Below are 55,113 nucleotides of genomic sequence, written 5' to 3' on the forward strand. Positions count from 1 at the left end.
GACGTGCAGCGCCTGCAGAAAGACATGCAGGCCGGCGTTGACGATCGCATCCGCAAGATGGAGCCGCAGAAGGTGTCATTCGAAGGCCGCGAGTTCATCGTCGAGCCTGAAGAAAAGCGCCAGTACGACGAAGCGATGGACGCGCTGCGCAAGAGCGATTTCGAGCGCACCTCGACGCTGCTGTCCAACTTCCGCCGGCGTTACCCGGCCAGCGGCTACGGCGACGCCGCGCTGTTCTGGCTCGGCAACGCGCAGTACGGCTCGCGCCAGTACAAGGACGCCATCGGCTCGTTCCGCTCGCTCGTGAGCGCTTCGCCCGAAAGCCCCAAATCACCCGAGGCGCTGCTCGCGATCGCCAACTGCTATGCCGAGCTGAAAGACGGCAAGACCGCGCGCCGCACGATCGAAGAGCTGATCAAGACCTACCCGAAGTCCGAAGCCGCGCAGGCCGGCAAGGAGCGGCTCGTCTCGCTGAAGTAGGCCTCCGCGCCGGCGCCGTGCCCGGGGCGCGACGCACCGCGTGCCTAGAATATGGGCATGCAAGAAATCGATCTGAAGGCCCTTTCCACGGTCGTGCTGTGGGCCTCGTTCGGCCTGTCGGTGCTGTTCGGCGCCATCACGCAACGCACCCATTTCTGCACCATGGGTGCCGTGTCCGACATCGTCAACATGGGCGACTGGACGCGCATGCGCATGTGGGTCATGGCCATGGGTGTGGCGATGCTCGGCTTCAATGCGATGGTGGCGCTGGGCTGGCTCGACGCCTCGAAGAGCATCTACGGCGGGCCGCAGTTCATTGGGCTGTCGGCCCTCGTGGGCGGGCTGATGTTCGGCTTCGGCATGGTGCTGGCGTCGGGCTGCGGCAGCAAGACCCTGGTGCGCATCGGCAGCGGCAACCTGAAGTCGCTGGTCGTGTTCATCGTGCTCGGCGTGGCGGCGTTCGCCACGCTCAAGGGCATCACCGCGGTGGCGCGTGTGGCCACGGTCGACGCGGTGTCGCTCACGCTCGCTACCTCGCAAGACCTGCCTTCGCTTCTTTCGGCGCCCACCGGCCTGGGCAAAGCCACGCTCGCGGGGCTGCTCGGTTCGGTCATCGGTGGAGCGCTCATCGTGTGGGCGCTCGCGCGCAGCGAAGGCCGCTCGGCCAACAACCTGCTGGCGGGTCTGGGCGTGGGCGCCACCGTGGCCGCGATGTGGTGGGTGTCGGGCCGGCTCGGTTACGTGGCCGAAGACCCCAACACCTTGCAGGAAGCGTTCGTCGCCACCAATTCGCGTCGCATGGAGTCGCTGAGCTTCGTGGCGCCGGTGGCCTACACGCTCGACTGGCTGATGTTCTTCAGCGACAAGGGCAAGCTGTTGACGGTCGGCATCGTCTCGGTGTTCGGCGTGGTGGCCGGCTCGGCCGCCTATTCGCTGCTCACCCGGAGCTTCCGCTGGGAAGGGTTTCGCAACGCCGGTGACACCGCCAACCACCTCGTCGGCGCGGTGCTGATGGGCGTGGGCGGCGTCACCGCGCTGGGCTGCACGATCGGGCAGGGCTTGTCGGGCCTGTCGACGCTGAGCCTGGGCAGTTTCGTCGCGCTGTGTGGCATCGTGCTCGGTGCCGTGGCGGCGCTGCGCTTCCAGATCTGGCGCATCGAACGCGGTGGCTGAGATGAACGCCGCCACTGTCGCCGCCGCGCCGCTCGGCGAGGCTGATCTCGAGCGCCGTTTCGGCGGGCTGCGCCGCTTGTACGGCGAGGCAGGTTACGCGCGCATCCGCGCGGCGCGGGTCGTGGTCGTCGGCGTGGGCGGTGTGGGTTCGTGGGCCGCCGAAGCGCTGGCACGCAGCGGCGTGGCGGCACTGACCTTGATCGATCTCGACCACGTCTCCGAATCCAACATCAACCGCCAGGTGCAGGCGCTCGGCGCGACCGTGGGGCAGGCGAAGGTCGAAGCGCTGCGCGAGCGCATCGCCGACATCCACCCCGGCTGCGCGGTGACGACCGTGGAAGAGTTCGTCGACGAAACGAACTGGCCCGCGCTGCTGACACAAGCGGCCGACGTGGTGATCGACGCCTGCGACCAGGTGCGTGCCAAGGCCGTGCTGGCAGCGTGGGCCTTGCAGACCGGCACCGCGCTCGTGATCGTTGGCGCCGCTGGCGGCAAACGCCAGCCGCACGCGGTGCAGACCGAAGACCTGGTGCTCGTCACGCACGACCCGCTGCTCGCATCGCTGCGCCAGCGTTTGCGCCAGCACCATGGCGCTGCCCGCAGCGGCAAGCTCGGTCTGCGCTGCGTGTTCTCGCGCGAACCCGTGCAGGCCCCCGCCGACGCGTGTGATGTCGACGGCAGCCTCAATTGCCATGGCTACGGCTCCAGCGTGGCCGTGACCGCCACCTTCGGCATGCTGGCCTCCAGCCTTGCGCTAGAATGCGCGCTGCTGTGAGCGAGGCCGCTCGAAAAGCTGGATATAATTGAAGGCTTGCCGGGTTGTTAGCTCAGTTGGTAGAGCAGTAGACTTTTAATCTATTGGTCGTGGGTTCGAGCCCCGCACAACCCACCAAAATTCAGCACCAGAAAAGCGGCACAAGTTTCGAAGAATGTGGGGCTCTTAGCTCAGTTGGTAGAGCAGCGGACTCTTAATCCGTAGGTCGAGTGTTCGAGTCACTCAGGGCCCACCAGTAAAAACAACGGCTTGCCAGAAATGGCAGGCCGTTTGTCTTTGTGGTGTCGCCAGATCGCAGCCAGGTCCTTCTGAATCAGCGCGGCCGGCGCTCACTCGCTCGCGATCGGCGTGCCGCCATCGTCGCGGTGCTTGCTCCCACCTGGCGAATGGCCCGCGCAAACTCCTGGACGACAGGAAGCGGCTCGATGGCGCCACGGCGTGTGAACAGGCCGAACGGCGGCAACGACATCGAGGGTGTGACCAGGATTCGCCGCACGTCGCCGCGCGCGACCTCGTCGCGTGCGTGCTCGAAGCGCACCGCGCACAGCAAGGTCGGGTCGAGACGCAGCACCGCGCCGATCGTGACCGACGACATCGCCTCGATCGCCGGTTCGGGCGGGTCGACGCCGTCGTTCAGGAACGCATTGATGAAGGCCTGACGCACCAGCGTCTCGCGCGGTGGCGCCACCCACTGTGACGCGCGCAACTCGGCCCAGCGCAGCTCGCGGCGGCGCACCAGCAGGTTGGCGCTCGCCGCGAGCACGCACAGCTCGTCCTCGAGAAGTACTTCAGAGCGCAGGCGCGGCATCACGTCGCTGGACAAGAGCTCCGGTGTGACGGCGCCGAACACGCAGTCGAGCTCGCCGTCGAGCAGGCGTTCGATGAGTTCGCGCACGCGGCCTTCGCGCACATGCACCGAAGCGGCGGGCAAACGTTGGCGCAGCTGAACGATCGCGGCCGGCACCGCTGCCGTCACCGAAGGCGCACCGACGCGGAGCACCGCGCTCGCTCCGGCGCGCAGCGCGTCGATGTCGTCGCTCGCGCGTGACAGCTCGCTCAGCATCACGCGCGCACGATGCACTGCCGCAGCGCCGAGCGCATTCGCCTGCACACCCTGGTGGCTGCGCTCGAAGAGTCGAGCCGAGAAGCCCGCCTCGACTTCGCCCAGCATCTTGCTCATCGCGGGCTGGCTGAGGTTCAGCCGGGTGGCAGCCGCGCGCATGGTGCCGGTCTCGGCCAGGGCGACGAGCATCTCGAGGTGGCGCAGGCGAAGGCGGCGGATCAGGTAGTCGGGGCCCGTGAGCATCGTGTTCTTCACTCTCTTTTGGCCGCGGCCGGGTTCACCCTAACGGGCGGCTGGGCCGATCACGATTCGTGATCGGGGTATCAGCATTATCGATTTTTCAGGAATGTGACCACGCCGTATCGTCTGCGCACCGATGAATGAACAGTCCACCCCACGCACCGTGCCGCCCGCTGCGCCCCTGAAGGGCATCCGTGTGGTCGACCTCGGCCAGTACATCGCCGGCCCCGGCGCCGCGATGGTGCTCGCCGAACTGGGCGCCACCGTGATCAAGGTCGAGCCGATCACGGGCGACCAGGCCCGGCATATCGGCCGCTACGGCGAATCGATGGTCCGGGCCTACAACCGTGGCAAGCGCTCGATCGCCATCGATCTGAAGAGCGATGCCGGCCGTTCCACCGCGCTGCGCCTGATCGCCCGCAGCGATGTCGTGATCCAGAACCTGCGGCCGGGCGTCGTCGACAAGCTCGGCCTCGGCGCGCGCGTCGTGCGCGAGCAGTTCCCGCGGGTGGTGTATCTGTCGATCTCCGGTTTCGGCAGCCGCGGGCCCTCACGTGACCGCCCGGGCTACGACATTGCCGCGCAGGCTGAAAGCGGCCTGATGTCTCTGACGGGCGAGCCCGACCGGCTGCCGCAGAAGGTCGGCGTGCCGATCATCGATGCAGCGGCGGCGCACCTCGGCGCGCAGGCCGTGCTCGCGGCCCTCTACGGCCGCGAGAAGAGCGGTCTCGGTGAAACGCTGGAGACGTCGCTGCTCGAGGTCGCGATGCACCTGCAGGCCGCGACCTGGTGCGACTACCTCGGCGGCGCGCCCGAGCCGACCCGCGTCGGTGACGGTCAGCCAAACAACGCGCCGGCCGCCGAAGTCGTCTCCACCCGAGACGGCCACATCGTGCTCTCGGCTTATGCCGACGAACACTGGGCGCGCTTCTGCCGGGTCATGGGCCGCGCTGGTCTGATCGAAGACCCGCGCTTCTGCACCAATGCGCGCCGCGTCGAGCATCGCCCGGCCTTGCGCGCCGTGCTGCGCGAGTGCCTGTCGGGCTTGAGCACCGAAGAGTGCGTCACGCTGCTCGGCGAGCACCGGATCGTTGCCGGTGCGGTACGCACCTACAGGCAGGTGCTGGCCAGCCCCGACATCGAGGCGAACGGGATCATCGTCGATGCCGCCACGTCTGCGGGTGCGGGCTACCGTGCGCTCGGGTTGCCGTATCGCCTGGGGCAGGCACCGAAGGCGGCGCCTCCCGCAGCGCCCGAATGTGGCGCCGATGGCGATGCCGTGCTCGCCGAGGCGGGCTACTCGGGTGACGAGATCGCAGAACTGCGGCGCACGGGCGTCCTGAGATGAAACCGATGAACCACGAACTCATGCCGGCCGACAGCGCCGAAAACCGCCGCGTGCACGACGCGGTGATCCAGACCTTGCCGCTGTTCGAGATGATGCGCATGCGTGCGGCCACCACGGCGCGACGCCATGCCCGGCTCGGCTACGCGTCGGACGACCGTGCCTCCACACTGCGCTGGGTCAACCAGTTCACCCACACGCACCGCCGGCTCGGCCCGGCCGACCGCGAAGTCGTGAGTCCGAACAACGACACCGTCTACAGCAACGCCTGGATCGACCTCTCGGCCGGGCCGGTGCTGATCGAGTCGCCTGATGTCGGCGAGCGCTACTGGACGCTCGGCCTGCTCGACGCCTGGACCAACCCTTTCGCCTACGTGGGCCGCCGAACCACCGGCAACGCTGCGCAGCGCACGCTGGTCCACGGTCCGGGCTGGCAAGGCGCGGTGCCGGAAGGCGTCACCCACGTCATCGCGGCCCCGGGCGACGACGTCTGGCTCATCGGCCGCTTTCTGGTCGATGACGACGGGCCCGACGCAGAACGCGTGCGTGCGCTCCAGGCGCAATTGCGCATGCGGCGTCTCGACGGCAGCGATGCGGCGATGCGCGTCGACACGCGCCTCGACGGCCGCGACGCGCGCGTGCCCGAAGGCGGGCTCTACCGCGAGATCGTCGCCAAGGCCTTGTTGCGCAATCCGCCGCCGGCAGGCGAAGCGCTCGCCTGGCCGTTGCCGGAGGACAGCCTGGCGACCGCGCTGCCGCGTGTCTACGATGCATTGCGGGCCGACGAACAGCCCCGACAACTCGGCGGTGGCTGGGCGATCCCTGTCACGGTGCGCACGAGCTGGGGCAACGACCACCTGACCCGGGCACGGGTGGCGCGCAACCTCATCGGCGCGCTCGGCATCGACGAGGCCATGTACCCGACCGCCGAGGTCGACGCCGATGGCGCGCCGCTCGACGGCGCCCGGGCCTACGAACTGCGCTTCGCACCCGGTGCGGGGCCGAAAGTCGGCGCGTTCTGGTCACTGACGATGTACCGCCGCAGCGACTGCCTGTTCGTCGCCAACCCGATCGACCGCTATTCCATCGGCGACCGCACGCCCGGCCTGCGTGTGGATGTCGACGGTGGCCTCGCGATACGCCTCCAGCCCACCGACCCGGGGCCGGGCCGAAACTGGCTGCCCACGCCGCCAGGCGAGCCTTTCTATGTCGTCCTGCGCCTGTACCAGCCGCACGCCGACCACCTGGAATTCCGCTACGTTTACCCGCCCCTGCGGCGCCTTCATGGCGCCTAGAACAAAGAAGGAGACAAGCATGACCCTGACCCGACGGCACCTGATCGGTGCCACGGCCGCTGCGCTCGCCACCGGCACGCGGGTGGCCTTCGCGCAACCCGCCTGGCCTTCGCGCCCGATCCGATTGATCTCGCCCTATGACGCCGGCGGTTCGAACGACATCCTCACGCGCCTGCTTGGCAACCATCTGTCGGGCAAACTCGGCCAGAACCTCGTCGTCGAGAACCGGGCCGGCGCGGGCACGCGCATCGCCAACGACCTGGTGGCCCACGCCGCGCCCGACGGCTACACGATCCTGCACGCTGCCGCACCGATCGCGATCGGCGAAGCGCTCTACAAGAACCTTCCCTACAACGTGCACAAGAGCTTCGTGCCGATCTGCAGCACGGCCATCGCGCCGCTGTTCCTGATCGTCAACGCCGAGGCGCCGTACAAGACGCTCGCCGAGTTCATACAGTACGGCAAGACCAACCCGAAGGGCCTGACGTTCGGCTCGCCGGGGGCGGGCTCGGCGCCGCACCTGACCGCCGAGCTGCTGCTCAGGGCGGCGAACGTCGAGGGTGTCAACGTCCAGTTCCGCGGCGACGCTCCGGCCTACAACGAATTGCTCGCGGGCCGGCTCGACGCGACCCTGACCGCGATCTCCACCGCACTGCCGCACATCAAGGCTGGCAAGCTGCGTGTCGTTGCCGTCGCGACCGAAGAACGAACGTCCGTCTACCCGCAGGCACCGACGCTGCGCGAGCTCGGCCTGCCGAGCGTGGTGGGCTACGGCTGGTACGGCCTGCTGGCGCCGGCCGGCACGCCGGCCAGCATCGTCGAGCGGCTCAATGTCGAGGCCAATGCCGCGCTCAACGATGCCGAGGTCCGCAAGAAGGCCGATGCGGTCGGCCTGCAGCTGCGCGGCGGCACGGCGGCGCAGTTCACCGCCTTCATCGACAGCGAAACCAGCAAGTGGGCGCAGATCATCAAGGCGGCCAACATCACGCCGGAGTGAGCGGGGCGGCGCCACACGCCGCCTGTTCAAAGCCCCCTTCGCAAGACCACCCAGGAGATTCGGCCATGACACGCATCGTTTCGGTGTTCGCGTTCGTTGCCCTCGCGCTGTTGCAAGGCTGCGCACAATTCGACATGCCGACGACCCAGCGCGACACCTCTTTCGGGCCCGTGATCGGGCAGGCCGACGCCTCCGGAACCCTGAGCTGGAAAGGTGTGCCGTTCGCGCAGCCGCCACTGGGCCCGCTGCGCTGGAAGGCGCCCGCCAACCCGCTGCCGTGGCCCGCGCCCCGGCTCGCGAGCGCGTTCGCGCCGGCCTGCGTGCAGACCGGCCGTCTCTACAGCCCCGGCGCGAGCGGCGGCTACGACGACACGATCGGCAGCCGGCTCGGCAAGACCGTCGGCTCGGAAGATTGCCTCTACCTGAACATCTGGGCACCGGCAGGGCGCCCGGCCACGCCGCGCCCGGTGATCGTCTTCGTCTACGGCGGCAGCAACATCACCGGCTACACCGCCGACCCGGTCTACGACGGCGCCGCGCTCGCGCGCAGCCAGGACGTGGTCGTGGTGTCGGTCGCCTACCGTGTCGGCATCTTCGGCTTTCTGGAATCTGCGGCGCTGAAGAGTGGCAACGCCGAAGACGATTCCGGCAACTTCGCGCTGCTCGACATCGTCAAGGGGCTCGACTTCGTGCAGCGCGAGATCGCGAATTTCGGTGGCGACGCCGGGCGAGTCACGCTGATGGGGCAGTCAGCAGGCGCGGTCAACATCTATGCGCTGCTGGCCTCGCCGATGGTGGTCGCGCGGCCGCGGCCGCTGTTTCATCGGCTCGTGGCGCTGAGCGGCGGCATCTCGACGGCGGCGACCCTGCCGCCCGGCGCGATCCCGGGCATCCTGCCGAAGCCGGTGTGGGCGGCGCGCGGCGAAGCGCTGCTGCTTCAGTCGCTGATCGCGACGGGCCAGGCCGGCGACGAGGCCGGTGCCCGCGCTCTGGTGGGCACGCGGGGCCCGCAGGCGATGGCCGAGCATCTGCGCAGCCTTCCGGCCGACAAGCTGCTCGACACCGTGCGCACCCGCCTCGCGCCGCGCGGCATGGCCACCTCGAACCCGATCCCGGACGGCTGGGTGGTGGCGCCAGACCCCATCGCGGCCATTCGCGCCGGCCGTTATGTCAAGGTGCCGGTGCTCGCCGGCAACACGCGCGACGAGACCAAGCTGTTCCCCCAGTTGCTGGCCATCCGCCCCGATCTCGGCGGCGTCAGCGGGCGCCTGATCGACGATGCAGCACTGTTCGCGATCGTCTCGCGCCGCGAGGCCGGCGCTGCCGCGGCCACGACCGTCGAACAATGGATTCCGCCTGCCTACCTGCCGGCCGACAAGCCCGGCACCGGCTTCGACGCCCGCACGGCGGAGCTCGGCCGGATCTGGTTCGACGCCATCCGCACCGATGCGCTGAACGCCGTGCGTTCACAGCAGCCGGACGTGTGGTTCTACGAATTCGACTGGGACCGCCTGCCCAAGCCCTACGACGTGATCTACGGCGCGGCGCACACCTTCGACCTGCCGTTTGTCTTCGGCAACTTCGGCCCGTCGCTCTACGCGAACATCATCACCACCCGCGCCAACGAAGCCGGCCGGCTGGCGCTTTCAAGGACGATGATGCAGAGCATCGGCGCCTTCGCCCGCAGCGGCGACCCCAACAACGACGCGCTCGGCGTCGCGTGGCAAGCCTGGCCCTCGCGCCTGCTGTTCGGCGCCGATGACGAGCGGGCCCACATCAGGGCACGCTAGGGCCTCGGGGCGCTGACGGCCAGCCGCTGCAGAACCGCCCCTCCGGCGCAGCGCGCACCGGCACGAGGCTTGACTTCGGTTTGTACACCTCCATGTCGTCAACTGGGCAAGGGCCCGGGCGCGACACGATGATTCGTTGACCGCGCTGCGGTAAGACAGCCGGGCAGCGTTGCGACTACATTGTTTCCTTGGAGGACATCCGATGACTGAAGAACGTGCAATCCTGGCCGGCGGCTGTTTCTGGGGCATGCAAGACCTGATTCGCCGCCAGACCGGCGTGATCTCGACCCGCGTGGGCTACTCGGGCGGCGACGTACCGAACGCGACTTACCGCAACCACGGAACACACGCCGAGGCGATCGAGATCGTTTTCGACCCGTCGCGCACCAGCTACCGCAAGCTGCTCGAATTCTTCTTCCAGATCCACGACCCGACCACGCTCAACCGGCAGGGCAACGACCGGGGGCTGAGCTACCGCTCGGCGATCTACTACGCCGACGAAGAGCAGAAGCGGGTGGCGCTCAACACCATCGCCGACGTGGAAGCGTCGGGCCTGTGGCCCGGCAAGGTGGTGACCGAGCTGGCGCCGGCCGGCCCGTTCTGGCTGGCCGAGCCCGAGCACCAGGACTACCTGGAACGCATTCCGCACGGCTACACCTGCCACTTCATCCGGCCCGACTGGAAGCTGCCGGTGCGGGCCGGCCGATAGCCGACCAGCCCGCGTGGGGCTCGATGCGCGCCCTAGCGCATCGCCGCCCCGGCCGCCTTGATGGCCTCGCGGATGCGGCCATAGGTGCCGCAGCGGCACATGTTCTCGATCGCGTCGATGTCGGCGTCGCTCGGGTTCTTCGTGCGGCTGAGCAGGTCCACGGCGGCCATGATCTGGCCCGGCTGGCAAAAGCCGCACTGCGGCACGTCGCGGTCGAGCCAGGCCTGCTGCACCGGGTGCAGTGTGTTGCCGTTGGCCAAGCCTTCGATCGTGGTGATGCTCTTGCCTTGCACCGACGAGACCTTCGTCGCGCAGGTGGTCACGGCCTTGCCGTCGACGAGGCAGGTGCAGGCCTTGCACACGTTCACGCCGCAGCCGTACTTGGGCCCGGTGATGCCGAGCTTGTCGCGCAGCACCCAGAGCAGCGCCATGTCGGCGGGCGCGTCGACCGAGACGGCCTGGTTGTTCACGGTGAGGTTGTAGTTGGGCATGACGAGGCTCCTCAGACGAAGACGGGGGCAGGAAGCTGGCCGGCCGGGGTCGGCGTGAACGCGGCCTGTGCGTTGAGCGGGAACTTGCGCGGCTTGCGGCCGGTGGCCCGCGCGTAGGCGTTGGCGATCGCGCCCGACGGGGCCGACATGCCCACCTCGCCCATGCCGGCGATCGGGTCGCCGACGTTGGGCATGATGATGACCTCGACGTTCTTCGGAAAGTCGCGCATCTTCGCGAAGCGGTACTGGTTGTAGCTGCCTTCCTGGATCAGGCCGTCCTTGATCGTCAGCCCGGCGTTGAGCACCAGCGAGATCGCCTCGGCCAGGCCACCGTGCGCTTGCTGCGAGATGCCCGAGGGGTTGATCGGTTTGCCCACGTCGATGACGATGGTCGCTTTCGTGACCTTGCAGTTGTTGGGGTCGCGGCCGTCGAGTTCGACGATGCAGGCGGTGAAGGCGCGCGATTCCATGTGCACGCCCACGCCTTGCGCAAATCCGGCCGGCATCGCCTTGCCCCACTGCGCTGCAGCCACCACCCGCTGCAGCACGGCACGTGCGCGCGGCAGCCGCAGAAACTCCATGCGGAAGGCGACCGGGTCCTTGCCCATCTTCGCGGCGATCTCGTCGACGATGATCTCTTCGACGGTGCGGGCCGGCATGATGTGCACCGAGCGGTAAGACACTGTCGGCAGGTCGATCGGCACCGGGAAGATCTGCTTCAGGCTCACGCCGAAGTTGTAGGGCGACGAGACCATGGTCTTGAAGAAGAACTCTTCGTAGCCGATGTTGCCCACCGTCTGCTGCACGCCAAAAGGCAGCGAGCCCCCGAGCGCTGTGCCGATCTCGCCGTAGCCGTGGCGAGCGTCGAGCCGCACCAGGCCGATGCTCTGCTGGTAGCTCAGCACGTTGCCGGCGCCCAGAATGCTCGGCGGGTTCATCGCCACACGCACCTTGTGGTACTGCGGCGGGCGGCTGCGTGTGTGGCGCACGTCGTCGCTGCGGTGGTACATCAGCTTGCAGGGCAGGCCGGTCATCTTCGAGACCTGCGCCGCCACCTGAACCGGGTCCCAGAACAGGCGGCGGCCGAAGGCGCCGCCGCTGGGAATGCAGTGCGCTTTCACGGCCGTTTGCGGCAGGCCCAGGTCGGCGGCGATCGCCTGCAGCGTGACGATCGGGCACTGCAGCCCGGCCCAGATTTCGCAGCTCGTCGGCTTCACGTCGACGATCGCGCACTCCACCTCGAGCGGGCAGTGCGACGCGGCCGGGAACTCGAACTCGGCGTCGATCCCCACGGTGAGCGGCGGCACCGGCAGTTGCGGCAGCACGGCGGCCTTCAGCTTCGCCTGGATGGCAGCGTCCGACAAGCCCTTGTTCGGCCCGTCACCCCAGGTGATGTCGAGCGCGCGGCAGGCGTCCCAGGCCTGGCCGAAGGTTTCGGCCATCACCGCCACACCGGGCGGAATGCCGACCACGGTGCCGCCGCCCGGCAGCGTCTCGACCGCGATCACGCCCGGCATGCCCAGCACTGCAGCGCGGTTGTTCACCCGCACCACCTTGCCGCGGATCTGCGAAGGCATGCGGCACATCGTGGGCAACGCGCCCGGCACGGCCACGTCCATCGTGAACTTCTTGCGGCCGGTCACGATGTCGAAGGCGTCGAGCTTGGCGGTGGCCTTGCCGATCACCTTGTATTGCGCCGGGTCGGTGGGCGCGCCGGCCTGCGGCAGCAGCCCGGCCTTGAGGCGCGCCGCGGTCACCATCAACTTGATGAAGGGCTCGAAACTCCGCACCGTCGACGAACCGCCGGTGAGCTGGTTGAAGAGCAGCTCGGGTTGGGCGTCGGCCGAGAGCACCTTCACCTTCGACAGCGGCACGCCGGCTTCCTCGGCGATCATCATCGCCAGCGCGGTGGCGATGCCGGTGCCTTGTTCCAGGCGCGGCATCTCGAAGGTGTAGGTGCCGTCGCTGCCCAGCGACAGCTTGACCAGCGGCATGGTCGGCGCCGAGGTCTGCACGATCGAGTCGCCCACGTCGTAGTAGTCCACCGTGTCGGGCGGTGTCAGTGGCAGAGGCGCGGCCTGCGCGCTCGAGGGTGCCAGGCCGATGCCGGTGGCCGTCACCACCGGTGCAGAGGCCGCCAGCGCGAGCATGCCGCGGCGGCTGAGTGTCGTGGCTGGCGGCACGGTGTGTTCGGATGGTGTCGGGTGGGGGTCGCTCATCGGAGTCTCCTTGGGTGGGTGCTGGCGCTGCGGCATCGTGCCGAGGGCCTTCTGTCGGGGTTGTCGTCGCAACGACAACTGCGAGCAGTGTTTTCCCGCCCCCTGTTTCTCTGGTGCATCCAGTGCGCGCGCAGCTGCGTAGCCATGCGGCGCGAGCGCCGCAAAGCCGCGCGCCACGAGCCCGCCCACGCGGGCCACACAACAGGAGACAACGCCATGCAAACCCTCGAATCCGCACTGCGCGACAGCGTGTGGGCGAAAACGCTCAACCCCGAAGAACTCGACCGGGTCGTCGGCGACTCCTTCGAGCGCCACATCGCGGTCGGCGGCTGCGCCGTGCGGCGCGGCGAGCCGGCCGAGTATTGGTTCGGCGTGATCGAAGGGCTGGTCAAGATGTCGGTCTCCTTGCCCGACGGCCGGCTGTCCACCTTCACCGGCGTCACCGATGGCGGCTGGGCCGGCGAAGGCTCGCTGCTCAAGGTGGGGCAGTGGCGCTACGACGGCATCGCGGTGCGCGAAACGCGCGTGGCCTGCGTGCCGCGCCACAGCTTCGAGCGGCTGGTCTCGAGCAACCTGGCGTTCAACCGCTTCCTGCTGACACAGTTGAACGCTCGCCTGAGCCTGTTCGTGGGCCTGGTCGAATACGACCGACTGCTCGGCCCCGACGCCCGCGTGGCGCGCTGCCTGGCCAGCCTGTTCGACCCCGACCTCTACCCGCGCGCCGGCAACTTCGTGCGGCTCAGCCAAGAGGAGATCGGCCTGCTCTCGGCGGTGTCACGCCAGCGCGCCAACGAAGCCCTGCACGAGCTCGAACGCGCAGGGCTGCTGCGCGTCGAGTTCGGTGGTGTCACCGTGCTCGACCTGCCGGGCCTGCGCGGCTATTGCGGCGCGCCGGTCGAGCGCGCGGGCGGCAAGGCGGGTGCAGCGCTGCGCAGCGCCTGAAAGGTCTCAGCCCACTTCGTCGGCCCGCGGTGCGCGCGCCAGCAGGGCGTCGAGCGCGTCGTAGACCTCCTGGATCGAGTCCAGCCCCAGCGATGCTTCGAGAACCTGGTAGCGCTGCTCGACGAGCGGAATCAACTGCTGGGCGATCTTGCGGCTCTTCGGTGTGAGAGACACACGCACGCGGCGCTGGTCGTGCGCCATGCGTTCGCGCGTGATCAGGCCGGTCTCTTCCATGCGCAGCAGCACGCCCACGATGCTGGGGCTCGAAATCGAACAGGCCTCGCAGAGCTGACGCGGTTCCAGCGGACCCTGTTCGACCACTTCGCGCAGGATGCGCCACTGTTGCTCGGTCAGCCCGAACTCGCCCAGCAGCGGGCGAAAGTGCGCCATCAGCGTTTCGCGGGCACGCAGCAGCAAGTGCGGCAGGTTGCGGTGGCGCAGGGCGGCGGCAGACGATGGGGGTGATTTGCTCACATCTCAGTGTAAAGCGCCCGACCCGGCGCGGCGCACTGGGTGAAACTACCGAGAGCCACTCTCGGCGGCATCGCTTGCATTACTAATGTGTGAGTGATTAAATGGGCGCATGCACAGCCCACCACGCCGCGGCACCGTCTACGGCACCCTGCTGAACCACCCAGACGCGCTCGCCGCGCTCGGCCCGGCCGTGCACGCGCCGCCCTACAAGGCGCCGCCGAAAGCGCCGGTGCTCTACATCAAGCCGCGCAACACCTGGGCCGGCGACGGCGACGCCATCGTCGTGCCGCATGGCGTGCGCGAACTCGAGATCGGCGCCACGGTCGGCTTGGTGATCGGCCGCACCGCCTGCCGGGTGAGCGAGGCCGACGCCTTGTCGTTCGTGGCTGGCTGTGTGATCGTCAACGACGTGAGCGTGCCGCACGATTCGTACTACCGGCCGTCGTTGCGCTTCAAGGTGCGCGACGGGTTCTGCCCGATCGGGCCGTTCGTGCCGCTCGCGCAACCGGGTTCAATCGACGCGCTGCAAGTGCAGGTCGAGATCGATGGTGCCGTCATTCACCGCAGCAGCATGGCCGGGCTGATCCGCCCCGCCGCCCGGCTGCTGACCGAGGTCAGCGAGTTCATGACACTCTCGCCCGGCGACGTGCTGATGCTCGGTGTGGCGGCCGGCGCGCCACGCGCGCGCGCCGGCCAGCGCGTGAGCATCCAGGTCGGCGGTCTCGGCCGGCTCGACAACCTGCTCGTCGCCGAAGAGGTGACCCCATGAGCCGCCATGCGCGCGTCGCGTTCGGCGGTGCCGTTCACGAAGCGGTGCCGCACAGCGCCGGCCTGCAGCTCGCCGATGGTCGTGTGTTGGCCGAAGACCAGGTGGTCTGGCTGCCACCGTTCGAGGTGGGCACCATCATCGCGCTCGGCATCAACTACGCCGATCATGCGAAAGAGCTGGCCAAGGAACTCACGATCGGCGCCAAAGACGAGCCGCTCGCCTTCCTGAAAGGCCCGAACACGCTGCTTGGCCACCGCGGCTTCACACGCCGTCCGCGAGATGCGGCCTTCATGCACTACGAGTGCGAACTCGCCGTGGTGATCGGCGCCACCGCGAAGAAGGTGGCGCGTGCCGACGCGATGCGCTTCGTCGCCGGCTACACCGTCGCCAACGACTACGCCGTGCGCGACTATCTGGAAAACTGGTATCGCCCGAACCTTCGCGTGAAGAACCGCGACGGCGCCACCGTGCTCGGCCCGTGGCTGGTCGACGCGGCCGACGTGCCCGACCCGCACGCGCTGGCCTTGCGCACGCTCGTCAATGCCCAAGTCACGCAGCACGGCAACACCCGCGACCTGATCAACGACGTGCCGGCCTTGATCGAGTACCTGAGCAGCTTCATGACACTCTCGCCCGGTGACGTGATCCTGACCGGCACGCCCGAAGGCGTGGTCAACGTGAATGTCGGTGACGAGGTGGTGACCGAGATCGACGGCATCGGGCGCTTGCAGAACACGATCGTCGGCGACGATGATTTCGGACGATAGGAAGAGAACGCCATGCGCATCCAGCACCTGATCGACGGCCAGAGCGTCGAAAGCCGCGACTACTTCGAGACCGTCAACCCCGCCACGCAAGAGGTGCTGGCCGAAGTGGCTGCTGGGGGCGCCGATGAAGTGAACGCCGCCGTTGCTGCTGCCAAGGCCGCGTTCCCGAAGTGGGCTGCCTTGCCCGCCACCGAGCGCGCGAAGATGATGGTGCGCCTGGGCGACCTGATCGCGAAGCACGTGCCCGAGATCGCGCAGATCGAAACCCGCGACACGGGCCAGACCATCTCGCAAACCGGCAAGCAACTCATTCCGCGAGCCGCCGACAACTTCTACTACTTCGCCGAGATGTGCACGCGCGTCGACGGCCACACCTACCCGACCCCCACGCACCTGAACTACACGCTGTACCACCCGGTCGGCGTGTGCGCACTGGTCTCGCCGTGGAACGTGCCGTTCATGACCGGCACCTGGAAGATCGCGCCGTGTCTCGCCTTCGGCAACACCGCGGTACTGAAGATGAGCGAACTCTCGCCGATGAGCATTTCGCGCTTCGGCGAACTCGCCACCGAAGCGGGCTTGCCCAAGGGTGTGCTCAACATCGTGCACGGCTACGGCCGCGAGACCGGCGAGCCGCTGTGCGGCCACCCCGATGTGCGCGCGATCTCGTTCACCGGCTCCACCGCCACCGGCCAGCGCATCGTGAAGAACGCAGGCCTGAAGAAGTTCAGCATGGAGCTCGGTGGCAAGAGCCCGTTCGTGGTCTTCGAAGACGCCAACTTCGAACGCGCGCTCGACGCGGCGGTGTTCATGATCTTCTCGAACAATGGTGAACGCTGCACGGCGGGTTCGCGCATCCTGGTGCAGAAGAGCATCTACGCCGAATTCGCGAAACGTTTTGCCGAACGCGCGAGCCGCATCGCAGTCGGTGACCCGCTGAACGAGACCACGCTGATCGGCCCGATGATCAGCCCGGCCCACCTGGCCAAGGTGCGCAGCTACATCGAGCTCGGCCCGAAGGAAGGCGCCACGTTGCTGACCGGCGGGCTCGAAGCGCCCGACCTGCCCGACAGCATGCGCCGCGGCAACTTCGTGCGCCCCACCGTGTTTGCCGACGTGCACAACGGCATGCGCATCGCGCAGGAAGAAATCTTCGGCCCGGTCGCCTGCCTGATCCCGTTCACCGACGAAGCCGACGCCATCACGCAGGCCAACGACATCCAGTACGGCCTGTCGAGCTACGTGTGGACCGAGAACCTCGGCCGCGCGCACCGCGTGGCTGCGGCCATCGAGGCCGGCATGTGCTTCGTCAACAGCCAGAACGTGCGCGACCTGCGCCAGCCCTTCGGCGGCACCAAGGCCAGCGGCACCGGGCGCGAAGGTGGCACCTGGAGCTACGAGGTGTTCCTGGAACCGAAGAACGTGGCCGTCTCGATGGGCTCGCACCATATTCCGCACTGGGGAGTCTGAGCATGGGCAAGCTGGCACTCGCCGCCAAGATCACGCACGTTCCTTCGATGTACCTGTCGGAGCTCGACGGCCCGCACAAGGGTTGCCGGCAGGCGGCGATCGACGGCCACCACGAGATCGGCCGCCGCTGCCGTGCGCTCGGCGTTGACACCATCGTCGTGTTCGACGTGCACTGGCTCGTCAATTCCGAGTACCACATCAACTGCGCGAAGCACTTCGAAGGCGTGTACACCAGCAACGAGCTGCCGCACTTCATCAAGAACCTGCCTTACGCCTACCCCGGCAACCCGCAGCTCGGCCACCTGATCGCCGACGTGGCCAACGAGATGGGCGTGGCCACCCGCGCCCACAGCGACACCACGCTCGAGCTCGAATACGGCACGCTGGTGCCGATGCGCTACATGAACGCCGACCAGCACTTCAAGGTCGTGTGCGTGTCGGGCTGGTGCATGTGGCACGACCTGGCGACCAGCGAACGTTTCGGCCTGGCGGTGCGCCGTGCGATCGAAGAGCGCTACGAAGGCACGGTGGCGGTGTTCGCCAGCGGCTCGCTCTCGCACCACTTCGCGCCCAACGGCCGCGCGCCCGAGTTCATGCACAAGGTGTTCGACCCTTTCCTCGAGCAGACCGACCGCAACGTCGTCGAGATGTGGAAGCGCGGGGAGTGGAAGGCCTTTTTGCAGATGCTGCCCATGTACAACGAAAAGTGCTGGGGCGAAGGCGGCATGCACGACACCGCCATGCTGCTCGGGCTGCTGGGCGGCGAACGCTACGAGCAGGGCGTGGAAGTCATCACCCCGTATTTCGGCAGCTCGGGCACGGGGCAGATCAACGCGATCTTCCCGGTCACACCGCTGCCGGCGTGAAGCACAACGACAGAGAGAAGACATGCCCCACCTCGTGATCCTCTACAGCCCGAACCTCGACGCCAAGGTCGACATGCCCACGCTGTGCCGGAGCCTGGCCGACACCATGATCGAACAGCGCGACGATGCCGGCAAACCGGTGTTCCCGATCGGTGGCACGCGCGTGCTCGCCTACCCCGCGGCGCATGCCGCCGTGGCCGACGGCAAGCGCGATTACGCCTTCGCCTACATGAACCTGCGCATGGCGCGCGGCCGCAGCGAAGCCACGCAGAAGCGCATCGGCGACGCGCTGCTCGCCACCGCGAAGGCCGTGTTCGAGCCGGTGCAGGCACAGCACCTCGTCGGCGTCACGCTGCAGATCGACGTGGGCGCCGAGGTCTTCGACGGCAAGATCAACAACATCCACCCGCTGTTCGCACCCAAGGCCTGAACCATGCTGCCGCAAGACACCATCGAAGGCCTGGCGCGTGAGCTGCGCGAAGCGCGCCAGAGCCGCATGCAGCTGCGCCACTTCTCGAAGCGCTTTCCGCAGATGACGGTGGAAGACGGCTACGCCATCCAGCGTGCCTGGGTTGCGCTCGAAGTGCAGAGCGGCCGCACCATCAAGGGCCGCAAGATCGGCCTGACTTCGCGCGCCATGCAGCAGGCGAGCCAGATCGACGAACCCGATTTCGCGCCGCTGATGGACGACATGTTCTTCGCGCAGGGCAGCGACATTCCTATCGACCGGTTCATCGCGCCGCGCGTCGAGGTCGAGCTCGCGTTCATTCTCGGCAAGCCGCTCAAAGGCCCGGGCGCCACCTTGTTCGACGTGCTCTCGGCAACCGAGTACGTCACGCCCGCGATCGAGATCATCGACGCCCGCATCGAGCAGTTCGACCGAGAGACGAAGGTGATGCGCAAGGTCTTCGACACGATCAGCGACTTTGCGGCCAATGCCGGCATCGTGCTCGGCGGCCGGCCGGTCAAGCCGACCGACGTCGACCTGCGCTGGGTCGGCGCCTTGTTGCACAAGAACGGCGTGATCGAAGAGACCGGTCTGGCCGCCGGCGTGCTGAACCACCCGGCCAACGGCGTGGCGTGGCTCGCCAACAAGATCGCACCCTACGGCGAGCAGTTGAACGCGGGCGACGTGGTGTTGGCCGGTTCGTTCACGCGGCCCGCCACGGCGCAGGCCGGCGACAACTTCCACGCCGATTACGGGCCGCTGGGCTCGATCGCGTTCCGCTTCGTCTGAGCACGCAGGCACACACCATGAGCACATCCGTCAGCAGGTTCAGCGAAGCCGAGTGGGCCGCCCGCGTGCAACTCGCCGCCGCCTACCGCATCTTCGACCACCTGGGTTGGGGCGAGCTGATCTACAACCACATCTCCCTGCGGGTGCCCGGCCCCGAGGCGCACTTTCTGCTCAACCCTTTCGGGCTGCACTACAGCGAAGTGCGCGCCTCGAACCTGGTGAAGGTCGACGTGAAGGGCACGGTCATCGGCCACAGCGACTGGCCCATCAACCCGGCCGGCTTCACCTTCCACGGCAAGATCCACGAGACCCTGCCCGAAGCGCACTGCGTGATGCACGTCCACACCACGCCGACGATGGCCGTGTGCTGCCTCGACGAAGGCCTGAGCTACACCAACTTCTACGCCGCACAGCTGTTCGGCAAGGTGGCGTACCACGAGTTCGAAGGCATCACGGTGCACGCCGACGAAGGCGCGCGTATTCTCGCGAGTGCCGGGGGCAGCCAGGTGCTCTTGCTGCGCAACCACGGGCCGGTGACCATCGGCCACAACCTCGCCCAGGCCTTCAGCCTGATGTGGCTGCTGAACCGCGCCTGCGAAGTGCAGCTCGCCACGCTCTCGATGGGCCAACCGCGCGCCATCGCGCAGCCGGTGCTCGAAGGCTGCGTGCGCGACTCGCTGCAGTTCGACCCACGCTTCGGGGCCGGCCAGGACGCGTTCGATGCCTTGCAGCGCATCGTCGATCGAATCGACCCGTCGTACCGGAACTGAGGCGCCGCGGCCGCGCGCAGCCAGGGCGCGACGACAATGCAGAGACCGCGCCCCGATTCCTGCCCCATGACCACCTCCCCCGTTCCTGACTCGCCTTCTTCGCTGCACGACCTGGCGCAGCTCAGCGCCGCCCAATGGTCGGCGGTGCTGCTGGCCGAGCCAGCGCGCGCAGCCGCGTGGATGGTCGTGGCGGCGCGCCTCGGCCACGCCGAAGCACAGACCGTGTGGGGCCAATGGCTGCTCGACGGCCATGGCACGGCACGCAACCCGGCAGCGGCGCTGAGCTGGTTCGAATCGGCCGCGCGGCAAGGTCATGCGATGGGCATGAACATGGCCGGGCGCTGCTTCGAGAACGGCTGGGGCACGCCGGTCGACCTTGCGAAGGCGCTCGCCTGGTACCGGCAGGCAGCCGAGAAGAATCTCGACGCTGGCCTGTACAACCTGGCAAACCAGTACGCCGCCGGCAACAGCGCGCCGCAGGATCATGCGAAGGCACTGGCCTTGTACCAGCAGGCCGCGGCGCAGGGCCATGCGAAGTCGATGACGAAGCTCGGCCGCTATCACGAAGACGGCCTGGTCGTCGCGAAAGACAGCGCCGCCGCCTTCGTCTGCTACGAAAGAGCCGCGCACGGTGGCGACTTTCGCGGTCAGTTCTGCTTCGCCGGCATGCTCGCGGCGCAGGGCCGCTTCGACGAGGCGCTGGTGTGGCTGCGCAAAGTGCCGCTGACCGCCACGCCGGGCTTTCGTGCCGAGGCGGGGCGTGCGCTGCTGCAATCGCCGCACGAAGCGTTCAGGCGCATCGGCGAGCAGATGCTGGGCTGCAGCGCCACCGCCTGAAACCGCACCCTGCGCACGGCGGTTCAGTGCAGCGTGGCGAGGATCGGCGCCAACGCGGCGTGGATGCGCGCCCCTTGCTCAGCGGTGATCATCGGCCCGAGGATCTCGAGGAAGCGTGGGTCCTGCACACCACTGGCGATGTACTGCCAGCGGTAGGCGGCCAGCACCGTGGCGTGCCCCGCCCGTGCCTGCGCGTCATCGAGCGCCCGGCCACACACCTGCACGAAGTAGTCCGCGTCGGCGCGGGCCTGCATCTGCACGATGCCGTCGACCGCGCCCACCAGGCCGATCAGTTCGCCGACCGCCTGGTCGCGCTGCGCGGCGTCGAGGCGGCGGTCTTCGGCGATCCATTCCATCTCGTCGACGATGGCGTGCTGTGATTCTTCTTTCCAGTGGAACAGGAACACGTCTTTCCACAGCGGATCGATCTGTGTTTCGGCCTCGATGCTGCTGCGGTAGTGCGCCTGCGAGAACAACTCGATGTCGCAGACCAGTGCCAGCACGGCCCATGTCGAGGCCGCCAACACCGCGCCGGCCACGTCGTTCGGCTGCGGCAGGAAGCGGTAACCCTCGGGCATGCCCGGTGCGGTCATCGCTTCAAGGCGGCGGAACATTTCCTGGTGTTTGAGTTCCTCGTCAGTCAGGCGCACCAGCGCTTCGAGCGCCACCTGGTCGCCGAGCCAGTGGCTGCGGCTGATCTCCAGCACCTTGGCGCCGATGAAACGCTCGACCAGCGCGAACATGTTGGCGTACGTGCGCCCCTGCACCTGCGAGAACAGCCGCTGTTCGGCCGCGCTCAGGAAAGGCAGGCTGGTGACTTTGGACAAGCCGTCGGGCAGGAATTTCTTGCCGAAATCGAAGGTGCGCCCGCGAATCACGTCGCGCTCGGTGTCCCAGCGGACGCGTTTGGAGACCTCTATGCACTTCGCGTAGCGGGCGGAGTCGGTCGAGTGCTGGCTGACGTGTGACATGGTTCATTCCTCGTTCAGGCTAGGGGGTGATGGGCCGGGGCGACGGAAGCTCCGTGCGCCTGGAGCACACTCTGCCCAGCGCCTGACGCCGCGTATTCAAGCCGTGGTCAAAGGTTTTCAAACCGGCCTGCCATGCAGCCATTTGCCGACTTTCGGGAGCCCCTTCCTTGCCTTCCGTCAACGCCGACGAGCCCCTTCGTTTCGAACATTTCGAGCTGCACCCGGCCGAGCGTGTGCTGCGTGTCGGCGGCGAGCCGGTGGCGCTGGGCAGCCGGGCTTTCGACCTGCTGCTGGCGCTGGCCCAACGTCACGATCGTCTCGTCACCAAGCAGGAGCTGCTCGACATGGTGTGGCCGGGCCTGGTGGTCGAAGAGCACAACGTGGCCACGCAGATCGGCAACCTGCGCAAGCTGCTCGGCCCAAGCGCCATCACCACTTTGCCGGGTTACGGCTACCGCCTCACGGCCTTGCGCCGGCCGGCGGATGCTGCGTTTTCCGCGTCTTCCGCTCTGGCCGCACCGAAGCCGCCGCGACACAACCTGCCGGCGCAGCGCACCCGTTTCATCGGTCGCGAGCCGGCGCTGGCCGAGCTCGCCGCGCTGCTCTCGTCGGCGCGGTTGCTCACGCTCACCGGCATCGGGGGCTGCGGCAAGACACGCCTGGCCTTGCAGCTCGCGCAGCAGCAACTCGAGGCTTTTGCCGACGGGGTGTGGTTCGTCGATCTCGCCCCGCTGAATGACGCCCAGCGTGTGGCATCGACCTGCGCTGCCGTGCTGGGCATTCGCGAAGAGGCCGACGCGCCGCTCATGCAGCGGCTGCTCGCCCACTTGGCCACGCGCCGCACGCTGCTGTTGCTCGACAACTGCGAGCACGTGATCGACGGCGTCGCCGAACTGGTGGATGTGCTGCTTTCCGGCGCCAGCGGCACGACGATCCTCGCCACCAGCCGCGAAGGGCTGGGGGTGCGTGGCGAGCAGATCTACCCGGTGCGCTCCTTGTCCTTGCCCACGTCAGTGGACCGGCAGGCGGTGCAGGGCGCCGAGTCGGTGCGTGTGTTCGTCGACCGCGCGCGGCTCGCCTGGCCCGACTTCGAGGTCGGTGCTGACAACGCCGCGGCGCTCGCCGAGATCTGCAGGCGGCTCGACGGTATCGCGCTGGCGATCGAGCTGGCGGCGGCGCGCGTCACGATGCTGTCGGTGGCCGAGATCGCTGCGCGGCTCGACGACCGTTTTCGCCTGCTCACCGGCGGCAGCCGCGCCTTGCCACGCCACCAGACGCTGCACGCGGCGATGCAGTGGAGCCACGAACAACTCGCGCCACCGGCGCAGCGCATGCTGCGCCAGGTGTCGGTGTTCGCCGGTGGATGGACGCTGCAGGCCGCGGCCCACGTGGCGCAGGTTGCCGACGAATATGAAGCGCTCGCGCTGCTGACGTTGCTGCACGACAAGTCGCTTCTCATGGTCGAGCGTGGGCCGTCGAGTGACCCGCCTCGCTACTGGATGCTCGAGACGGTGCGGCAATTTGCGCTCGATCGCCTGAACGAAGCCGGTGAAGCCGAAGGCGCACGCGCGCGACATGTGGGCCACTTCGTCGCGCTCGCCGAAGAAGCCCAGCTGCAATGGCGCGGGCCTGCGCAAGACGCGTGGATCCGGCGCTTCCGGCAGGAGCACGAGAACCTGGTCGCGGCGCTCGGCTGGTGCTGCGAAGGGCCGGTCGATCCGCAGGCTGGCTTGCGTCTGGCCGCTGCCTCGAACTACTACTGGATCTGGAACGGCGTGGAACTCGGCCACCGGCTCGCGCTCGCCGTGCTCGGGCGCGACAGCGAGGCCGCCGACACGCCGTGGCGTGCCGGTGCGCTGTGCGCGGTCACTCGCCTGAGCCTGTACCGTGGGCGCTACGAAGAATCACTGGTCTTCGGCGAGCAGGCCCTGCGGGTGGCGCAGCGTGTCGGCGCGCCGAGCCTGATCGCCGAGGCGCTCAACGACATGGGCTCGGCGCTGACCGCGCTCGGGCGCACGCAGGAATCGCTGAAGAGCCATGCCGACGCTGCTGACATGGCGCTCGGGCTGGGCGACGCACCGCTGATGTCGCGCCTGCTCAACAACCTGGCCGAAGTCAAGCGCAGTGCCGGCGACATCGACGGAGCAGAGCGCTCTTACCGCGAAGCGCTGGCACTCGCGCGACCGCTCGGTGCCCGGCTCGTGCTCGTCTCGCTGCTGAACAATCTTCTGCGCGTGCAGGTGGCCAAGGGCCACGCGGGCGAGGCCCGGCAGTTCGCCGTCGAGTGCCTGCCGCTGGTGCGTGGCGAGAAGATCGGCGTCGATTTGCTCGAAGCGGCCGTTGGCCTGGCGGTATGTGCCGGCGAACACGAAACGGCCGCACGCTTTCGTGGCGCTGCCGACCGGGCGCTGAAGGAGTGGGGCTACCGGCACCAGCCGGTCGACATCGAGCACACGGCGGTGTTGGTCGTGCGTGCACGCCACGCCATCGGCGACGCGGCCTTCGACGCTGCCGAAGCAGCCGGGCGTGCGCTGGAATTCGAGGTCGCGATGCTGGAATTGCAGCACTGGCTCGAGCGTTCGGCCTGAGACCCGGCCAGACACGGCCGCAGAATCCCCACATGCCCCACGCCGTTTCATTGCTTCGCAGCGCGCGCCTGGCCCGCAGCAGCAAACCCTTCCTGGCGCGGGGCGGGTTCAGGCAGGAACGTTGCGAAGGCTGCCGCTTGCGGCCCAGCCACTGCCTGTGCGCGCTGCAGCCCGCGGTGGCCACGCGCGCGGGTGTGTGCCTGCTGATGGCCGACGTGGAACCGCTCAAGCCCAGCAACACCGGTTGGCTGGTGGCCGACGTGGTGGCCGACACCTTCGCGTTCGGCTGGGCACGCACTGCGACCGACCCCGCGCTGCTGGCACTGCTGGGCGACCCGCAATGGCAGGCCTACGTGGTGTTCCCGGGCGAGTACGCCGCGCCTGAGCGTGTGGTGCACAGCGTTCAACTGGCCCAAGGCGCGGGCAGTGACCGGGGCAAACGGCCGCTCTTCATCCTGCTCGACGGCACCTGGGCCGAGGCGCGCAAGATGTTCGGGCGCAGCCCCTGCCTGAACCACCTGCCTGTGCTGAGTCTTCAACCCGAACAGGTTTCGCGATACCAGCTGCGGCGCTCGCACCGCGGCGACCACTGGTGCACCAGCGAGGTGGCGGCACTGTGCCTGCAACTGGCGGGCGAACACCTGGCCGAGCAGACGCTGGCGGCGTGGCTCGACGTCTTCACGCACCACTACCTGCAGGCCAGAAACCAGTTGCCCGTGGCCTGGGACGGCGCTGCCCACCAGCGCTGGCGCGAGATCAGCGGCCGTGCTGCAGCAGCGCCTTCGCCGCTTCGACCCTGAGGGCGAGCGCCACCGTCTCGTCGTTCATGACCCGCAGCAGAAAGCGCTTCGGGTCTTCGTCGGCCTTGGCCGCCGCGGGCGGCGTTCGTGTGATGGGCACATCAGCGGTGGTCGGCGCGAGCCGCTTCATCGCTTCTTCGAACACGTCGGGATCGATCACGGCCAGCCCGCGCAACAAGGCCGCCTGGCCTTCTTCGTTGGGCGCAATGTCGAGCCACGGCGTGTCTGAAAAGATAGGCGCCAGATCGGCCGCCACGAACGCCGACCAGTTCCCGGTGCCTTCTTGCGGCGCGGGCACGGGGCGGGCGTGATGCGCCGGCTGCAACGCCGACGCGCCCGGCGCGGGCAGCAGGCGAACGCGCCGGGCATCGACCTCGGGCAGGAAGCGCAAGCGCAAGCCTTCGAGAAACTCATGCGCTTGCGAGGCGACGGTCGGCTGCGCCAGCGAGAACCAGAGCTGCAAGGCGTCGGTGCCTGACACGGCGATGGCGGGTGCAGGCAATTCCAGCTCGGCTTGCACGCCTTGCCAGACTTTCGACAAGAGTGCCCAGCTCGCCGGCTGCGCAAGCTCGATCACCATCGCGCGCACCCTGCCTTGTGCGTCGATCAGCGCCACGGGATGCGTGTCCTCTTCGTCGCTCGTCAGCGGCCGGCGCGCGAACAGGCGCTGCAGCTCTGCATGCAGCCGTGTCATCGCGCCGCTTCGTTCGCCAGAAACTGGTGGATCTGCGCGACCGCGGCCGCGCCTTCGCCGATCGCGCCACCCACGCGCTTGACCGAGCCCGAACGCACGTCGCCCACCGCGAACACGCCGGGAATGCTGGATTCCAGCGCAGCCGGTGGCCGCCCGCTCGCCGACGTACCCAAGGCATTGCCGGTGAGCACGAAGCCGTGCGCATCGACGGCCACGTCGCAGCCGCCGAGCCAGCGCGTTTCGGGGTCGGCGCCGACGAACAGGAAGACGTTGCGCAGTGCCTTCTCTTCTTCTGCGCCGCTGCGGTGGTTGCGCCATGACACGGCGGCCAGGCCGCTGGCCGGCTCGCCGTGCAGGCGCGTGATCTCGGTGTGCGGCCGCAGCTCGATGTTGGGTGTGGCCTCGATGCGGTCGATCAGGTAACGCGACATGCTGGCCGCCAGGCTCGGCCCGCGCACCAGCATGTTCACCTTGCTGGCGTGCTGCGACAGGAACACCGCCGCCTGCCCGGCGGAGTTGCCGCCGCCCACGAGCGCCACTTCGGTCTGCGCGCAGGTGGTCGCTTCGAGTGCCGAAGCCCAGTACCAGACGCCACGCCCTTCGAATTCGGCCAGCCGCGGCACGCCCGGGCGGCGGTAGCTGGCACCGCTGGCGATCACCACGCTGCGGGCGCGCAGGCGCCGGCCGTCGGTCAGGCGCAGCGTGAGCTCGCGGTCGGGCCCGCTGCGGGTGCAGTCGAGAGCCTGCACTTCGGCCGGGATCAACATCTCGGCGCCGAACTTCTGCGCCTGCACGTAGGCGCGGCCGGCCAGCGCGCCGCCGGAGATGCCGGTGGGGAAACCGAGGTAGTTCTCGATGCGCGCGCTCGCACCAGCCTGGCCACCATAAGAGCGGCAATCGAGCACCACGACGCGCAGGCCCTCGGAAGCCGCGTAGACGGCCGTCGACAGGCCGGCGGGCCCGGCGCCGACCACGGCCACGTCGAACAGTTCGTCGTGGTCGACGGTGTCGACCATGCCGAGGCAGCGCGCCAGGGCCGTCTCGTTCGGGTTGACGAGCACCGAGCCGTCGGGGCACACCACCAGCGGCTCGCCGCTGGCCACGCCGTACTGTTCCATCAGCGCGGCAGCGCTCGCGTCGAGCTGTGCATCGACCACGTGATAGGGCTCGCCGTTGCGGCGCAGAAAGTTCTGCAGCCGCATCAGGTCGGCCGAACCCGGCTGGCCCATCAGCACCGGGCCGCTCGCGCCCGATTCGATCAAGGCCACGCGCCGCAGGATGAGGGCGCGCACCAGGCGCTCGCCCAGGTCGGCCTCGGCGACGATCAGCGCGCGCAGCTGGCTCGGCGCGAGCAGCAGCACTTCGACCGCGCCCTGGGCAATGCCGTCCACCAGCGAAGGTTTGCCCGACAGGGTGCCGACCTCGCCGACGAAGTGCCCGCGGCCGTGCTGCACGATCGGCGTCACGTGGCCCATGCCGTCGCGCTCGCTCACGGCGACCACGCCCGCGAGCACCACGAACATGCCCGGGCCGGGTTCGCCGGCGGTGATGAGCCGGGTGCCCGCGGGGTGGGTCTGGTGCGTGCCAAAGCGCTGCATGCGCGCCACCTCGGCGTCGCTGAGCAGCGGGAACATCTGGTGCCGGCGCGAGATGAACTCGCTGGGGGCAGGGGCGGAATCCGCGTCACTCATTGGGTGCTCCGGGGTCGGCATCGAAGGCCTCGTGCAGCGAGGCGTCGCACGGATTGTGCCGGCGCTGGCCCTGGCCAGCGCGTGAGGCCCGCCTCAGGCGAAGTCGGCTGGGGTCACGGCGCAGGAAAGGCTGTAGAGCTCCGCTCGCACCTCACGGGTGGCCCCGTGCGCGAACAGAGCCTCGTCGGCGAGTGCTTCGAGGCGCACGCCACGCAAGGCCTCGTCGGAATAGCCGGTCACCACATAGACCCAGTCGGCCGCCGGGTCGCGGCCACCGCGGATCGCCTGCTCGGTCGTCAGGGCGATCGCCGGCGTCTGGGTTTGCAGCACGTGCCCGGCCACGAAACCCGGCTGCACGGCAAGGTGCTTGGAGAGTTCGGAAAGGTGATCGCGCAACTCATCCTCGCGGCCTGCCTGCGGGCACAGCCGCAACGTCAACGCGTGCCGGCCGATGCCCCCGCCCGTGCTGCTGAGCACACGGCACAAGCTGCGCACCATGTTGCGGTGCTGCGGCATCAGCTTGGTAGACCACGGCGACGGGTTGTTGAGCCGCGCGAGATATGGCGCCGAGCTGAGCGTCTCGCAGCGATCGAGTTCGTACATCACGAAATAGCCCGGGCCGCCGTCGGCACTGGCCCAGCGTGAGCCGCGCAGAAAGCCGGGGATGCCCATGCGCTCGGGAAAGTGCTCGTGCGTGTGCCAGTCTTCGAACTCGCGCTGCCACTCGGCGGCCACGTCCCACCACATCGCAATGGCCGCCTGGCCGAGCAGCGCCATGGTGGGGCCTACTTGGTCACTGCGCGCATGCGCGCAAGCCGGGCCGGCGACACCTCGTTCATCTGCATGGCCTTGCGCAGCCCGTCACTGTGTTGTGCTTTCAATGCCTGCGACAACTTGCGCTCCTCGTCCTGGGCTCATGGGCTGAATCGACGGTGATTTTGCACCTGGTGGGCCGCTCGATGGTTTCAGACCGATCAGACGCAATGGGCCGTGATGCTCGTGCTTCCCACGGTGGTTTCGCATCGAGTTTACGGAAGCACCAAATGCTCAGCAAAATGCCGATACACGGTTGAGACTCGCCGCAGGTGGCGCGCCTCGGTATGCGTGAGCAGCCAGAGCTCCGTCCGGCATTCCTCGATCTCCGCGCCGATTTGCAGCAGGTCATTGCGTTGGTGCGCAAGGAAGAGAGGCAGGATGCCGACGCCCATGCCCTGGCCGACCAACTCGGCCACGGTGAGAATGCTGTTCACCCGGTACTTGGGCATCACCTTCGGAAACCGCTTCTTCCGCCAGACCACGCTGGGGTGGTCCGGCAAGGCATCGTCGGGTGCGATCCAGTTCTGCGCTGCCAACACCGAATCGTCAAGGCGTCTCCTTCCGCCTTTGCGTGCGGTGAACAGCGCAACGCGGATCGGGCCGAGGTGCTTGCCGACCAGGTGTGGCGGTGGCCGCTTCGTGGCACGCACGGCGATGTCGGCGTCGCGGCGGGTCAGGCTGGCCAGTTCGTTGCCCGCCACCAACTCGAAACCCAGCAAGGGATGCGCAGCCTGCAATGACTTCAACGCGGGTGCCACCAGACTGTGCAGCACGGTGTCGGTGGTGGTGATCCTGACCGAGCCCGATACCTGTCCCGGGTCGGTCTGTGTCGTCGATCGGGCAGCTTCGAGCTCGGCCTCCATCCGCTCGGCATGGGCGGACAGACCCCGAGCCAGTTCGGTAGCGATGTACCCCGCCCGTGAGCGCTCGAAGAGTTGGAGGCCCAGCCCTTTTTCGACGCGCTGCAAACTCCGGAAGACGGTCGACGCGTCTTGGCCGAGTTGCTTGCCAGCCGCCGCCAATGTGCCGGCACGCACCAGGCTCAGCACCGCAAACAGATCGTTGACTTCGATTTCGTATTGCGATTTTGCAGCCATCGATTTCAAGGATGCCTATTTTCATTGCGGAGGAGAAATCCTATCGTTCCGCTGCCCATCACTCAAGCGGAGATTCCAGATGACATCCAGTCCCGGTCCCGGTCTCAGTCCCCGTCGCAGCGTCGACCTCGGCATCGCGTTGTTGCGTGTCGGCCTGGGCGCGATGTGGATCGCGCACGCGCTGCTCAAGCTGTTCGTGTTCACGCTGCCTGGCACAGCGCAATACTTCATCAGCATTGGCTTTCCGGGCTGGGTTGCCTACCCGCTCTTCGCTGCGGAGCTGCTCGGCGGCCTGGCGATCGTGCTGGGTCTGTACGCCAGGCAGGTGGCCCTGGCCCTTTCGCCGGTGATGGCTGTGGTGATTTCGGTCCATGCCGGCAACGGCTGGGTTCACACGGCGAACGGAGGTGGTTGGGAGTACCCCGCCTTCCTGCTTCTGGTCTCGGTCGCCCTCTGGCTTGCGGGTGATGGGGCGCTGAGCCTGCGTCGCAGCACACGCCTTGTTCCCAGCCTGTGAGGACGGAGCCATGTCTGAACGCCTCACGCTCATCAGCCACAAACTGTGCCCCTACGTGCAACGGGCCGCCATTGTCCTGGCTGAGAAAGGCATCGCCTTCGAACGCATCGACGTCGATCTGTCGAACAAGCCCGACTGGTTTCTTCGCCTCTCACCCTTGGGCAAAACGCCGGTGCTGCTCGTGGGTGGTGAAGCCATCTTCGAATCGGCCGTCATCTGCGAGTACCTGGAAGACACCACCTTGCCGCGGCTGCATCCGGGCAACGCATTGCAGCGAGCCCGCCATCGAGCCTGGATGGAGTTCGGCTCGGCCGTGTTGAACACCATCGCCGGCTTCTACAACGCACCCGACGAGCAGGCCTTGCATGGCAAGGCGGCCGAGTTGCGCAGCCGGTTCGAGCAGATGGAAGCCGCGCTCGGTGACGGCCCGTACTTTGCCGGGGGTGAGTTCTCGGTCGTTGATGCCGTCTTCGGTCCGATCTTTCGCTACTTCGACGCCTTCGACGGTGTCGTCGACTTCGGCATCTTCGAGGCAACGCCGCGGGTCCGCGCCTGGCGTGCGGCGCTGGCTGCGCGCCCGACGGTTCGTGATGCCGTCGATCCGGCCTACCCCCGGCTGTTGCAGCGGTTCCTCGTTGAGCGGGACTCGGCGCTGTCTGCCCGGATGAATGCTTGAACGGACGCGGCGATCTCGAGCCGTTGCTTCATCCGGCGCTCGATGCCCCTGTTCGCAGGCCGAGGTCGTGGGCGCATGGATGAACCACGCTTGGAACGTCGGTAAGCTGTCCGGCGCAAACCTCCAGCCACCGCTCGGTTAACGTAGCGCAGTTCCCGCCAACCTGATCGAGCCCGCCATGTCTCTCATCTACTACCTCACCCACGTCCACATCGATTTCGGCACCCGCTCGCTGCTTGCCTCCGAATGCGAGCGTGTCGGCATCAAGAAGCCGCTGATCGTCACCGACGCCGGCGTGCGTGCCGCCGGTGTCTTGCAGAAGGTGCTCGATGCCTTGCCCGCGTCGTTGCAAGGCCCCATCTACGACCGCACGCCATCGAATCCGACCGAAGCGGCGGTGCGTGAAGCCGCGGCCCTGTTCAACGAGCACGGCTGTGACGGCCTCATCGCGGTGGGCGGTGGCTCGTCGCTCGACTGCGCCAAGGGCGTGGCCATCGCCGCCACGCACCCCGGGCCGCTGGTCGGTTACGCCACCATCGAAGGCGGCAGCGGCAGGATCACCGACGCGGTGGCACCGCTGATCGCGGTGCCCACCACCTCGGGCACGGGCAGCGAGGTGGCGCGCGGCGCCATCGTCATCACCGACGACCACCGCAAGCTCGGCTTCCACTCGTGGCACCTGCTGCCTCGCTCGGCCATCTGCGACCCCGAGCTCACGCTCGGCCTGCCGCCGGGGCTCACGGCCGCCACCGGCATGGACGCGATCGCACACTGCATGGAAACCTTCATGGCCGCGCCCTTCAACCCGCCGGCCGACGGCATCGCGCTCGACGGGCTCGAGCGTGGCTGGGCCCACATCGAACGCGCCACGCGCGACGGGCAAGACCGCGAGGCGCGGCTGAACATGATGAGCACCTCGGTGCAGGGCGCCATGGCGTTCCAGAAGGGCCTGGGCGCGGTGCACTCGCTCTCGCACAGCCTGGGCGGCGCCAACCCGCGTCTGCACCACGGCACGCTCAACGCGATGTTCTTGCCGGCCGTGGTGCGCTTCAATGCCGAAGCCGAAACCGTGATCCGCGACAAGCGCCTCGACCGCATGGCGCGGGCGATGGGGCTGGGCAGCGGTGGCGACATTCCCGAAGCCATCCGCGAGATGAACGCGCGCCTGGGCCTGCCGACCGGCCTGGCGGCCATGGGTGTGGAACACGCCTTGTTCGAGCGCATCGTGAGCGGCGCGCTGGCCGACCACTGCCACAAGACCAACCCGCGCATCGCGTCTGCCGACGACTACCGCGACATGCTCGAAAGCTCGATGTGATCCACGGCGCGCACCGCCTCAGCGGTGCTGCGCCAGCGTCGAGTTCGCGCGCAGCCGCCCGAAGTTGAGCGCCACCGCCAGCACGCCGAACGCGCCCACCGCGATCATCGGGCCGGTCCCGATCCGGTCGGCCAGCGCCCCCGCGACAACCACGCCGGCCGACTGGCCCAGAAAGAAGCACGATGCGAAGGCCGACACCGCCGCACCGCGGCGCTCCGGTGCCATCTGTGTGGCGTTGATCTGCAAGGTGTTGTGCAGCATGTAGAAGCCCAGGCCGGCGAGCAGGCACGACGGAATCGCCCACCACCAGGCGGGCGCCAGCGCCACGCCGAGCAGCGCGGCCGTGAGCACCACGCCGCCACCGCGCACCAGCCCCACTTCACCGAGCCGCGCCACGAACTGTGCCGACGACACGGCGTAGAGCACGCCACCGAAGCCGAACAGCATCACCAGCGAGCCAGCGAGCGAGAGAGACACGCCGAAGTCGTGGTGCAGGTGCGAAGCGATGAACGCGAACGGGCCGTACAGGAAAGCGCCTTCGAGAAACACGGTGGCCAGCACCCTGCGCGCCCAGGGCCGCGCGAGCACGTGGCCGAAATCGTCGACGATGCGGCGCACCGCCGAGCCACTGGCCGGCTGCATCTTGCGGGCGTGTGCGGGCAGCTTGCGGTTCAGCATGAACAGCGCCACGCTCACCGCGGCGAACAACGCGCCGATGGCGAAGTAGGGCAGGCGCCAGTTCAGGTGGTCGGCCGCGAAACCGCCGAGCCACACGCCGGCCGAGAGGCCGAGGATCTGGCCGATCAGAAAGCGGGCGAGCACGGGCTGGCGCTTTTCGTAAGGCACCACGTCGCCGATCCAGGCCATCGCGAGCGGAATGATCGCGGCGGCGGTGGCGCCGGCCAGCGCACGCGCTGTGGTCAGCAGCGGGAAGCCGGGCGCCACGCCGCACAGCACGGCGGTGGCGGCGCAGGCCGCGCAAGCCCAGGCGATCACGCGGTACTTGCCGAAGCGGTCGCCCAGCGGCCCGAACATCAACTGCGACAGGCCATAGGCGATCGCGAAATAACTGATCACCTGCGCGGCCGTGCTCAGCGACACGGCGAACTGCTCGGCCAGGCGCGGCAGCAGCGCGTCGTTCACCCGCAGCGACACGCCGCTGCCGAAGGCGCCTAGCGAAAGGCACAGGATCGCGCCGGCGGGAATGGCCTCAGGCGCGCCCGGGACGGAACTGTCGGCAGGCGAGCTCAAAGCAGGGCTTCACGCACGAAGTCGAGCCGGTCCTGGCCGAAGAACATGGATTCGCCGACGAACATGGTCGGCGCGCCGAACACGCCGCGGGCCACGGCGGCTTCGGTGTTGGCGCGCAGCTTGTCCTTGATCGCGGGCTCGGCCGCCAGCACCTGCACCGCGGCCGGGTCGAAGCCGGCGGCGACCAGCGTCGCCGCCAGCACCGCCGGGTCGTTCAGGTTCTTCTGTTCGACCCAGAGCGCGGTGAACACGGTCTTCAGGTAGGCGTCGAAGCGCTCGGGCGAGTGCAACTGCACACCCACCGCGCCGCGCATCAGCACCAGCGTGTTGATCGGGAAGGCCGGGTTGTGCGCGAAGGGCACGCCGTATCGTTTTGCGAAGCGGGTGATGTCGGCCGTCATGTAGTTGCCCTTCACCGGCACGGCCGCGGGCGAGACGTTGCCGGTCGCCTGGAACACACCGCCCAGCAGCATGGGCGTGCTGACCAGCGTGGCGCCGGTCTCAGCGCAGAGTTTCGGCAATTGCGTCCAGGCCAGGTAGGCGGTCGGGCTGCCCACATCGAAAAGAAACTCAACGGTCTTGGTCATGGTGATCGGCCCGAAGCGAAAGAGGTGCGGATGGTGCAGCATACGGCGTGTTCAACCGCACTGCAGGAACCACGATGACCAGCCCTGTTGATCCCCGACCCCAGGTGGCGCTCATCGTCGGCGCCGGCGACGCGACGGGCGGCGCCATCGCCCGGCGCTTCGCGCGCGAAGGCTTCACCGCGTGCATGACACGCCGCAGCGCCGACAAGCTCGAACCGCTGGTGCAGAGCCTGCGCGCCGAAGGCCTGCGGGCGCACGGTTTCGCGAGCGACGCGCGCAAGGAAGAAGACGTGGTGGCGCTGGTCGAGCGCATCGAGAGCGAAGTCGGGCCGATCGAGGTGTTCGTGTTCAACATCGGCGCCAACGTGCCCTGCAGCATCCTCGAAGAAACGGCGCGCAAGTACTTCAAGATCTGGGAGATGGCCTGCCTCGGCGGTTTTCTGAACGGGCGCGAAGCGGCTCGCCGCATGGTCGCGCGCGGGCGCGGCACGATGATCTTCACCGGGGCCACCGCGTCGCTGCGCGGGTCGAGCGGGTTCGCGGCTTTCGCCGGCGCCAAGCACGCGCTGCGTGCGCTGGCGCAGAGCATGGCGCGCGAGTTGGGGCCGAAGGGCGTGCACGTGGCGCACGTGATCGTCGACGGCGCCATCGACACCGAATTCATCCGCAGCAATTTTCCGCAGCGCTACGCGATGAAGGAGCAGGACGGCATCCTGAACCCCGAGCACATCGCCGACAACTACTGGCACCTGCACACGCAGCCGCGTGATGCCTGGACCTTCGAGCTCGACCTGCGGCCGTGGATGGAGACCTGGTAGCCGGGCTCAGGCGCCGGCGATGCGGCCGTAGAGTTCGCGCACGATGTTGCGCACCTCGGTGAGGCCGTGGGTCGAAGGGATCCACGTGAGCGAGGCCGACTCCACGCTGCGGGCCAGGCCCATCGGCGCAGCGTCGATCTCGATGTCGCTGCCCTTGCCCACGGCTTCTTCGAAAGCGCGCACGGCGCGAGGCATGTGCCAGCCGTGTGTCACGACCACGATGCGCTTGATGCCCAGCGGCTTGAGCAGGGCCACCGTGAAAGCCGCGTTCTCGCGCGTGTCACGCGACTTGTCTTCCAGCCATTTCAGCGGCCGGCCGAATTCTTGCGCGGCGATCTGCGAGGCCACCTGCGCTTCGGTCTTGCCTTCGTCGGGCGAAGCCCAGCCCACACCACCGCTGAAGGCGACCGGGATGCCGGTTTCACGGCCGAGCCAGATGCCGTAACGCAGCCGCTCCACCGAATAGCTGGTCAGGTTGCTCACGCCGTATTCCGGCGCATAGGGTTCCATGCCGCTGCCTAGCACCACGATCGCCGACGGGTTCTTTGTTTCGGCCTTCAGTTCCTTGATGCGGCTCGAGCTCAGTGCGCCCGGCGGGTGCAGCACGAACTGCGACAGGAACTGCGCCGTGCCCGTGGTGCCGCTCAACCACAGCATCGCCACGCTGAAGAGAATGACGAGCCAGCCGAGCCCGCGGCGTGGCAACAGCAGGCGGGCACCGAGCAGCAGCAAGAGCAGGAACGGCACCGGCGGCAGCAGCAGCGCGGTCAGCACCGGCTTCCAGGTTTCGATGCCGAGCATGACAAACAGACCGTTCACGGGTGAGCTCTCGGGGGTGCGATGGGGCGCGATTGTGCCGCAGCCCCTGACCGCGGGCGCGCCACGGGAGGCCGAGCGCGCGCCAAGGCATGATCGAGCGTGACGCCTCACCGGAAAAGCCCCATGAATCCCAAACAGCAGGAACTGCGCGACAAGCTCGTGCGCAACTTCAACAGCGCACAGATGACCCGCGACGAGCGCGCGCCGCTCTACGCCGGTGCGGCCGCGCGGCTGGCGCGGGGCACGGCCGCCACCAAGCTCGGCATCACGATCGACATCGTCGACCCGGGCAAGCGCAGTTGCCCCTACCACTTTCACTACGCGCAGGAAGAGGCCTTCGTGATCCTCGAAGGTGAGGGCACGTTGCGTGTGGCGGGCGAGATGCTGGCGGTCGGTGCCGGCGACACCATCTTCATTCCACCCGGCCCGCAGTACCCGCACCAGTTCATCAACACCTCGGCCGCGCCGCTCAAATACCTGTCGATCAGCACGCGCGAAAGCCCCGAGGTCGTCGAATATCCCGATTCGGGCAAGTACCTCGCCATGGCACAGGGCACGCTCGATGGCGCACCGCAAACCTTCGGCCGCATGCACCGCGAGAAGGACGATCTCGACTACTGGGACGGCGAGCCCTGAGCCGCCCGCCGCGCCACGCTTGTTAGACTCGGCGCATGTTCCTTCGCCAGCCCATGCTTCGCTTCAGGCGCGCACTGATCACCAGTGTGCTGCTCGCGTTCGTGCTGGCGCAGGCGCTGGGCCTGATGCACCGCATCGTGCACGCGCCTCTCGTGGGCCATGGCTTCGCGCAGGCTGCGGCTGAAGCAAAGCAGGCCGAAAAATCGTGGCTGAAAGCGCTGTTCGCGGGCCACGACAGCGAACGCGGCTGTGACCTGTACGACCAGTCGAGCCACGCTGACCTGGCCTGCGGTGATGCGCCGGTGCTTGCGCTGCAAGGGCCCGCCGCCACGGCCGAGCAGGTGCACCCAGGCTGGCAACTCGCCGCCCAGGCCGCGGGCTTCCTCGCCCGCGGGCCGCCCTCGCTGGTCTGACCGACCCGCCGCGCTGACTGCGCGGCCTCGTGTGGCCCGCCCCGCCGCGCACCCGTGTGCGCCGGCGGGCACCGGGCCCGGACCACGGGCTTCGTGCCCAAGCCAGGAATCCTTCATGAACCCGAACTTCGTGTTCCAGCGCTCGGCGCTGGTGATTGCGCTGGGCGCCGCATTCGCGCCCGTTCTTCACGCCCAGACAAACACCCCTGAACCGGCAGCCACTGCCGCGTCGGCACCACCCAAGGTGGCCACGCTCAAGGAGATCGTCGTCACCGGCAACCCGCTGCGTTCCACCGAACTCGCCGCACCGGTCTCGGTGCTCGCCGGCGACGAACTCGTGTTGCGCCGCGCCGGCTCGCTCGGCGAAACGCTGAACGGCCTGCCCGGCGTGTCGTCGAGCTATTTCGGGCCCAACGCCAACCGGCCGGTGATCCGCGGGCTCGACGGCGACCGCGTGCGGGTGCTCAGCAACGCCGGTGCCTCGCTCGACGCCTCGAGCCTGAGCTTCGACCACGCGGTGCCGATCGACCCGCTGGTGGTCGAACGCATCGAGGTGCTGCGCGGGCCTGGCGCCTTGCTGTACGGCGGCAGCGCGGTCGGCGGTGTGGTCAATGCCCTCGACAACCGCATTCCGAAAGAAGGGCTGAAGGGTGTTTCCGGCGCCGCCGAAGTGCGTTTCGGTGGTGCCGAAAGCGAACGTGGTGGCGCGGCGCTGGTCGAAGCCGGCAACAGCCAGTTCGCCCTCCATGCCGACGTGTTCGGGCGCGAAACCTCCGACCTGAAGGTGCCCCGCCACACACCCGTCGAAGACGGCGTGGCGCTCGACGCGACCGACCGGGTGCGCAATTCAGCGGCGCGCACGCATGGTGGTGCGCTCGGCGGTTCGCTGACCTTCGATCGGGGCTACCTCGGCCTCTCCGTCGACACCTACGGCAGCCGCTACGGCGTGGTCGCCGAGCCCGACGTGGTGATCCGAATGAAGCGCGACCATGTCGGCGTGGCCGGTGAACTGCGTGACATCGACGGCCCGATACGGACCCTGCGTGTTCAGCTCAACGACACACGCTACCGGCACGAAGAGGTGGAAGGCACGGGCGAGATCGGCACCACCTTCAAGACCTCGGGCACCGAAGCGCGCGTCGAGATGGAACACGCACCGATCGGCCCGCTGCGTGGCCTGGTCGGCGTGCAGGCCGAGGACTTCGACTTTTCGGCCCTCGGCGCAGAAGCCTTCGTGCCGAGCACCCGCACGCGCCGCCAGGCCTTGTTCGTGACCGAAGAGATGGCCTGGCCACTCGGCACGCTGAGCGCGGGTTTGCGCGTCGAGCGCGCCAAGGTCAGTTCGGAAGGGGATGCCGACCCGGGCACGCCGAAGTTCGGCGCCGCGGCGCAGCGCAACTTTTCTTTGCGCAGCGCTTCGCTGTCGAACGTCTACAAACTCAGCCCCACCTGGAACCTCACCGGCACTCTGAGCGCAAGCGAACGCGCGCCGACCTCGTTCGAGCTGTTCGCCAACGGCCTGCACGCCGCCACCGGCGCGTTCGAGCGCGGCGACCAGGGCTTGCAGACCGAGCGTGGCAACAACGTCGACCTCGCCATCGAGTGGAAGTCGGGCGCCGACCACTGGCGTATGGGGGTGTTCAGCGCGCGCTTTTCGCGCTTCATCGCGCTCGAGGCCACCGGCGCCAATATCGACGTGACCGATGACGCTGGCAACGTCTCGTCGTACCCCGAGTACGCCTTCCGTTCCGTGCCGGCGCGCCTGCGTGGTTTCGAGATCGACGGCAAACACCGCCTGTTCGACGGCGGCTGGACGCTCGACCTCTCTGGAAAGCTCGACCTGACGCGGGCCACCGACAGCAGCACCGGCGAGCCGTTGCCGCGCGTGGCGCCCATGCGCCTGGCGCTCGGGCTGGACGCCGGTTTCGGGCCGTGGTCGGCACGCATCGACCTCGACCACGCGGCGCGCCAGAGCCGGGTGCCGGCCAACGACACGGCCACCGCGTCGTACAGCATCGTCAACCTGTCGCTGACGCGCAAGTTCGAGCTGGCGGGAAACAACGCGCTGTGGTTCCTGAAGCTCGGCAACGTGGGCAACACGCTGGCCTACAACGCTTCGACCATCGACACCGTGCGTGGCCTCGCGCCGCTGCCCGGCCGGGCGCTGAAAACGGGGCTGCGTGTGAGCTTCTGACCAGTGCGGCACAGCGCCGCAGCGGTTGACATTGGCTCACATTGTGGCCAGCGCGCGCCGATACACTCGGCTGCGCGCTGCATGCGCGCGCCCACCCGCAGCGCTCACGGCTTTCATGGATCAACTCTGGCTTTCGGCCCCCGGCCCGGCGATCAAGCTGTGGCCCGAGGTCGGTTCCGCCGGCTGGCGCATGAATGCTGGCGCCTTGCTCTGGTCACGCAGCCGCGGGCTCGACGATGTGGCGCTGCGCGCTTTGGCCGACCAGCTGCTCGCGGCCCAGGTGCCGGCCGTGGCCACCGAAGGGCGCATCGTGTCGCTCGGCCTGGCCTGGAAGTCGGTGCCTCTCGGCGCAGGCTGGCTGGTCTGGCTGGTGCCCGACGACGTTGGCGCCGGCATCGGTGGCGCGGTTTCGAGCACGGCCGCCGACAAGCTCGCACTGGTGCAGGAATTCGGCCGCCTCGGCTTGTTCGAGCGCGACGTGCGCACCGGCGAAGGGCACTGGGACGTGCACATGTTCCGCCTGTTCGGGTTGGAGCCGACCGTCGGCACGCCCGACATGGCCGCCGCGCTGCAGCGTGTTCATCCCGATGACCGCGAGCGTTTCAGGATGGAGCACCAGCGCTTCGTCCTCGAGCCGGGCCGCCACACCATCCGGTTTCGCGTGGTCCTGCCCGATGCGAGCGTGCGTGACCTGCAGTCGATGATCGAAGTGCGGGCCGGCAGCGATGGCCGGGCCGCCATGATGTACGGCGTGATCGTCGATGGCACCGAGGGCGCGGGCCGCGAGCGGGCGCAGGAAGCCATCAGCGCCGAGCTCGGCAAGGCCTTGCGGCTGGCGAAGATCTCGGTCTGGCGGATCGACCTCGCGACCTGGCGCATCCACTTCAACGAAGCCGGTTACGGGCCGGGCGGGCGCGGGCCGCGCATCGACCACAGCTCGGTCGAAGAGAACCTCGCACTGGTGCACCCCGACGACGTTCAAGGCCTGCTGGACGCGTCGACGCGGGCCGAGCGGGGCGACGGCGTGGTCGACGTGGAGGCACGCTACCGGCGCCGCAACGGCGAGTACCGCCACATGCTGACGCGCCGCGTGGCCGAGCACGACGCCAACGGTCGGGTGATCGCGCTCGTGGGCATGTCGATGGACCAGACCGCGCAGATCACCGAGCGCGAGCGCGCCCGTGTGCTGGCGCGGCGCATCGAGCTCGTGGCCAACGCGGCGGGCGTGGGCATCTGGAGCATCAACCCGGTCGACGGCGCCGCCGAGTGGAACGCTCAGATGTTCGTGATCTACGGGCTCGCAGCTGCTCAGGGCGCGCCCTCGTACCAGGCCTGGCTGAGCCAGCTCGTGCACCCTGACGATCGGCACTGGGTGCAGGCGCTGCGCCACCAGGAACCGACCACGGCCGGTGGCGTGTTCGAGATCGAGCTGCGCATCGTGCGCCCCGACGGCTCGGTGCGCTGGGTGGTGAGCCGCTCGCGCAGCGAGTTGCGCGACGGGCAGGCCCGGCACGTGGGCGTGCAGCTCGACATCACCGAATCGGTTCATCAGCGCCAGTTCGCCGAGCAGGCGATCAGCGACAAGCAGGCGGCCGAACGCGCCAGCCAGGCCAAGTCTGAATTCCTCGCGCGCATGAGCCACGAGTTGCGCACGCCGCTGAACGCGGTGCTCGGTTTTGCGCAGCTCATCGAGCACGACGCCGCCCACCCGTTGCCCGCACTGCAGCTGGAGCGCGTCGCGCGCATCCGTTCGGCCGGCGAACACCTGCTCGCCCTGATCGGCGACGTGCTCGACCTGGCCGCGATCGAAGCCGGCACCTTGCCGCTGGTGTTCGAGGCGGTGGCGATCGATGCCGTGCTGGGAGACGTGGCGCAATGGGTCTCGGCGCCCGCCCATGCCATGAAGGTGCGGCTGCATGTGGAGCCGGGTGCCGGCTGGGTGCGGGCCGATGCGCGGCGCTTGCGGCAGATCGTGGCCAACCTCGTGAGCAATGCCGTCAAGTACAACCACGCCGGCGGGCAGGTCTGGCTTTCTGCACAGGCCACGCCCGACGGCGGCTGGAGCATCGGCGTGCGCGACGACGGCCGCGGCCTCACCCCCGAGCAACGCGAGCACCTGTTCGAGTCGTTCAACCGGCTCGGCGCCGACCGCGAAGGGATCGAAGGCACCGGCATCGGCCTGGCGATCGTGCGCCAGCTCACCGACTTCATGGGCGGGCGTGTCACGGTCCAGAGCGAGCCGGGGCGCGGCAGCCGCTTCGACGTGTGGCTGCCTCGTGCCGAGGCGCCTGTTCAACCGCGTGCTGCCGGCGTCACGGGCGACGCCTCCTCGCTGGTGGCGCCGCCACAGCGGGTGCCGCTGCGCCCGCTGTCGGTGCTCTACATCGAAGACAACCCGGTGAACGTGCTGCTGGTCGAAGAGCTCATCGCGATGCGCCCGAACGTGCGCCTGAGCTGCGCCACCGACGGGCTTTCGGGCGTGGCGCGGGCGCTCGAACAAGCCCCCGACGTGCTGCTGATCGACATGCAATTGCCCGACATCGACGGCTTCGAGGTGCTGCGGCGGCTTCAGAGTGCGCCGGCGCTGGCGCACTGCGTGAAGATCGCGCTCTCGGCCAACGGCATGAGCGACGACATCGGTCGTGCGCGCGCCGCCGGCTTCGACGACTACTGGACCAAGCCGATCGACTTCAAGCGCTTTCTGGCCGACCTCGACACGCTGGCCGCTGCCGCGCCGTCGAGCTGAACCGCTTCAGGGCGCCAGGCGTTCGCGCACCCAGGCTTCACCCTCGAGCCGGTAACGCAGCCGGTCGTGCAGGCGCGACTTTCGGCCCTGCCAGAACTGCCAGTGGTCGGGCACCAGCCGGTAACCGCCCCAGTGCGGTGGGCGCGGCGGGTTGAGCATGAACTTGGCGCCGTACTTCGCTGCGTTGCCCACCAGCACGGCGCGCGACGCGATCACTTCGCTCTGCGGCGAAGCCCAGGCGCCGATGCGCGAGTCGAGCGGGCGCGATTGAAAGTAGGCATCGGACTCTTCTGCCGACATTTTCTCGACCCGGCCTTCGATGCGCACCACCCGTTCCAGCTCGACCCAATGGAACTGCAGCGCGGCGAACGGGTTGCCGGCGAGTTCGCGCCCCTTGCGGCTCTCGTAGTTCGTGTACCAGCAGATGCCGCGCGCGTCGAAGCCCTTGATCAGCACCACACGGGTCGACGGGCGGCCGTCGGCACCGACGGTGGCCAGCGTCATCGCGTTCGCTTCCGGCACCTGGGCGTCGAGTGCCTGCTGCAGCCACAAGGCGAACTGGTCGAGTGGCACCGGTGCCGAGGCGCTCTCGTCGAGCTCGGCACGTTCGTAGCTCTTGCGCAGGTGGGCGATGTCGTTCATGGCTCGAGTATAGAAAGCCGCATCCGGCCGGGGCGCTACCTGTGAGACTTGCTTACGTAGTAGGCCTTAGGTGAAGCTCCCACTAGCTCAAAGGCGCGGCGCATCCGATCCTCGCATCGAGACGGCGGCAGGTTCCTGTCGCCGTGACTTGGCCGTGTCGGCGAGGTCGGGCGGTGCATCAATCAAAAGGAGTAACGCCATGGCTTCGCGGCCGGCGGTGATCGTGTTGGCGGCGGGCAAGGGCTCGCGCTTTCTGGGTACCGAGCACAAGCTCGAACAAAGCCTGGGTGCTTCGACCGTGCTCGGCACGACGCTGGGGCATGCCATCGCCAGCCAGCTGCAGGTGGTGGTCGTCACCACCGACGCTCTGGCCGACGTGGCGCGCCGCAGCGTCGCGGCGCGCGACGTGATCGTGCTGCCCGAGGCCGACGCCCCCGGCCAGGCCGGTCTGGGCATGGGCTATTCGATCAGCGCCGGTGTCAACGCACGCCCCGACGCCAGCGGCTGGCTGGTGCTCCCTGGCGACATGCCTCTGGTGCAAGCTTCCACCCTGCAAGCCGTGGCCCGCGAACTCGCGCACCACGCGGTCGCCTATGCGCAGTACAAGGGCCGGCGTGGGCACCCGGTCGGGTTTTCGGCCGAGTTGTATTCCGAGCTCGCCACGCTCAGCGGTGACGAAGGCGCGCGGCGCGTGATCGCGCGTTACCCGGCCCATGGCCTCGAGGTCGACGATGCGGGCGTGCTGCTCGACGTGGACACGCTGGCCGATCTGGTGAGCGTGCGCGGCGCGAGCAGCGCTGGCGCGAGCACCGTGCGTTAGTGCTGCTTCACGCGGCGGGAGCCGCGTCGCCGGGCGCCGTCGCATCCGTGGGCGCTTCGCCGAGGCCGATTTCCACCGTGCAGCCCGCCAGGGCGCCGACCAGACGAAGCCGCCCGCCGTGGGCGCGTGCCACCAAGTCGGCCAGCATCAGGCCCAGACCCATGTGGTCTTCGTAGGCTTGGTCGTCGAGTGCCCTTTGCAGCAGCTCCCGCTGATCCTCGGCCAGCCCGCTGCCGTCGTCGCTCACCACGACCCACACGCCATCGCCGTCGGAGCGCGTGCTCACCGTGGCCATGGTGGCGCCGTGGCGCAGCGAGTTGTCGAGCAGGTTCATCAGCGCGGCCGCGAGCAGGTCGGGGTCGCAATGTGCCTGCGAGGAGTCGCTGGCGCTGATCGACAGCGTCTCGAAGGGCAACATTGCCGCCAGTTCGGCGATGTCGACACGCTGCCACCGCACTTCCGTGCCGGTTCTGAACAGCGTAAGCAGTGCATTGACCACACGCCGAAGGCGATCGGCCGCTTCGCGGGTGCGTTTCAGGTGTGGTTGCGCTTCCGGTGGGGACTTGCGTTGCGCCACTGCCAGCTGGGCTACCATGCCCGCCAGCGGCGTGCGCAAGGCGTGAGCCGCGTGGTCTGAGAAGGCGCGCTCACTGGCCAGCCGCGTGGCCAGCCGTTCGCCCAGATCCTGAATGGCGTCGTGCATCGGCACCAGTTCGGCGCGGGTGGCTTCGGCCAGCACTTGTTCCGGGTGAAGCGGGTCGAAGCGGGCCACCGATGTCGACATGTCGCTGATCGGCACCAGCTCACGCTGCACGCGCGCGCGCAACCACAGGGCGCACAGCAGCCCGACGAGCAGCGCCGCGGCGGCGGTGAGCGCCGCCGCTTCGAGCCGCGCTTCACGCCGCTCGCTGCCACGCTGCGCCACGTAGACGATGCGGCCAGGGGCATCGAACGGAATGCCGTACACGCGCCATTCGTCGCCAACACTCGAGAAGCCGGCCGTGTGCTGAGCTGCCAAGGGTGTGGCGGGTGCGTGGTGCGAACGCAGCAAGACCTGGTTGCCGGGCCCGACGATCTGCCACACCGTTCGTTCGTCATGCGTGGGCGCGGGCATCGAACCGCCGCCCTGCATCGGCAACTGTGCCTGGTTGAACAAGAGCAGGCCGTAGAGGATCTCGGCCGACTCCTGCAAGGTGTTGTCCAGCAGCTCGTCGACTTCATGGCGCACGGCGAGCCACACCACGGCCGAAACGGCAAAGCCCCAGACCAGTGATACCAGCACCAGCGTGCGCGAGAGCCTCTCGCGGATCGACGGCAGACGAGTCATGCCGAGATTCTGTAGCCGAGCCCGCGAACCGTTTCGACCAGTTCGCGTCCGAGTTTGCGGCGGATGCTGGAGATGTGCACCTCGAGCGAGTTGCTCGAGACTTCGCTCTCCAGCCCGAGCACCAGGGCGTCGAGGTCGCTCTTCGACACAATCCGGCCGGCCCGCAGCGCCAGCGCCTCCAGAAGAGCCCATTCGCGTGCCGTGAGGTTGGCGCGAACGCCGCTGGCGAAGGCGATCTTGCCGGTCAGGTCGAGCTCGACCGACCCGAACTTCAGGCGCGGGCTGGCGGCACCCGAAGCGCGGCGCCGGATGGCCCGAATGCGCGCCGACAGCTCCTCGGGGTCGAAGGGCTTGACGAGGTAGTCGTCGGCCCCCGTGTCCAGGCCGTGGATGCGGTCGCTGAGCAGGTCGCGTGCGGTCAGGATCAGCACAGGGGTCGAATCGCCGTTGCGCCGGATAGAGCGCACCCAGTCGAGCCCGGAACCGTCGGGCAATTGCCAGTCGACGAGCAGCGCGTCGTAGGTCTCCTCGCGCAGCGCGATGACTTCGCTCAGGCGTTTGCACCAGTCCACCACATGCCCGTCGGTCTGCAGAAAGTCGCGCAGGCCTTCGCCGAGGATGGTGTCGTCTTCAAGAAGCAGCAGTCGCATTCGGTCCCTTTCCTTCGGAGCGAAGGTAGCACCGGCACGCGCGCAGTTGTTTCACTTTGGCTTCAGGTTCGACAGGGAAGCTCTCGGCCCTGAACACCTTGCGCCATGCCTTGCTCCCGGCCACCCCATGCCCAACACCCAACACCTTCGCGTCGTACTCTTCGCCGCCTGCCTGTGGACTGCCGCAGCCGCCGGTACGGTACGGGCTGCCGCCGCAGAGATCGTCATCAAGCCAGCCCAGGTTCTCGCGCTCGGCCTGCAGACTCGACCCGTCGCGCCCGGCGCTGAGGCGACCGGCACCCGCCATGCGGCGACCGTGCTGGTACCGGCCAACCAGCAGCGGGTGGTGGCTTCACCGCTGCCGGCGCTCGTGGAAGCCTTGCGCGTGAGCGTCGGCGACACGGTTCGGGCCGGCCAGGTGATTGCCGTGCTGCGCAGCGCGCAGGCGCAGGAACTGCAACACGACGTGCACGTGGCGCGCAGCCACGCCACGATGGCCAGCGCCACGCTGGCACGCGACGAGCAGCTCTTCAAGGAAGGCCTGATCGCCTCGTCGCGCATCGAGGCGAGCCGTGCACAGGCCGGCCTGGCGACCGAGCAGCGCGAAGAGCGCGAACTGGCGCTGCGCCAGGCCGGTGGTTCGGCCGCCCGCGAAGGTGGCGGCATCACGCTGACCGCGCCGATCGATGGGGTCGTGCTCGAGCGCCAGGTCGTGGTCGGCCAGCGTGTCGACGCGGCCGCCGCCATCTACAGGCTGGCGGTGCTGACCCCGCTGTGGCTGGAGATGCAGGTTCCTGCGAGCGATGCCTCGTCGGTTCGCGTCGGCGATGTGGTTGCGGTGACGGGCAGCGAAGCCCGCGGCCGTGTCATCGCGATCGGGCACGCGGTCGACCCTGCCAGCCAGACCGTGCTGGTGCGCGCCGAACTGAGCGCTCCGCCGGCCAACCTGCGCCACGGCTTGGGGGTGGAAGTGCAACTCGGGCGTGTCGTTGCGGGCTTGGTGCGGGTGCCGTCGGCCGCGCTCGTCAACGACGCCGGCACGACCATCGTCTTCGTTGAAGCCGGGCCCGGCCGCTACCGCGCGATGCCCGTCACCGCCGTCACGAGCGCCGGTGGAGCGTCGTCGGTGCGTGGCCTGCCTGCAGACAGCAAGGTGGTGGTTCAGGGCATGGCTTCGCTGAAAGCCTTGCGCGCCGCGCAAACCCCGTGACCCACCGGAATACGACGCCGCCATGCTGTCTGCATTGATCTCATTCTCGCTGCGCCAGCGGGTGCTCGTGTTCATCGTCTCGGCCATGCTGGTGGCCGCGGGTGGCATGGCCTACCTCGGTGTGCCCATCGACGCTTTCCCCGATGTTTCCACCACCCAGGTCAAGCTGATCTTGAAAGCCCCGGGCATGACGCCCGAAGAGGTCGAGTCGCGCATCACCGTGCCGATCGAGCAGGAAGTGCTGGGCATCCCGAAGCAGAAGATGCTGCGCTCGACATCCAAGTACGCCTTGGCCGACATCACGCTCGACTTCGAAGACGGCACCGATGTGTTCTGGGCTCGGCAGCAGGTCAGCGAGCGTCTGGCCGGGGTGATGAAAGACCTGCCGCCGAACACCGCCGGCGGCCTGGCCCCGATCACCACGCCGCTGGGTGAGATGTTCATGTTCACCATGGAAGGGCCGCAGCCGCTCGAAGAGCGCCGCCGCGTGCTCGACTGGGTGGTGCGCCCGGCGCTGCGCACCTTGCCCGGCGTGGCCGACGTGAACAGTCTGGGCGGGCGTGTGCGCACCTTCGAGGTGGTGCCCGACCCGACGGCGCTGCTGGTTCGCGGCGTGACGCTCGCGCAGCTGGAAAGTGCTTTGATGGCCGGCAACCGCAACGACGGCGCAGGCCGGCTGGCCAGTGGTGAAGAAGCGTTGATCGTGCGCGCCGAAGGTGCGATCCACACGCTTGACGACGTGAGTGCAACGGTGCTGCGCTCGGCCGACGGCCGCGTGGTGCGCGTCGGCGACGTGGCCCAGGTGCGCTTCGGTGAGCTCACACGCTACGGCGCCGTCACGCGCGATGGCCAGGGTGAGGCGGTCGAAGGCCTTGTGCTCGGCTTGCGTGGCGCCAACGCGCGCGAAGTGGTGGCGCAGGTCAAGCAGCGGCTGGCCACGCTGGCGCCGAGCCTGCCCAAGGGCATGTCGGTCGTGCCTTTCTATGACCGCAGCAGCCTGGTCGACCGCGCGGTGAACACGGTCGGCCGCGCGCTGCTCGAAGCCGTGGGCCTGGTGCTGCTGCTGTTGTTGGCCTTTCTCGGCAACCTTCGCGCGGCGATCGTGGTGGCGCTGATCCTGCCGTTCTCGGCCCTGGGCACCTTCGTGCTGATGCGCCAGTTCGGCCTGTCGGCCAACCTGATGAGCCTGGGCGGCCTGGCCATCGCGATCGGCATGCTGGTGGACGGTGCGGTCGTGGTGGTCGAGAACGTCGAAACCGCACTCACCGGCTCGCTGGCCGAGCGGCAGTCGCCGCTGCACCTGGTCTACCGTGCCAGCCGCGAAGTGGCGGTGCCGGTGGCCGCTGGCATCGCGATCATCGTGATCGTGTTCCTGCCGCTGCTGAGCCTGGAAGGGCTGGAGGGAAAACTCTTCGCGCCGGTGGCGCTGACGATCGTGTTCGCGCTGACCGTGTCGCTGCTGCTATCTCTCACGCTCGTGCCGGTGCTGGCCTCGTGGCTGCTGAAGGTCGGGCCGGCCCACGAACCATGGCTGGTGCGCCGCTTCAACCGCTTCTATGCGGTGCTGCTGGCCTGGGCCATGCGCCACGAGCGCCTGATGATCGGCGGCGCGCTCGCGGCCCTGGTGGCCACCGGCGTGCTGTTCAGCGTGATCGGCAAGTCGTTCATGCCCACACTCGACGAAGGCGACATCATCATGCAGCTTGAGAAGCTGCCGTCGATCGGCCTGGACACCGCGGTCGCGCTCGACCTGCGGGTGCAGAAGGCGCTGCTCGCGCGCGTGCCCGAGGTGGCGAGTGTGGTGGCGCGCAGCGGTGCCGACGAACTCGGCCTCGACCCGATGGGTCTGAACCAGACCGACAGCTTTCTGGTGCTCAAGCCGCGCGACCAGTGGCGCAAGCCCGACAAGGAATGGCTCATCGGCGAACTCCGCGCGGTGCTGGAAGACTTTCCCGGCATCGACCCGAGTTTCACGCAACCGATCGACATGCGCGTATCGGAAATGCTGACCGGCGTGCGCGGCGACGTGGCGCTGAAAATCTACGGCACCGACCTGGCCGAACTGAACCGGCTGGCCACGAAGACCGAAGGCCTGATCGCTGCGATCAAAGGTGCGACCGACACGCTGACGGTGCGCAATGACGGGGTGCAGTACCTGCAGATCGACGTCGACCGCCTGGCGGCGGGCCGTTTCGGCCTGAACGCCGAGCAGGTTCAGGCCGACCTGCGGCGCTGGGTCGAGGGCCAGCCGATCGGTACTGTCCACGAGGCAGGTCGGCGCACGCCGCTGGTGATCCGTGGCAGCGAAGCGTTGCGCACGTCGGTGGCCGACTTCGAGGCGCTGCGCCTGATGGGTGCCGACGGGCAGTCGGTGCCGCTGCAGTCGGTCGCGAAGTTGCGGCGCGTGGACGGGCCGGTCAAGGTCGACCGCGAGCAGGCACAACGTTATGTCGTGGTGCAGACGAACGTGCGCGGGCGCGACCTGGTGGGCTTTGTCGAAGAAGCACAGCGGCTCGTCGCGGCGCAGCCGCCGCTTCCTTCCGGCTACTCGATGGCCTGGGGTGGGCAATTCGAGAACCAGCAACGGGCCGCGCGCCGCCTGGCGCTGGTGATCCCGGTCGCGCTGGCCCTGATCTTCTTCATCTTGTTCTCTACCTTCGGCTCGGTGCGCCAGGCCCTGCTGGTGCTCGGCAACGTGCCGCTGGCTCTGATCGGCGGGGTGGTCGCCTTGGCAGCGTCGGGCGAGTACCTGTCGGTGCCAGCCTCGGTCGGATTCATCGCCCTGCTCGGCATCGCGGTGCTCAACGGCGTCGTGATGGTGAGCTACTTCAATCAGCTGCTGGCCCAGGGCATGGCACTCGGTGCAGTCGTCGTCGAGGGTGCGCGCCGCCGGCTGCGCCCGGTGCTGATGACGGCCGCCATTTCGGGTGGCGGCCTGGTGCCGCTGCTGTTTGCGACCGGGCCGGGCTCGGAGATCCAGAAGCCGCTGGCGATCGTCGTGATCGGCGGGCTGGTCACCTCGACCCTGCTCACCTTGCTGCTGCTGCCGATGCTGTTCAAGCGCTTCGGCGTGGCAACGCCAACCCCTGTGTCGGAGATCGAACATGCATGAGTTCGAAAGAACCCCCTCGGCACTGGTGTGCCTGACGATCCTGATCCCCGCGGCGGTCGAAGACCGGGCGGTGGACTGGCTCTTGTCGCATGCCGACTGGCAGATCGAATTCAGCGTGCACCCGGTCGCGGCCCGCGGCCCGCTGGTACGCCTTGCGCTGAACGAGGAACGGGTGCGAGGCTTCGCCCACCGGGTCGAGCTGAAACTCATCGTCGCGCGCACCCGTCTCGATGCCTTGGTCGACGCGTTCGAATCCTTGCTCGCGGGTGTGGACGGTGGGTACTGGGTCTTGCCGGTGGAGCGCTTCTGCGCCTTCGGCCTCGTGGCCGTGAAAACGGAGTCGACCCGATGAATGGCTTGCGCAAGTGGTGCGTCGCCGCCGGCGTGCTGCCGGCATGTCTGTTGTGCGCTGTTCTCGCGGTCGCGGTCGCGGCCGAGCCGGGCTCGGACTGGCCGAGGTCGAGCAACACGGTCGACGTGCTGGCCCGCGCCCCGGCCTACCAGGCAGCCTGGCGTGTGGTCGACGCAGAGCAGTCGGTGCATCGACAGTACCTGCTCGGCCCGCACGAGTGGGCCGGAACCCTGAGCACGGCTCGCCGCAGCCAGAGCCAGCCGAGCCCGGAGCGCAGCACCGAATGGGAAGTCGGCCTCGAGCGCGCGCTGCGCCTGCCGGGCAAGTCTGAGGCGTTCGACCGCGCCGGGCAGGCACGTGTGGCGCAGGCGCGGGCGGCCGCGCACAAGGTCTGGCGCGATCAGGCCCGGCTGCTGCTCGAACGACAGGGCCTGTGGTTGCGCGAACGCGAATCAGCGCGGGTGTGGGCGCTGCAGGTGGGCTTATTCCAGCAGCAGCTCGAGACGGTCGCGAAGCGCCAGCGCCTGGGCGATGCCGCCCGCATCGAACAGGAACAGGCCGAAGCGGCTCTCGTGCAAGCGCAGGCCCAGGCCCAGGCGGCTTCGGGTCGTGCGGGCGCGGCGCGGACCGGCCTGGAGCGTCTTTTCCCGGGCATCGACCTGCCGCCCGACACGGAGCTGCCAGCACCACAGCGCCTGCAGCGCACCGATGCGCAATGGATCGCGGCCCAGCTCGAGGCCCACGCCGAGCTCGAGATGGCCCGCGCAGAAAGCGCTGCGGTCGAAACGCAAGCGACGCTCGATGCCGCCGAAACCCGCGCCGACCCGACGCTCGGCGTGCGCTACGGGCGGGCGCGAAACGGGGCCGAGAACGTCTTGGGTGTGGTGTTGAGCATCCCGTTCGGCGGCGACTACCGGGCGGCCGGCGCGGCGGCCACGGCATCCCGTTCCGCGGCCGCTGCGCTGCGCCAGGCCGACGCCGAGTGGCGCGCCCAGGCAGACGCTGCACAGCGTCTGCACGAGGCCCACACGGCCTATGCGTTCTGGCAGGCCAGTGCCGACGCTGCGCAGCGTCTGGCGCGTGCGGCCGACAAGTTGCAGCGGGGTTACCAGCTCGGCGCGGGCAGCCTCACAGACGTGTTGTCGGCAAGGCGTCTGGCGAACGAACAGCAACTGTCTGCAGCGGTGGGCGCGGTCGACGCGTGGCTATCGCAGCACAGGCTCGAGCTGGAGGCAGACCGGTTGTGGGCGGAACCATCGGTTCGCCATTGACAGGCAGGGGTGCTCATGCACGGTGTCTATCAGAGCTGGCCGTCGATGAAGGCCGTGAGCTGCGTTTTCGTGACGGCCCCGACCTTGGTTGCCTTCAGCTCGCCGCCCTTGAACAGCATGAGGGTGGGCACACCCCGCACACCGAGCTTGGCCGGGATCAAACGGTTCTCGTCGACGTTGATCTTGACGATCTTCAGCCGACCGCCATAAGCCTTTGAAGCCTCGTCGAGCAGCGGCGCGATCGCCTTGCACGGGCCACACCAGGTGGCCCAGCAGTCGACGAGCACCGGCTCATCCGACTGAATGACGTCGCTCTCGAACGAAGCGTCGCTGGTGTCTTGAATCAGGGCGGTGCTCATGCAGGTTCCTCATGGCCAATAAATGTGTGATGTGCACATTGTCAGCCTGACCCGGCTCGCCCGGAGCTTCATGATTGTTTCTGGATGTTGAGGCGGTGCTCTCAGGTCGTCAGCGCGTGCTGGCGAGCCAGCGCCACCAGCCGTTCCACGTCGCGGTCGCGAATGCCGCAGCCGCGCAGCGAGGTGGCGGTTTCCAGCAGGTAGTCGAGCGTGCTGCCGAAGCGGCCGTTGGCGCAACGCAGGATCTCGAGCATCTGCGGGTCGGCCAAGGTGCCGGTGTGGGCCGGGCTGTTGCGGCTGAGCGTGAACGCCAGCGCGTTGATGCGGCCTTGCGGCGTGCGGCAGGGCAGCCACTTCGGGTCGTAGACACCGGTCGGCATCTCGCGCAGCCAAAGGCGCTCGAGTTGCGCCCGCGCGTGCTGGCGCTCGACGCGATAGGCGACGCCGCGGCACGAGCCCCCCGAGACCAGCGCGAACACCAGCCCCGGGCATTCGGGTGTGCCGCGGTTGATGCGCGAGCGCATCTCGAGCGCGCGGTGCCAGCCGTGCACGGCGGCGGGGCGTTGCTCGGCAGCTTCGAACTCGGGGCGCCAGATCAGCGAGGCATAGCCGAACACCCACAGGTCGGTTTCACCGCCCCAGGTGTCGATGGCTTCGCGCAGCATGTGGTCGGTGTCGCGAACGCTCAGCGTCGAAAAATCTGCGCTCATGGCCTGACTCTAGAATGAAAAACCGAAGTCGAGGAATCTCGAATGAACGACCAGAACGACGAAGCGCAAAGTTATGCACTGATGGTGCTGGCCGGGCTGGTGGCCCTGGTGATCGCCGGCGTGCTGGCACTCGCCATTTCGAGCACGCAGCGTGCCAAGGCGGCGGCCAAGGGGGCAACGCCGGCCGTGGCCAGCGTCATGGCAGCACCCGACGCGCGGGTCTACTTCGAGACCGGCTCCGATGCATTGTCGGACGAAGCGCAGGCGGCTCTGGCCAGCGCCGCCGAAGCGGCCCGCGCCGACGGCAGCAAGAGCCTGCTGATCTCGGGCTTCCACGACGCCAGCGGCGACGCGGCCCAGAACGCCGAGCTGGCGAAGAAGCGGGCGATGGCGGTGCGCCATGCGCTCGAAGCCAACGGCGTCACGCCGGATCGCCTGGTGCTCGACAAACCCGCCCTGACGACCGGCGGTGCCGACGCGCGCGAAGCGCGCCGCGTCGACGTGCGCCTGCGCTGACCTTCAACGTTTCCTGACGGCCCGATTCCTGGCGTTGCCCAGTTGCGCTTGACAAGTCACTTGATGGTGACATACTGTAGTCACCATTTAGTGACAACAGGAGAAAGTCATGCAACGTCGATCCTTCATGCGTCTCGTGGGCGGGGGCACGGTGGCCGCGGCGACGCTGCCGCTGGTGGCTTGTTCGAGCGCGTTCCCGACCGAGGCGCTGACCGCCTGGCAAGGCCCCGGCAACGAGCCCGACCTGCGCCGCTGGGCTCTGGCCCACGCGATCCTCGCGCCGAGCCCGCACAACCGCCAGCCCTGGCTCGCCGACCTGCGCGAAGCGAACGCGGTGAGCCTGTTCGTGGACCGCACGCGCCTGCTGCCCGAGACCGACCCGTGGCACCGCCAGATCATGATCGGGCAGGGCACCTTCATCGAAGCGCTCGTGCTCGCCTTGCAGGCGCGCGGGCTGGCGCCGGTGGTGACGCTCTTCCCCGAAGGCGAGTTCAAGCCGCGCGAGCTCGACGACCGGCCGGTGGCGCGCGTGAGCTGGGCGCCTGTTGGCACAGCGCCGGCGCGTGACCCGCTGTTCACGCAGCTGCTGCGGCGCTGCACGGCGAAGGTCGACTACGACACCACGCGGCCGGTGCAGCCCGAGGCCCTCAACGCACTGAAGGCCGCGCTGACCGACCCGGACGTGCATTTCGACGCGAGCCTCGATGCAGCCCGCGTGGCCCGCCTGCGAACGCTGTGCTGGGAGTCGGCGCAGGTCGAACTGCTCACGCCGCGCACCATCATGGAAAGCCTGCGCCTCACCCGCGTGGGCCCGGGCGAGATCGCGCTGCACCGCGACGGCATCAGCATCAACACGCTCGTGCCACGCATCGCCAACGCCGTCGGCGCCTTCGACCGCGAGCATCCGCCCGAGCCCGGCAGCACGGCCTACAAGCAGATGATGAGCCGCTTCGAGGGGCACAGCCGCACGGCGATGGGCTTCGTGTGGCTGTCCACGCCCACGGAACGCCACGCGGTCAGCGGCAGCCTGCGCAGTGCCGAAGTGAACGCCGGTCGCGCCTACATGCGGCTGCAGCTCAAGGCCACCGAGCTTGGCCTGCAGATGCACCCGATGAGCCAGGCGCCACAAGAGTTCGCCGAGATGAAGACCCACTACGACGAACTGCACCGCCTGCTGCTCGGCAGAGCAGCGACGGAAGAAACGGTGCAGATGTTCTGCCGCATCGGCCACTGCGCGCCCACCCAACACCAGCCACGCCGCGGGGTCGACGCGATCCTGCGCACTTGACGCCGGCCGCGGGCGTGCAGAATGGGTCGATGACAGGCTCCCCAAAAGCAGACACCGCCTCGCGCCGCCCTGCCCTCCGTGCCGGCCGCGATCGCGCGGCCACCGAAAAACTGATCCTCGCCGCGGTGGGCGAGGTGCTCGCGCGTGACGGCTTCGCGGGCATCGGCGTCAATGCCATTGCCAAACACGCGGGCGTCGACAAGGTGCTGATCTACCGCTACTTCGGCGGCCTGCCGGAATTGCTGAAAGCCTGGGGCGACAGCGGGCGCTTCTGGCCCGACGTGGAAGACCTGCTCGGCCCCGAGCCGCACGAGTTCCTGGCGCTGCCGGCGGCCGAACGCTTCGCGCGCTTCTTCGAGCACTTCATCGACAGCTTGCGCGCGCGCCCGCTGACGCTCGAGATCCTGGCGGCCGAAGTGGCGGAGCGCAATGAACTGACCGCCATTCTCGAAGCCGAGCGCGAAGCCTGGGGCGCGGACGCAGCGCGGCTGCTTGGCGGCAAGGAGTTCGAGGCGCGGCCCGAACTGCAGGGCGTGGCCTTGCTGCTGATTGCCGGGGTGCAGTACCTGCTGCTGCGCAGCCGCAAGATCCGCATCTTCGGCGGGCTGAACATCCAGAGCGACGCCGGCTGGGACACGCTGAAGGCCTCGACCCGCGCGATGGCACTGGCCATGCTGGCGTGAACACCGACGCCGATTGATTTGACGATGTAACCAGGTTACGGAACAATCGACCCATCAGTTACGGAGCGAACCCGCCATGACCCAAGCCCTCGACGAAGTCACCCAGCGCATCCGCGAACGAAGTGCCAAGACGCGGGCCGCCTACCTGGCGCGTGTCGACGCCGCCGCGGGCCGCCCGCGCGGTTCCGACCGCATGGGTTGTGCCAACGTGGCGCACGCTTTCGCGGCCATGCCGGCGAACGACAAACTGCGCATCGTGGCCGAACGCGCGCCGCACCTCGGCGTGGTCACGGCCTACAACGACATGCTCTCGGCGCACCAGCCCTACGAAGGGTTCCCGGCCGTGATCCGCGACGAAGCGCATCGGCTCGGCGCCACCGTGCAGGTGGCCGGTGGCGTGCCGGCCATGTGCGACGGCGTGACGCAAGGTCTGCCCGGCATGGAGCTCAGCCTGTTCTCGCGCGACACGATCGCGATGAGCACGGCCGTGGCGCTGACGCACGACGTGTTCGACGGCGCCTTGCTGCTCGGCGTGTGCGACAAGATCGTGCCGGGGCTGCTGATCGGCGCGCTGCATTTCGGCCACTTGCCGTGTGTGTTCGTGCCGGCCGGGCCGATGAGCAGCGGCTTGTCGAACACCGCCAAGTCGAAAGTGCGCGAGCAGTTCGCGCAAGGCCTGGTCGGGCGCGACAAGCTGCTCGAAGCCGAGTCGGCCGCGTACCACGGCGCCGGCACCTGCACCTTCTACGGCACCGCCAACAGCAACCAGATGCTGCTCGAAGCGATGGGCCTGCACGTGCCGGGTGCGGCCTTCGTGCACCCGCACGCCGAG

At 68.4% G+C, this 55,113-nt stretch carries 53 protein-coding genes and 2 tRNA genes (2 of these 55 only partly in view); 38 read left to right on the forward strand and 17 right to left on the reverse strand.

Features of this window, described 5'->3' with window-relative positions; genetic code table 11:
- The 5 genes from ybgF to AC30PD_RS16395 all read left to right on the forward strand — a co-directional run.
- Positions 1-480, forward strand: the 3' portion of a protein-coding gene (ybgF, locus tag AC30PD_RS16375; protein WP_489536732.1) for a tol-pal system protein YbgF. The gene continues 315 nt to the left of window position 1, outside the view; only the last 480 of its 795 coding nucleotides appear in the window; the start codon falls outside the window, past its left edge; its stop codon occupies positions 478-480.
- Positions 481-537: 57 nt separating this feature from the next.
- Positions 538-1,653, forward strand: coding sequence for a YeeE/YedE family protein (locus AC30PD_RS16380; protein WP_489536733.1), 1,116 nt, complete (start codon positions 538-540; stop codon positions 1,651-1,653).
- A 1-nt stretch (position 1,654) separates the two neighbouring features.
- Positions 1,655-2,428 carry a tRNA threonylcarbamoyladenosine dehydratase gene (locus tag AC30PD_RS16385; RefSeq protein ID WP_489536734.1) on the forward strand — a complete coding sequence of 258 codons (774 nt, stop codon included), beginning with the start codon at positions 1,655-1,657 and terminating at the stop codon, positions 2,426-2,428.
- Positions 2,429-2,469: 41 nt separating this feature from the next.
- Positions 2,470-2,545 (forward strand) — tRNA-Lys (locus AC30PD_RS16390).
- Positions 2,546-2,587: 42 nt separating this feature from the next.
- Positions 2,588-2,663: transfer RNA gene (locus tag AC30PD_RS16395), tRNA-Lys, on the forward strand.
- A 78-nt stretch (positions 2,664-2,741) separates the two neighbouring features.
- Here the strand turns inward: AC30PD_RS16395 and AC30PD_RS16400 are convergent.
- Complete coding sequence (locus AC30PD_RS16400) at positions 2,742-3,734, reverse strand: LysR family transcriptional regulator (RefSeq protein WP_489536735.1); 993 nt, start codon at positions 3,732-3,734, stop codon at positions 2,742-2,744.
- Positions 3,735-3,867: 133 nt separating this feature from the next.
- Here AC30PD_RS16400 and AC30PD_RS16405 point away from each other — a divergent pair, with 133 nt between their 5' ends.
- From AC30PD_RS16405 to msrA, 5 genes are all read left to right on the forward strand, one after another.
- Complete coding sequence (locus tag AC30PD_RS16405; protein WP_489536736.1) at positions 3,868-5,079, forward strand: CaiB/BaiF CoA transferase family protein; 1,212 nt, start codon at positions 3,868-3,870, stop codon at positions 5,077-5,079.
- A gap of 5 nt (positions 5,080-5,084) precedes the next feature.
- Complete coding sequence (locus AC30PD_RS16410; RefSeq protein ID WP_489536737.1) at positions 5,085-6,371, forward strand: DUF1254 domain-containing protein; 1,287 nt, start codon at positions 5,085-5,087, stop codon at positions 6,369-6,371.
- A gap of 19 nt (positions 6,372-6,390) precedes the next feature.
- Positions 6,391-7,368 (forward strand): Bug family tripartite tricarboxylate transporter substrate binding protein, encoded by a 978-nt coding sequence (locus AC30PD_RS16415; protein WP_489536738.1) that lies wholly within the window; start codon positions 6,391-6,393, stop codon positions 7,366-7,368.
- A gap of 65 nt (positions 7,369-7,433) precedes the next feature.
- On the forward strand, positions 7,434-9,158 hold the full coding sequence (locus AC30PD_RS16420; RefSeq protein WP_489536739.1) for a carboxylesterase/lipase family protein: 1,725 nt from the start codon (positions 7,434-7,436) through the stop codon (positions 9,156-9,158).
- A 202-nt stretch (positions 9,159-9,360) separates the two neighbouring features.
- On the forward strand, positions 9,361-9,867 hold the full coding sequence (gene msrA / locus AC30PD_RS16425; protein ID WP_489536740.1) for a peptide-methionine (S)-S-oxide reductase MsrA: 507 nt from the start codon (positions 9,361-9,363) through the stop codon (positions 9,865-9,867).
- A gap of 32 nt (positions 9,868-9,899) precedes the next feature.
- Here the strand turns inward: msrA and AC30PD_RS16430 are convergent, their stop codons facing one another.
- Both AC30PD_RS16430 and AC30PD_RS16435 read right to left on the reverse strand, forming a co-directional pair.
- Positions 9,900-10,358, reverse strand: coding sequence for a (2Fe-2S)-binding protein (locus tag AC30PD_RS16430; protein ID WP_489536741.1), 459 nt, complete (start codon positions 10,356-10,358; stop codon positions 9,900-9,902).
- An 11-nt stretch (positions 10,359-10,369) separates the two neighbouring features.
- Entirely contained in the window at positions 10,370-12,577 is a 2,208-nt protein-coding gene (locus AC30PD_RS16435; RefSeq protein WP_489536742.1) for a xanthine dehydrogenase family protein molybdopterin-binding subunit, read from the reverse strand.
- A gap of 216 nt (positions 12,578-12,793) precedes the next feature.
- Here AC30PD_RS16435 and AC30PD_RS16440 point away from each other — a divergent pair, with 216 nt between their 5' ends.
- Positions 12,794-13,519: a Crp/Fnr family transcriptional regulator gene (locus AC30PD_RS16440; protein ID WP_489536743.1), complete on the forward strand. Its 726-nt coding sequence runs from the start codon at positions 12,794-12,796 to the stop codon at positions 13,517-13,519.
- A gap of 6 nt (positions 13,520-13,525) precedes the next feature.
- Here AC30PD_RS16440 and hpaR read toward each other — a convergent pair whose 3' ends face one another.
- Positions 13,526-13,993 carry a homoprotocatechuate degradation operon regulator HpaR gene (hpaR, locus tag AC30PD_RS16445; protein ID WP_489536744.1) on the reverse strand — a complete coding sequence of 156 codons (468 nt, stop codon included), beginning with the start codon at positions 13,991-13,993 and terminating at the stop codon, positions 13,526-13,528.
- A 109-nt stretch (positions 13,994-14,102) separates the two neighbouring features.
- On the opposite strand from hpaR, the gene AC30PD_RS16450 reads away from it, so the two are divergent.
- The 8 genes from AC30PD_RS16450 to AC30PD_RS16485 all read left to right on the forward strand — a co-directional run bounded on the left by AC30PD_RS16450 (position 14,103) and on the right by AC30PD_RS16485 (position 20,709).
- Positions 14,103-14,762 (forward strand): fumarylacetoacetate hydrolase family protein, encoded by a 660-nt coding sequence (locus tag AC30PD_RS16450; protein ID WP_489536745.1) that lies wholly within the window; start codon positions 14,103-14,105, stop codon positions 14,760-14,762.
- Entirely contained in the window at positions 14,759-15,529 is a 771-nt protein-coding gene (locus AC30PD_RS16455; RefSeq protein WP_489536746.1) for a fumarylacetoacetate hydrolase family protein, read from the forward strand. The genes AC30PD_RS16450 and AC30PD_RS16455 overlap by 4 nt, the downstream gene beginning before the upstream one ends.
- 12 nt (positions 15,530-15,541) lie before the next feature.
- A complete protein-coding gene (gene hpaE / locus AC30PD_RS16460) occupies positions 15,542-16,999 on the forward strand; it encodes a 5-carboxymethyl-2-hydroxymuconate semialdehyde dehydrogenase (protein ID WP_489536747.1) in 1,458 nt (485 codons plus the stop codon).
- 2 nt (positions 17,000-17,001) lie between these two features.
- On the forward strand, positions 17,002-17,865 hold the full coding sequence (gene hpaD, locus AC30PD_RS16465; RefSeq protein ID WP_489536748.1) for a 3,4-dihydroxyphenylacetate 2,3-dioxygenase: 864 nt from the start codon (positions 17,002-17,004) through the stop codon (positions 17,863-17,865).
- 22 nt (positions 17,866-17,887) lie between these two features.
- On the forward strand, positions 17,888-18,295 hold the full coding sequence (locus tag AC30PD_RS16470) for a 5-carboxymethyl-2-hydroxymuconate isomerase (protein ID WP_489536749.1): 408 nt from the start codon (positions 17,888-17,890) through the stop codon (positions 18,293-18,295).
- Positions 18,296-18,298: 3 nt separating this feature from the next.
- On the forward strand, positions 18,299-19,102 hold the full coding sequence (hpaH, locus tag AC30PD_RS16475; RefSeq protein ID WP_489536750.1) for a 2-oxo-hept-4-ene-1,7-dioate hydratase: 804 nt from the start codon (positions 18,299-18,301) through the stop codon (positions 19,100-19,102).
- Between the two features lie 17 nt (positions 19,103-19,119).
- Positions 19,120-19,872, forward strand: a complete 753-nt coding sequence (locus tag AC30PD_RS16480; protein ID WP_489536751.1) for a class II aldolase/adducin family protein — start codon at positions 19,120-19,122, stop codon at positions 19,870-19,872.
- A 66-nt stretch (positions 19,873-19,938) separates the two neighbouring features.
- Positions 19,939-20,709 carry a tetratricopeptide repeat protein gene (locus AC30PD_RS16485; protein ID WP_489536752.1) on the forward strand — a complete coding sequence of 257 codons (771 nt, stop codon included), beginning with the start codon at positions 19,939-19,941 and terminating at the stop codon, positions 20,707-20,709.
- A gap of 23 nt (positions 20,710-20,732) precedes the next feature.
- Here the strand turns inward: AC30PD_RS16485 and AC30PD_RS16490 are convergent, their stop codons facing one another.
- A complete protein-coding gene (locus tag AC30PD_RS16490) occupies positions 20,733-21,680 on the reverse strand; it encodes a hypothetical protein (RefSeq protein ID WP_489536753.1) in 948 nt (315 codons plus the stop codon).
- Positions 21,681-21,847: 167 nt separating this feature from the next.
- On the opposite strand from AC30PD_RS16490, the gene AC30PD_RS16495 reads away from it, so the two are divergent.
- Both AC30PD_RS16495 and AC30PD_RS16500 read left to right on the forward strand, forming a co-directional pair.
- Positions 21,848-24,268, forward strand: a complete 2,421-nt coding sequence (locus AC30PD_RS16495) for an ATP-binding protein (protein WP_489536754.1) — start codon at positions 21,848-21,850, stop codon at positions 24,266-24,268.
- A gap of 32 nt (positions 24,269-24,300) precedes the next feature.
- On the forward strand, positions 24,301-25,068 hold the full coding sequence (locus tag AC30PD_RS16500) for a tRNA-uridine aminocarboxypropyltransferase (protein ID WP_489536755.1): 768 nt from the start codon (positions 24,301-24,303) through the stop codon (positions 25,066-25,068).
- Here AC30PD_RS16500 and AC30PD_RS16505 read toward each other — a convergent pair.
- The 4 genes from AC30PD_RS16505 to AC30PD_RS16520 all read right to left on the reverse strand — a co-directional run bounded on the left by AC30PD_RS16505 (position 25,025) and on the right by AC30PD_RS16520 (position 29,366).
- Entirely contained in the window at positions 25,025-25,762 is a 738-nt protein-coding gene (locus tag AC30PD_RS16505) for a hypothetical protein (RefSeq protein ID WP_489536756.1), read from the reverse strand. The genes AC30PD_RS16500 and AC30PD_RS16505 overlap by 44 nt on opposite strands.
- Positions 25,759-27,453: an FAD-dependent oxidoreductase gene (locus AC30PD_RS16510; RefSeq protein ID WP_489536757.1), complete on the reverse strand. Its 1,695-nt coding sequence runs from the start codon at positions 27,451-27,453 to the stop codon at positions 25,759-25,761. The genes AC30PD_RS16505 and AC30PD_RS16510 overlap by 4 nt, the downstream gene beginning before the upstream one ends.
- A gap of 93 nt (positions 27,454-27,546) precedes the next feature.
- Entirely contained in the window at positions 27,547-28,230 is a 684-nt protein-coding gene (locus AC30PD_RS16515) for a hypothetical protein (RefSeq protein WP_489536758.1), read from the reverse strand.
- A 251-nt stretch (positions 28,231-28,481) separates the two neighbouring features.
- Positions 28,482-29,366 carry a LysR family transcriptional regulator gene (locus AC30PD_RS16520; protein WP_489536759.1) on the reverse strand — a complete coding sequence of 295 codons (885 nt, stop codon included), beginning with the start codon at positions 29,364-29,366 and terminating at the stop codon, positions 28,482-28,484.
- Positions 29,367-29,445: 79 nt separating this feature from the next.
- Here AC30PD_RS16520 and AC30PD_RS16525 point away from each other — a divergent pair, with 79 nt between their 5' ends.
- The 3 genes from AC30PD_RS16525 to AC30PD_RS16535 all read left to right on the forward strand — a co-directional run bounded on the left by AC30PD_RS16525 (position 29,446) and on the right by AC30PD_RS16535 (position 31,877).
- Positions 29,446-29,883 carry a DoxX family protein gene (locus tag AC30PD_RS16525; protein WP_489536863.1) on the forward strand — a complete coding sequence of 146 codons (438 nt, stop codon included), beginning with the start codon at positions 29,446-29,448 and terminating at the stop codon, positions 29,881-29,883.
- A 10-nt stretch (positions 29,884-29,893) separates the two neighbouring features.
- Positions 29,894-30,559, forward strand: coding sequence for a glutathione S-transferase family protein (locus AC30PD_RS16530; protein ID WP_489536760.1), 666 nt, complete (start codon positions 29,894-29,896; stop codon positions 30,557-30,559).
- Between the two features lie 178 nt (positions 30,560-30,737).
- Positions 30,738-31,877, forward strand: coding sequence for an iron-containing alcohol dehydrogenase (locus AC30PD_RS16535; RefSeq protein ID WP_489536761.1), 1,140 nt, complete (start codon positions 30,738-30,740; stop codon positions 31,875-31,877).
- Positions 31,878-31,895: 18 nt separating this feature from the next.
- Here AC30PD_RS16535 and AC30PD_RS16540 read toward each other — a convergent pair whose 3' ends face one another.
- Together AC30PD_RS16540 and AC30PD_RS16545 are read right to left on the reverse strand one after the other, a co-directional pair.
- Positions 31,896-33,128, reverse strand: a complete 1,233-nt coding sequence (locus AC30PD_RS16540) for an MFS transporter (protein ID WP_489536762.1) — start codon at positions 33,126-33,128, stop codon at positions 31,896-31,898.
- Complete coding sequence (locus AC30PD_RS16545) at positions 33,125-33,715, reverse strand: 2-hydroxychromene-2-carboxylate isomerase (RefSeq protein WP_489536763.1); 591 nt, start codon at positions 33,713-33,715, stop codon at positions 33,125-33,127. Before AC30PD_RS16545 ends, AC30PD_RS16540 begins: the two co-directional genes overlap by 4 nt.
- Positions 33,716-33,789: 74 nt before the next feature.
- On the opposite strand from AC30PD_RS16545, the gene AC30PD_RS16550 reads away from it, so the two are divergent.
- A complete protein-coding gene (locus tag AC30PD_RS16550; RefSeq protein WP_489536764.1) occupies positions 33,790-34,533 on the forward strand; it encodes an SDR family oxidoreductase in 744 nt (247 codons plus the stop codon).
- 6 nt (positions 34,534-34,539) lie between these two features.
- Here the strand turns inward: AC30PD_RS16550 and AC30PD_RS16555 are convergent, their stop codons facing one another.
- Positions 34,540-35,352 (reverse strand): YdcF family protein, encoded by an 813-nt coding sequence (locus AC30PD_RS16555; protein ID WP_489536765.1) that lies wholly within the window; start codon positions 35,350-35,352, stop codon positions 34,540-34,542.
- Between the two features lie 123 nt (positions 35,353-35,475).
- On the opposite strand from AC30PD_RS16555, the gene AC30PD_RS16560 reads away from it, so the two are divergent.
- The 4 genes from AC30PD_RS16560 (at position 35,476) to AC30PD_RS16575 (ending at position 41,341) form a co-directional block, all read left to right on the forward strand.
- A complete protein-coding gene (locus AC30PD_RS16560) occupies positions 35,476-35,988 on the forward strand; it encodes a cupin domain-containing protein (protein ID WP_489536766.1) in 513 nt (170 codons plus the stop codon).
- A gap of 35 nt (positions 35,989-36,023) precedes the next feature.
- Positions 36,024-36,401: a hypothetical protein gene (locus tag AC30PD_RS16565; protein ID WP_489536767.1), complete on the forward strand. Its 378-nt coding sequence runs from the start codon at positions 36,024-36,026 to the stop codon at positions 36,399-36,401.
- A gap of 115 nt (positions 36,402-36,516) precedes the next feature.
- Complete coding sequence (locus AC30PD_RS16570) at positions 36,517-38,595, forward strand: TonB-dependent receptor (protein WP_489536768.1); 2,079 nt, start codon at positions 36,517-36,519, stop codon at positions 38,593-38,595.
- 115 nt (positions 38,596-38,710) lie between these two features.
- A complete protein-coding gene (locus AC30PD_RS16575; RefSeq protein ID WP_489536769.1) occupies positions 38,711-41,341 on the forward strand; it encodes a hybrid sensor histidine kinase/response regulator in 2,631 nt (876 codons plus the stop codon).
- Between the two features lie 6 nt (positions 41,342-41,347).
- Here AC30PD_RS16575 and pdxH read toward each other — a convergent pair whose 3' ends face one another.
- The gene (gene pdxH, locus AC30PD_RS16580; RefSeq protein WP_489536770.1) at positions 41,348-41,983 is read right to left on the reverse strand and encodes a pyridoxamine 5'-phosphate oxidase; all 636 of its coding nucleotides are present in this window, start codon (positions 41,981-41,983) and stop codon (positions 41,348-41,350) included.
- Between the two features lie 199 nt (positions 41,984-42,182).
- On the opposite strand from pdxH, the gene AC30PD_RS16585 reads away from it, so the two are divergent.
- Entirely contained in the window at positions 42,183-42,803 is a 621-nt protein-coding gene (locus tag AC30PD_RS16585; protein ID WP_489536771.1) for a nucleotidyltransferase family protein, read from the forward strand.
- 7 nt (positions 42,804-42,810) lie between these two features.
- Here the strand turns inward: AC30PD_RS16585 and AC30PD_RS16590 are convergent, their stop codons facing one another.
- Both AC30PD_RS16590 and AC30PD_RS16595 read right to left on the reverse strand, forming a co-directional pair.
- Positions 42,811-44,130, reverse strand: coding sequence for a sensor histidine kinase (locus AC30PD_RS16590; protein ID WP_489536772.1), 1,320 nt, complete (start codon positions 44,128-44,130; stop codon positions 42,811-42,813).
- Positions 44,127-44,780: a response regulator transcription factor gene (locus tag AC30PD_RS16595; RefSeq protein WP_489536773.1), complete on the reverse strand. Its 654-nt coding sequence runs from the start codon at positions 44,778-44,780 to the stop codon at positions 44,127-44,129. The genes AC30PD_RS16590 and AC30PD_RS16595 overlap by 4 nt, the downstream gene beginning before the upstream one ends.
- A gap of 127 nt (positions 44,781-44,907) precedes the next feature.
- Between AC30PD_RS16595 and AC30PD_RS16600 the strand changes: the two genes are divergently transcribed.
- From AC30PD_RS16600 to AC30PD_RS16615, 4 genes are read left to right on the forward strand one after another with little or no spacing between them, the layout of a single operon-like run.
- The gene (locus tag AC30PD_RS16600) at positions 44,908-45,990 is read left to right on the forward strand and encodes an efflux RND transporter periplasmic adaptor subunit (RefSeq protein WP_489536774.1); all 1,083 of its coding nucleotides are present in this window, start codon (positions 44,908-44,910) and stop codon (positions 45,988-45,990) included.
- 22 nt (positions 45,991-46,012) lie between these two features.
- Positions 46,013-49,102, forward strand: a complete 3,090-nt coding sequence (locus AC30PD_RS16605; RefSeq protein ID WP_489536775.1) for an efflux RND transporter permease subunit — start codon at positions 46,013-46,015, stop codon at positions 49,100-49,102.
- Entirely contained in the window at positions 49,095-49,454 is a 360-nt protein-coding gene (locus AC30PD_RS16610) for a DUF3240 family protein (protein WP_489536776.1), read from the forward strand. The genes AC30PD_RS16605 and AC30PD_RS16610 overlap by 8 nt, the downstream gene beginning before the upstream one ends.
- Positions 49,451-50,725 carry a TolC family protein gene (locus AC30PD_RS16615; protein ID WP_489536777.1) on the forward strand — a complete coding sequence of 425 codons (1,275 nt, stop codon included), beginning with the start codon at positions 49,451-49,453 and terminating at the stop codon, positions 50,723-50,725. Before AC30PD_RS16610 ends, AC30PD_RS16615 begins: the two co-directional genes overlap by 4 nt.
- Positions 50,726-50,754: 29 nt before the next feature.
- Here AC30PD_RS16615 and trxA read toward each other — a convergent pair whose 3' ends face one another.
- Complete coding sequence (gene trxA, locus AC30PD_RS16620) at positions 50,755-51,084, reverse strand: thioredoxin (protein WP_489536778.1); 330 nt, start codon at positions 51,082-51,084, stop codon at positions 50,755-50,757.
- 101 nt (positions 51,085-51,185) lie between these two features.
- Positions 51,186-51,794: a gamma-glutamylcyclotransferase gene (locus tag AC30PD_RS16625; RefSeq protein ID WP_489536779.1), complete on the reverse strand. Its 609-nt coding sequence runs from the start codon at positions 51,792-51,794 to the stop codon at positions 51,186-51,188.
- A 42-nt stretch (positions 51,795-51,836) separates the two neighbouring features.
- On the opposite strand from AC30PD_RS16625, the gene AC30PD_RS16630 reads away from it, so the two are divergent.
- The 4 genes from AC30PD_RS16630 to edd form a co-directional block, all read left to right on the forward strand.
- A complete protein-coding gene (locus AC30PD_RS16630; RefSeq protein WP_489536780.1) occupies positions 51,837-52,310 on the forward strand; it encodes an OmpA family protein in 474 nt (157 codons plus the stop codon).
- A 109-nt stretch (positions 52,311-52,419) separates the two neighbouring features.
- Positions 52,420-53,598, forward strand: a complete 1,179-nt coding sequence (locus AC30PD_RS16635) for an Acg family FMN-binding oxidoreductase (RefSeq protein WP_489536781.1) — start codon at positions 52,420-52,422, stop codon at positions 53,596-53,598.
- 29 nt (positions 53,599-53,627) lie between these two features.
- Positions 53,628-54,281: a TetR/AcrR family transcriptional regulator gene (locus AC30PD_RS16640; RefSeq protein ID WP_489536782.1), complete on the forward strand. Its 654-nt coding sequence runs from the start codon at positions 53,628-53,630 to the stop codon at positions 54,279-54,281.
- Positions 54,282-54,357: 76 nt separating this feature from the next.
- Positions 54,358-55,113, forward strand: partial view of a phosphogluconate dehydratase gene (gene edd / locus AC30PD_RS16645; protein WP_489536783.1) — the 5' portion only. The gene runs 1,059 nt beyond the window's last position; only the first 756 of its 1,815 coding nucleotides appear in the window; its start codon is at positions 54,358-54,360; the stop codon falls past the right edge of the window.

Origin of the sequence: Rhizobacter sp., assembly GCF_032229685.1 — a bacterium.
In the GTDB taxonomy this organism is placed as follows: Bacteria; Pseudomonadota; Gammaproteobacteria; order Burkholderiales; family Burkholderiaceae_C; genus LMDS01.

Bases quoted from the DNA above. Each gene is read 5' to 3' on its own strand.
- AC30PD_RS16380 (WP_489536733.1), top strand. From the start codon at position 538: ATGCAAGAAATCGATCTGAAGGCCCTTTCCACGGTCGTGCTGTGGGCC.
- AC30PD_RS16385 (WP_489536734.1), top strand. From the start codon at position 1,655: ATGAACGCCGCCACTGTCGCCGCCGCGCCGCTCGGCGAGGCTGATCTC.
- AC30PD_RS16400 (WP_489536735.1), bottom strand. From the start codon at position 3,734: ATGCTCACGGGCCCCGACTACCTGATCCGCCGCCTTCGCCTGCGCCAC.
- AC30PD_RS16405 (WP_489536736.1), top strand. From the start codon at position 3,868: ATGAATGAACAGTCCACCCCACGCACCGTGCCGCCCGCTGCGCCCCTG.
- AC30PD_RS16410 (WP_489536737.1), top strand. From the start codon at position 5,085: ATGAACCACGAACTCATGCCGGCCGACAGCGCCGAAAACCGCCGCGTG.
- AC30PD_RS16415 (WP_489536738.1), top strand. From the start codon at position 6,391: ATGACCCTGACCCGACGGCACCTGATCGGTGCCACGGCCGCTGCGCTC.
- AC30PD_RS16420 (WP_489536739.1), top strand. From the start codon at position 7,434: ATGACACGCATCGTTTCGGTGTTCGCGTTCGTTGCCCTCGCGCTGTTG.
- msrA (WP_489536740.1), top strand. From the start codon at position 9,361: ATGACTGAAGAACGTGCAATCCTGGCCGGCGGCTGTTTCTGGGGCATG.
- AC30PD_RS16430 (WP_489536741.1), bottom strand. From the start codon at position 10,358: ATGCCCAACTACAACCTCACCGTGAACAACCAGGCCGTCTCGGTCGAC.
- AC30PD_RS16435 (WP_489536742.1), bottom strand. From the start codon at position 12,577: ATGAGCGACCCCCACCCGACACCATCCGAACACACCGTGCCGCCAGCC.
- AC30PD_RS16440 (WP_489536743.1), top strand. From the start codon at position 12,794: ATGCAAACCCTCGAATCCGCACTGCGCGACAGCGTGTGGGCGAAAACG.
- AC30PD_RS16450 (WP_489536745.1), top strand. From the start codon at position 14,103: ATGCACAGCCCACCACGCCGCGGCACCGTCTACGGCACCCTGCTGAAC.
- AC30PD_RS16455 (WP_489536746.1), top strand. From the start codon at position 14,759: ATGAGCCGCCATGCGCGCGTCGCGTTCGGCGGTGCCGTTCACGAAGCG.
- hpaE (WP_489536747.1), top strand. From the start codon at position 15,542: ATGCGCATCCAGCACCTGATCGACGGCCAGAGCGTCGAAAGCCGCGAC.
- hpaD (WP_489536748.1), top strand. From the start codon at position 17,002: ATGGGCAAGCTGGCACTCGCCGCCAAGATCACGCACGTTCCTTCGATG.
- AC30PD_RS16470 (WP_489536749.1), top strand. From the start codon at position 17,888: ATGCCCCACCTCGTGATCCTCTACAGCCCGAACCTCGACGCCAAGGTC.
- hpaH (WP_489536750.1), top strand. From the start codon at position 18,299: ATGCTGCCGCAAGACACCATCGAAGGCCTGGCGCGTGAGCTGCGCGAA.
- AC30PD_RS16480 (WP_489536751.1), top strand. From the start codon at position 19,120: ATGAGCACATCCGTCAGCAGGTTCAGCGAAGCCGAGTGGGCCGCCCGC.
- AC30PD_RS16485 (WP_489536752.1), top strand. From the start codon at position 19,939: ATGACCACCTCCCCCGTTCCTGACTCGCCTTCTTCGCTGCACGACCTG.
- AC30PD_RS16490 (WP_489536753.1), bottom strand. From the start codon at position 21,680: ATGTCACACGTCAGCCAGCACTCGACCGACTCCGCCCGCTACGCGAAG.
- AC30PD_RS16500 (WP_489536755.1), top strand. From the start codon at position 24,301: ATGCCCCACGCCGTTTCATTGCTTCGCAGCGCGCGCCTGGCCCGCAGC.
- AC30PD_RS16505 (WP_489536756.1), bottom strand. From the start codon at position 25,762: ATGACACGGCTGCATGCAGAGCTGCAGCGCCTGTTCGCGCGCCGGCCG.
- AC30PD_RS16510 (WP_489536757.1), bottom strand. From the start codon at position 27,453: ATGAGTGACGCGGATTCCGCCCCTGCCCCCAGCGAGTTCATCTCGCGC.
- AC30PD_RS16515 (WP_489536758.1), bottom strand. From the start codon at position 28,230: ATGGCGCTGCTCGGCCAGGCGGCCATTGCGATGTGGTGGGACGTGGCC.
- AC30PD_RS16520 (WP_489536759.1), bottom strand. From the start codon at position 29,366: ATGGCTGCAAAATCGCAATACGAAATCGAAGTCAACGATCTGTTTGCG.
- AC30PD_RS16525 (WP_489536863.1), top strand. From the start codon at position 29,446: ATGACATCCAGTCCCGGTCCCGGTCTCAGTCCCCGTCGCAGCGTCGAC.
- AC30PD_RS16530 (WP_489536760.1), top strand. From the start codon at position 29,894: ATGTCTGAACGCCTCACGCTCATCAGCCACAAACTGTGCCCCTACGTG.
- AC30PD_RS16535 (WP_489536761.1), top strand. From the start codon at position 30,738: ATGTCTCTCATCTACTACCTCACCCACGTCCACATCGATTTCGGCACC.
- AC30PD_RS16545 (WP_489536763.1), bottom strand. From the start codon at position 33,715: ATGACCAAGACCGTTGAGTTTCTTTTCGATGTGGGCAGCCCGACCGCC.
- AC30PD_RS16550 (WP_489536764.1), top strand. From the start codon at position 33,790: ATGACCAGCCCTGTTGATCCCCGACCCCAGGTGGCGCTCATCGTCGGC.
- AC30PD_RS16560 (WP_489536766.1), top strand. From the start codon at position 35,476: ATGAATCCCAAACAGCAGGAACTGCGCGACAAGCTCGTGCGCAACTTC.
- AC30PD_RS16565 (WP_489536767.1), top strand. From the start codon at position 36,024: ATGTTCCTTCGCCAGCCCATGCTTCGCTTCAGGCGCGCACTGATCACC.
- AC30PD_RS16570 (WP_489536768.1), top strand. From the start codon at position 36,517: ATGAACCCGAACTTCGTGTTCCAGCGCTCGGCGCTGGTGATTGCGCTG.
- AC30PD_RS16575 (WP_489536769.1), top strand. From the start codon at position 38,711: ATGGATCAACTCTGGCTTTCGGCCCCCGGCCCGGCGATCAAGCTGTGG.
- pdxH (WP_489536770.1), bottom strand. From the start codon at position 41,983: ATGAACGACATCGCCCACCTGCGCAAGAGCTACGAACGTGCCGAGCTC.
- AC30PD_RS16585 (WP_489536771.1), top strand. From the start codon at position 42,183: ATGGCTTCGCGGCCGGCGGTGATCGTGTTGGCGGCGGGCAAGGGCTCG.
- AC30PD_RS16590 (WP_489536772.1), bottom strand. From the start codon at position 44,130: ATGACTCGTCTGCCGTCGATCCGCGAGAGGCTCTCGCGCACGCTGGTG.
- AC30PD_RS16595 (WP_489536773.1), bottom strand. From the start codon at position 44,780: ATGCGACTGCTGCTTCTTGAAGACGACACCATCCTCGGCGAAGGCCTG.
- AC30PD_RS16600 (WP_489536774.1), top strand. From the start codon at position 44,908: ATGCCCAACACCCAACACCTTCGCGTCGTACTCTTCGCCGCCTGCCTG.
- AC30PD_RS16605 (WP_489536775.1), top strand. From the start codon at position 46,013: ATGCTGTCTGCATTGATCTCATTCTCGCTGCGCCAGCGGGTGCTCGTG.
- AC30PD_RS16610 (WP_489536776.1), top strand. From the start codon at position 49,095: ATGCATGAGTTCGAAAGAACCCCCTCGGCACTGGTGTGCCTGACGATC.
- AC30PD_RS16615 (WP_489536777.1), top strand. From the start codon at position 49,451: ATGAATGGCTTGCGCAAGTGGTGCGTCGCCGCCGGCGTGCTGCCGGCA.
- trxA (WP_489536778.1), bottom strand. From the start codon at position 51,084: ATGAGCACCGCCCTGATTCAAGACACCAGCGACGCTTCGTTCGAGAGC.
- AC30PD_RS16625 (WP_489536779.1), bottom strand. From the start codon at position 51,794: ATGAGCGCAGATTTTTCGACGCTGAGCGTTCGCGACACCGACCACATG.
- AC30PD_RS16630 (WP_489536780.1), top strand. From the start codon at position 51,837: ATGAACGACCAGAACGACGAAGCGCAAAGTTATGCACTGATGGTGCTG.
- AC30PD_RS16635 (WP_489536781.1), top strand. From the start codon at position 52,420: ATGCAACGTCGATCCTTCATGCGTCTCGTGGGCGGGGGCACGGTGGCC.
- AC30PD_RS16640 (WP_489536782.1), top strand. From the start codon at position 53,628: ATGACAGGCTCCCCAAAAGCAGACACCGCCTCGCGCCGCCCTGCCCTC.